The 54,980-nt window shown below is 71.4% G+C and carries 54 protein-coding genes, 11 tRNA genes and 2 pseudogenes (1 of these 67 cut by a window edge); 33 read left to right on the top strand and 34 right to left on the bottom strand.

Going from position 1 to position 54,980, the window contains the following annotated elements; genetic code table 11:
• Positions 1–526: 526 nt before the first annotated feature.
• The 7 genes from GA0070624_RS13050 (at position 527) to GA0070624_RS13020 (ending at position 6,844) form a co-directional block, all read left to right on the top strand.
• Positions 527–805 carry a hypothetical protein gene (locus tag GA0070624_RS13050; RefSeq protein WP_245718761.1) on the top strand — a complete coding sequence of 93 codons (279 nt, stop codon included), beginning with the start codon at positions 527–529 and terminating at the stop codon, positions 803–805.
• Between the two features lie 324 nt (positions 806–1,129).
• On the top strand, positions 1,130–1,771 hold the full coding sequence (locus GA0070624_RS13045; RefSeq protein ID WP_141714993.1) for a hypothetical protein: 642 nt from the start codon (positions 1,130–1,132) through the stop codon (positions 1,769–1,771).
• 589 nt (positions 1,772–2,360) lie between these two features.
• A complete protein-coding gene (locus GA0070624_RS13040) occupies positions 2,361–2,906 on the top strand; it encodes an HAD domain-containing protein (protein WP_091348746.1) in 546 nt (181 codons plus the stop codon).
• Between the two features lie 97 nt (positions 2,907–3,003).
• On the top strand, positions 3,004–3,381 hold the full coding sequence (locus tag GA0070624_RS13035) for a hypothetical protein (protein WP_245718760.1): 378 nt from the start codon (positions 3,004–3,006) through the stop codon (positions 3,379–3,381).
• A gap of 480 nt (positions 3,382–3,861) precedes the next feature.
• Positions 3,862–5,430, top strand: coding sequence for a replication initiator (locus GA0070624_RS13030; protein WP_091348743.1), 1,569 nt, complete (start codon positions 3,862–3,864; stop codon positions 5,428–5,430).
• A complete protein-coding gene (locus tag GA0070624_RS13025; protein WP_091340828.1) occupies positions 5,427–5,624 on the top strand; it encodes an excisionase family DNA-binding protein in 198 nt (65 codons plus the stop codon). Before GA0070624_RS13030 ends, GA0070624_RS13025 begins: the two co-directional genes overlap by 4 nt.
• Positions 5,624–6,844: a tyrosine-type recombinase/integrase gene (locus GA0070624_RS13020; protein WP_091340826.1), complete on the top strand. Its 1,221-nt coding sequence runs from the start codon at positions 5,624–5,626 to the stop codon at positions 6,842–6,844. The genes GA0070624_RS13025 and GA0070624_RS13020 overlap by 1 nt, the downstream gene beginning before the upstream one ends.
• 75 nt (positions 6,845–6,919) lie before the next feature.
• On the opposite strand, the gene GA0070624_RS13015 is transcribed toward GA0070624_RS13020, so the two are convergent.
• Positions 6,920–6,991, bottom strand: a tRNA-Val gene (locus GA0070624_RS13015).
• 52 nt (positions 6,992–7,043) lie between these two features.
• Positions 7,044–7,589, bottom strand: coding sequence for a TIGR02611 family protein (locus tag GA0070624_RS13010; RefSeq protein ID WP_091340823.1), 546 nt, complete (start codon positions 7,587–7,589; stop codon positions 7,044–7,046).
• Positions 7,590–7,892: 303 nt separating this feature from the next.
• Here GA0070624_RS13010 and GA0070624_RS13005 point away from each other — a divergent pair, with 303 nt between their 5' ends.
• Positions 7,893–8,324, top strand: a complete 432-nt coding sequence (locus tag GA0070624_RS13005) for an SsgA family sporulation/cell division regulator (protein WP_007457244.1) — start codon at positions 7,893–7,895, stop codon at positions 8,322–8,324.
• 96 nt (positions 8,325–8,420) lie between these two features.
• Here the strand turns inward: GA0070624_RS13005 and GA0070624_RS13000 are convergent, their stop codons facing one another.
• Entirely contained in the window at positions 8,421–9,197 is a 777-nt protein-coding gene (locus GA0070624_RS13000; protein WP_091348740.1) for a glucose 1-dehydrogenase, read from the bottom strand.
• A 160-nt stretch (positions 9,198–9,357) separates the two neighbouring features.
• Here GA0070624_RS13000 and GA0070624_RS12995 point away from each other — a divergent pair, with 160 nt between their 5' ends.
• On the top strand, positions 9,358–10,269 hold the full coding sequence (locus GA0070624_RS12995) for a helix-turn-helix transcriptional regulator (RefSeq protein ID WP_091340821.1): 912 nt from the start codon (positions 9,358–9,360) through the stop codon (positions 10,267–10,269).
• Between the two features lie 7 nt (positions 10,270–10,276).
• Positions 10,277–10,732, top strand: coding sequence for an RrF2 family transcriptional regulator (locus GA0070624_RS12990; protein ID WP_091340818.1), 456 nt, complete (start codon positions 10,277–10,279; stop codon positions 10,730–10,732).
• 34 nt (positions 10,733–10,766) lie between these two features.
• On the opposite strand, the gene GA0070624_RS12985 is transcribed toward GA0070624_RS12990, so the two are convergent.
• Both GA0070624_RS12985 and GA0070624_RS36815 read right to left on the bottom strand, forming a co-directional pair.
• Complete coding sequence (locus GA0070624_RS12985; protein ID WP_091340816.1) at positions 10,767–11,333, bottom strand: flavin reductase family protein; 567 nt, start codon at positions 11,331–11,333, stop codon at positions 10,767–10,769.
• A 202-nt stretch (positions 11,334–11,535) separates the two neighbouring features.
• Positions 11,536–11,613 carry a putative leader peptide gene (locus tag GA0070624_RS36815; protein ID WP_349881247.1) on the bottom strand — a complete coding sequence of 26 codons (78 nt, stop codon included), beginning with the start codon at positions 11,611–11,613 and terminating at the stop codon, positions 11,536–11,538.
• Between the two features lie 245 nt (positions 11,614–11,858).
• Between GA0070624_RS36815 and GA0070624_RS12980 the strand changes: the two genes are divergently transcribed.
• Both GA0070624_RS12980 and GA0070624_RS12975 read left to right on the top strand, forming a co-directional pair.
• A complete protein-coding gene (locus GA0070624_RS12980; protein WP_091340814.1) occupies positions 11,859–12,038 on the top strand; it encodes a DUF4236 domain-containing protein in 180 nt (59 codons plus the stop codon).
• Positions 12,039–12,148: 110 nt separating this feature from the next.
• Positions 12,149–12,661, top strand: a complete 513-nt coding sequence (locus tag GA0070624_RS12975; protein WP_091340811.1) for a potassium channel family protein — start codon at positions 12,149–12,151, stop codon at positions 12,659–12,661.
• Here the strand turns inward: GA0070624_RS12975 and GA0070624_RS12970 are convergent.
• Positions 12,633–13,529 carry a hypothetical protein gene (locus GA0070624_RS12970; protein ID WP_091340809.1) on the bottom strand — a complete coding sequence of 299 codons (897 nt, stop codon included), beginning with the start codon at positions 13,527–13,529 and terminating at the stop codon, positions 12,633–12,635. The genes GA0070624_RS12975 and GA0070624_RS12970 overlap by 29 nt on opposite strands.
• Positions 13,530–13,553: 24 nt before the next feature.
• Positions 13,554–14,075: a VOC family protein gene (locus GA0070624_RS12965; protein WP_091340807.1), complete on the bottom strand. Its 522-nt coding sequence runs from the start codon at positions 14,073–14,075 to the stop codon at positions 13,554–13,556.
• Between the two features lie 50 nt (positions 14,076–14,125).
• Here GA0070624_RS12965 and GA0070624_RS12960 point away from each other — a divergent pair, with 50 nt between their 5' ends.
• Entirely contained in the window at positions 14,126–14,587 is a 462-nt protein-coding gene (locus tag GA0070624_RS12960; RefSeq protein WP_091348737.1) for a MarR family winged helix-turn-helix transcriptional regulator, read from the top strand.
• 57 nt (positions 14,588–14,644) lie between these two features.
• The gene (locus tag GA0070624_RS12955; protein WP_091340805.1) at positions 14,645–16,168 is read left to right on the top strand and encodes a tetratricopeptide repeat protein; all 1,524 of its coding nucleotides are present in this window, start codon (positions 14,645–14,647) and stop codon (positions 16,166–16,168) included.
• A gap of 11 nt (positions 16,169–16,179) precedes the next feature.
• On the opposite strand, the gene GA0070624_RS12950 is transcribed toward GA0070624_RS12955, so the two are convergent.
• A complete protein-coding gene (locus GA0070624_RS12950) occupies positions 16,180–17,694 on the bottom strand; it encodes an ATP-binding protein (protein ID WP_091340803.1) in 1,515 nt (504 codons plus the stop codon).
• A gap of 224 nt (positions 17,695–17,918) precedes the next feature.
• Between GA0070624_RS12950 and GA0070624_RS12945 the strand changes: the two genes are divergently transcribed.
• Complete coding sequence (locus GA0070624_RS12945; protein ID WP_091336056.1) at positions 17,919–19,142, top strand: IS110 family RNA-guided transposase; 1,224 nt, start codon at positions 17,919–17,921, stop codon at positions 19,140–19,142.
• A gap of 29 nt (positions 19,143–19,171) precedes the next feature.
• Here the strand turns inward: GA0070624_RS12945 and GA0070624_RS12940 are convergent, their stop codons facing one another.
• Complete coding sequence (locus tag GA0070624_RS12940) at positions 19,172–19,828, bottom strand: response regulator transcription factor (protein ID WP_091340801.1); 657 nt, start codon at positions 19,826–19,828, stop codon at positions 19,172–19,174.
• A gap of 95 nt (positions 19,829–19,923) precedes the next feature.
• Between GA0070624_RS12940 and GA0070624_RS12935 the strand changes: the two genes are divergently transcribed.
• Entirely contained in the window at positions 19,924–21,072 is a 1,149-nt protein-coding gene (locus tag GA0070624_RS12935) for a LolA family protein (RefSeq protein ID WP_091340799.1), read from the top strand.
• A 291-nt stretch (positions 21,073–21,363) separates the two neighbouring features.
• Complete coding sequence (locus GA0070624_RS12930) at positions 21,364–23,586, top strand: HelD family protein (RefSeq protein ID WP_176732014.1); 2,223 nt, start codon at positions 21,364–21,366, stop codon at positions 23,584–23,586.
• Between the two features lie 265 nt (positions 23,587–23,851).
• Here the strand turns inward: GA0070624_RS12930 and GA0070624_RS12925 are convergent, their stop codons facing one another.
• Positions 23,852–24,283, bottom strand: coding sequence for a hypothetical protein (locus GA0070624_RS12925; RefSeq protein ID WP_091340794.1), 432 nt, complete (start codon positions 24,281–24,283; stop codon positions 23,852–23,854).
• A gap of 399 nt (positions 24,284–24,682) precedes the next feature.
• Between GA0070624_RS12925 and GA0070624_RS12920 the strand changes: the two genes are divergently transcribed.
• Positions 24,683–25,060, top strand: a complete 378-nt coding sequence (locus tag GA0070624_RS12920; RefSeq protein WP_091340792.1) for a hypothetical protein — start codon at positions 24,683–24,685, stop codon at positions 25,058–25,060.
• Between the two features lie 64 nt (positions 25,061–25,124).
• On the opposite strand, the gene GA0070624_RS12915 is transcribed toward GA0070624_RS12920, so the two are convergent.
• From GA0070624_RS12915 to GA0070624_RS12905, 4 genes are all read right to left on the bottom strand, one after another.
• The gene (locus tag GA0070624_RS12915) at positions 25,125–26,084 is read right to left on the bottom strand and encodes a sporulation protein (protein WP_091340791.1); all 960 of its coding nucleotides are present in this window, start codon (positions 26,082–26,084) and stop codon (positions 25,125–25,127) included.
• 95 nt (positions 26,085–26,179) lie between these two features.
• Positions 26,180–26,956: a DeoR/GlpR family DNA-binding transcription regulator gene (locus GA0070624_RS12910; RefSeq protein WP_091340789.1), complete on the bottom strand. Its 777-nt coding sequence runs from the start codon at positions 26,954–26,956 to the stop codon at positions 26,180–26,182.
• 15 nt (positions 26,957–26,971) lie between these two features.
• Positions 26,972–27,223: a hypothetical protein gene (locus GA0070624_RS35250; RefSeq protein ID WP_218105146.1), complete on the bottom strand. Its 252-nt coding sequence runs from the start codon at positions 27,221–27,223 to the stop codon at positions 26,972–26,974.
• Positions 27,220–29,256 (bottom strand): beta-galactosidase, encoded by a 2,037-nt coding sequence (locus GA0070624_RS12905; protein WP_091340787.1) that lies wholly within the window; start codon positions 29,254–29,256, stop codon positions 27,220–27,222. The genes GA0070624_RS35250 and GA0070624_RS12905 overlap by 4 nt, the downstream gene beginning before the upstream one ends.
• A 278-nt stretch (positions 29,257–29,534) precedes the next feature.
• Here GA0070624_RS12905 and GA0070624_RS12900 point away from each other — a divergent pair, with 278 nt between their 5' ends.
• The 4 genes from GA0070624_RS12900 (at position 29,535) to GA0070624_RS12885 (ending at position 35,164) form a co-directional block, all read left to right on the top strand.
• Positions 29,535–30,866, top strand: a complete 1,332-nt coding sequence (locus GA0070624_RS12900; RefSeq protein WP_091340784.1) for an ABC transporter substrate-binding protein — start codon at positions 29,535–29,537, stop codon at positions 30,864–30,866.
• A gap of 21 nt (positions 30,867–30,887) precedes the next feature.
• Positions 30,888–31,844, top strand: a complete 957-nt coding sequence (locus GA0070624_RS12895) for a carbohydrate ABC transporter permease (RefSeq protein WP_091340782.1) — start codon at positions 30,888–30,890, stop codon at positions 31,842–31,844.
• On the top strand, positions 31,841–32,752 hold the full coding sequence (locus GA0070624_RS12890) for a carbohydrate ABC transporter permease (RefSeq protein ID WP_091340780.1): 912 nt from the start codon (positions 31,841–31,843) through the stop codon (positions 32,750–32,752). The genes GA0070624_RS12895 and GA0070624_RS12890 overlap by 4 nt, the downstream gene beginning before the upstream one ends.
• A 171-nt stretch (positions 32,753–32,923) precedes the next feature.
• Entirely contained in the window at positions 32,924–35,164 is a 2,241-nt protein-coding gene (locus GA0070624_RS12885; RefSeq protein WP_091348733.1) for an alpha-galactosidase, read from the top strand.
• Between the two features lie 33 nt (positions 35,165–35,197).
• Here GA0070624_RS12885 and GA0070624_RS12880 read toward each other — a convergent pair whose 3' ends face one another.
• The 13 genes from GA0070624_RS12880 to GA0070624_RS12830 form a co-directional block, all read right to left on the bottom strand.
• Entirely contained in the window at positions 35,198–35,638 is a 441-nt protein-coding gene (locus tag GA0070624_RS12880) for an SRPBCC family protein (protein ID WP_091340778.1), read from the bottom strand.
• A 125-nt stretch (positions 35,639–35,763) separates the two neighbouring features.
• A complete protein-coding gene (locus tag GA0070624_RS12875) occupies positions 35,764–36,363 on the bottom strand; it encodes a nucleotidyltransferase family protein (protein ID WP_091340775.1) in 600 nt (199 codons plus the stop codon).
• 94 nt (positions 36,364–36,457) lie between these two features.
• A complete protein-coding gene (locus GA0070624_RS12870) occupies positions 36,458–37,813 on the bottom strand; it encodes a vanadium-dependent haloperoxidase (protein ID WP_245718759.1) in 1,356 nt (451 codons plus the stop codon).
• A 546-nt stretch (positions 37,814–38,359) separates the two neighbouring features.
• Positions 38,360–38,430 (bottom strand) — tRNA-Cys (locus GA0070624_RS12865).
• A gap of 75 nt (positions 38,431–38,505) precedes the next feature.
• A tRNA-Tyr gene (locus GA0070624_RS12860) sits at positions 38,506–38,591 on the bottom strand.
• 55 nt (positions 38,592–38,646) lie between these two features.
• Positions 38,647–38,732: transfer RNA gene (locus GA0070624_RS34695), tRNA-OTHER, on the bottom strand.
• A gap of 87 nt (positions 38,733–38,819) precedes the next feature.
• Positions 38,820–38,909 (bottom strand) — tRNA-Ser (locus tag GA0070624_RS34690).
• A gap of 1 nt (position 38,910) precedes the next feature.
• Positions 38,911–38,987: transfer RNA gene (locus GA0070624_RS12855), tRNA-Pro, on the bottom strand.
• Position 38,988: 1 nt separating this feature from the next.
• Positions 38,989–39,065, bottom strand: a tRNA-Pro gene (locus tag GA0070624_RS12850).
• A 5-nt stretch (positions 39,066–39,070) separates the two neighbouring features.
• A tRNA-Arg gene (locus GA0070624_RS12845) sits at positions 39,071–39,143 on the bottom strand.
• Between the two features lie 27 nt (positions 39,144–39,170).
• Positions 39,171–39,258, bottom strand: a tRNA-Ser gene (locus GA0070624_RS12840).
• A gap of 1 nt (position 39,259) precedes the next feature.
• Positions 39,260–39,337, bottom strand: a tRNA-Asp gene (locus GA0070624_RS12835).
• Between the two features lie 26 nt (positions 39,338–39,363).
• A tRNA-Gly gene (locus GA0070624_RS12830) sits at positions 39,364–39,436 on the bottom strand.
• A 190-nt stretch (positions 39,437–39,626) separates the two neighbouring features.
• Between GA0070624_RS12830 and GA0070624_RS12825 the strand changes: the two genes are divergently transcribed.
• On the top strand, positions 39,627–40,112 hold the full coding sequence (locus tag GA0070624_RS12825) for a DUF2795 domain-containing protein (protein WP_176731675.1): 486 nt from the start codon (positions 39,627–39,629) through the stop codon (positions 40,110–40,112).
• Here the strand turns inward: GA0070624_RS12825 and GA0070624_RS35690 are convergent.
• A pseudogene (locus GA0070624_RS35690) lies at positions 40,054–40,329 on the bottom strand (hypothetical protein). The gene GA0070624_RS12825 and the pseudogene GA0070624_RS35690 sit on opposite strands and share 59 nt — an antisense overlap.
• Between GA0070624_RS35690 and GA0070624_RS36600 the strand changes: the two are divergent.
• The 5 genes and pseudogenes from GA0070624_RS36600 to GA0070624_RS36375 form a co-directional block, all read left to right on the top strand.
• Positions 40,298–40,438, top strand: a pseudogene (locus tag GA0070624_RS36600) (GntR family transcriptional regulator); the annotation flags it as partial. The pseudogenes GA0070624_RS35690 and GA0070624_RS36600 overlap by 32 nt on opposite strands.
• Positions 40,439–40,556: 118 nt before the next feature.
• Complete coding sequence (locus tag GA0070624_RS33895; RefSeq protein WP_141714992.1) at positions 40,557–41,168, top strand: hypothetical protein; 612 nt, start codon at positions 40,557–40,559, stop codon at positions 41,166–41,168.
• Positions 41,169–41,375: 207 nt separating this feature from the next.
• Entirely contained in the window at positions 41,376–42,338 is a 963-nt protein-coding gene (locus GA0070624_RS12810) for a TIGR03557 family F420-dependent LLM class oxidoreductase (protein ID WP_091340769.1), read from the top strand.
• Complete coding sequence (locus GA0070624_RS12805) at positions 42,335–43,165, top strand: alpha/beta fold hydrolase (protein ID WP_091340767.1); 831 nt, start codon at positions 42,335–42,337, stop codon at positions 43,163–43,165. Before GA0070624_RS12810 ends, GA0070624_RS12805 begins: the two co-directional genes overlap by 4 nt.
• 5 nt (positions 43,166–43,170) lie before the next feature.
• The gene (locus GA0070624_RS36375) at positions 43,171–43,293 is read left to right on the top strand and encodes a hypothetical protein (protein WP_281180966.1); all 123 of its coding nucleotides are present in this window, start codon (positions 43,171–43,173) and stop codon (positions 43,291–43,293) included.
• A 128-nt stretch (positions 43,294–43,421) separates the two neighbouring features.
• Here the strand turns inward: GA0070624_RS36375 and GA0070624_RS12800 are convergent, their stop codons facing one another.
• From GA0070624_RS12800 to GA0070624_RS12775, 6 genes are all read right to left on the bottom strand, one after another.
• On the bottom strand, positions 43,422–44,231 hold the full coding sequence (locus GA0070624_RS12800) for an endonuclease/exonuclease/phosphatase family protein (protein WP_091340766.1): 810 nt from the start codon (positions 44,229–44,231) through the stop codon (positions 43,422–43,424).
• A 9-nt stretch (positions 44,232–44,240) separates the two neighbouring features.
• Positions 44,241–45,731, bottom strand: coding sequence for a phosphatase PAP2 family protein (locus GA0070624_RS12795; RefSeq protein ID WP_091340764.1), 1,491 nt, complete (start codon positions 45,729–45,731; stop codon positions 44,241–44,243).
• Positions 45,732–45,801: 70 nt separating this feature from the next.
• On the bottom strand, positions 45,802–46,803 hold the full coding sequence (locus GA0070624_RS12790) for a YihY/virulence factor BrkB family protein (RefSeq protein ID WP_091340761.1): 1,002 nt from the start codon (positions 46,801–46,803) through the stop codon (positions 45,802–45,804).
• Complete coding sequence (locus GA0070624_RS12785) at positions 46,796–47,797, bottom strand: diacylglycerol/lipid kinase family protein (protein WP_091340759.1); 1,002 nt, start codon at positions 47,795–47,797, stop codon at positions 46,796–46,798. Before GA0070624_RS12785 ends, GA0070624_RS12790 begins: the two co-directional genes overlap by 8 nt.
• A 114-nt stretch (positions 47,798–47,911) precedes the next feature.
• Positions 47,912–48,490, bottom strand: coding sequence for a Clp protease N-terminal domain-containing protein (locus GA0070624_RS12780; RefSeq protein WP_091340756.1), 579 nt, complete (start codon positions 48,488–48,490; stop codon positions 47,912–47,914).
• Positions 48,490–48,726 (bottom strand): HTH domain-containing protein, encoded by a 237-nt coding sequence (locus GA0070624_RS12775; protein ID WP_089010418.1) that lies wholly within the window; start codon positions 48,724–48,726, stop codon positions 48,490–48,492. The genes GA0070624_RS12780 and GA0070624_RS12775 overlap by 1 nt, the downstream gene beginning before the upstream one ends.
• Before the next feature lie 82 nt (positions 48,727–48,808).
• Between GA0070624_RS12775 and GA0070624_RS12770 the strand changes: the two genes are divergently transcribed.
• The 5 genes from GA0070624_RS12770 to GA0070624_RS12750 form a co-directional block, all read left to right on the top strand.
• Positions 48,809–49,597, top strand: coding sequence for a PP2C family protein-serine/threonine phosphatase (locus GA0070624_RS12770; RefSeq protein ID WP_091340753.1), 789 nt, complete (start codon positions 48,809–48,811; stop codon positions 49,595–49,597).
• Between the two features lie 100 nt (positions 49,598–49,697).
• Positions 49,698–50,528 (top strand): universal stress protein, encoded by an 831-nt coding sequence (locus GA0070624_RS12765; RefSeq protein ID WP_091340750.1) that lies wholly within the window; start codon positions 49,698–49,700, stop codon positions 50,526–50,528.
• A 121-nt stretch (positions 50,529–50,649) separates the two neighbouring features.
• The gene (locus GA0070624_RS12760) at positions 50,650–53,052 is read left to right on the top strand and encodes a phosphoketolase family protein (protein ID WP_091340747.1); all 2,403 of its coding nucleotides are present in this window, start codon (positions 50,650–50,652) and stop codon (positions 53,050–53,052) included.
• 20 nt (positions 53,053–53,072) lie between these two features.
• Positions 53,073–53,939, top strand: coding sequence for a universal stress protein (locus GA0070624_RS12755; RefSeq protein ID WP_091348729.1), 867 nt, complete (start codon positions 53,073–53,075; stop codon positions 53,937–53,939).
• Between the two features lie 37 nt (positions 53,940–53,976).
• Positions 53,977–54,980, top strand: partial view of an Acg family FMN-binding oxidoreductase gene (locus GA0070624_RS12750; RefSeq protein ID WP_091340745.1) — the 5' portion only. The gene runs 7 nt beyond the window's last position; 1,004 of the gene's 1,011 nt are visible here — the first part of the coding sequence; its start codon is at positions 53,977–53,979; its stop codon lies off the right edge, out of view.

The following is a 54,980-nucleotide window of genomic DNA, read 5'->3' as shown; positions in this document are numbered from 1 at the left end:
TCGGGTGAGCCCACCATGGCGGCGAGCAGGGCTGGTCAAGGCCCTTTCACGCTGCCAGCGGGTGACCGACACGCCCGCGACCATCTTGTGTCGTAGATCACAACCTTCTCCCCTCACCGACTACTTGTGATGAGTTATCCACAGGTCCTGTTTGGGCCTCGTCCACACAAGGCGGTCGAACACCTGTACAACAAATTCCCTGGTGGGAGACAGGATCGCATACGCTCCGTCACCGCCACGCTGAGTTATCCACCGGTCTACACACAGGACCCTCCACAAGATGGAGGGGGCGAGTCTCGCCCGCACGGCAACATCTAGGGAATCGGATGCTTGAGATAGGACTACCCAGCGTGCACACTGCTGGAAGCACGACAACCCGGCAAGGTGCCGGGTCGGGCACCTAACCGGGTCGACGTTCTACTTGGCCGTAGGCGGGCGACGATATCACTGTGCTGTATCCCGCGCGAGCGGGTCGGGACGGTGATTTCTTCCGGGGGTACCCCGTGCGGAACCCGAGAGGAACAACATGGCGAACAAGGCCATGCGGCCGGCGAGCCCGGCCAAGCCCATGCGGCCGGCCACTCCGGCGAAGCCGGTCATCCGGCCGGTCTCCAAGCCGGCGGTCCGGCCGACCGGTAAGCCCGTGATCGTCAACCCTGGGACGCCCGCCCCGAAGAGCGGTCAGTACAAGCCCACGAAGGGCGGCCCGGAGGTGACGGTCCCCAAGGGCCACCGGATCCCTCCGACCCCTAACGGCGGGCCGTCCAAGTTGGTCGACCCGACCAAGAACAAGTCCGGCAAGTAGCCCTGGCCCGGCTTCGGCCGGTCCTGGCTCTGGCTCTGGCTCAAGAAGGCCCGCCCAGCTCCCTGGGCGGGCCTTCCCCGTGCGATGAAACGACCTGCCACAGGCACCCCGAAGCTGGGGCACCAGTTCACCAACTACAGGTAAGCCTCGGTCGTACTTGCCGGCCAAAGGTTTGCTCACGCCTTGTGACCTGGGCGGAGATCGTCGCCACTGGTCGTCGTTCGTCGCTAATGTCTGACGGCCGACGGCCTGGCTGGTGGATCAGCGTTGGGGTCCGCGCGAAGGCCCACCGACTATGGCTGCCGAGAACTACAGTGCTGTCTCGTGAAGGCTTTCGAGATCACCGCCACTCTCCTCGCGGCGCTTGCATGGCCGATAGTCGTTCTTGTTGTGGTCTTCGTCTTTCGAGAGCCCATCCGGAAGCTGACCGCGCAGGGTCCAGGACGACGCCCGTTGAAGCGAGCGAAAGTCGGCCCAGTTGAGATGGAGTGGGACTCTCTGGATGAGGCGCGCACCGAGGTCGCGGCGAGCCAGAGCGCTGAACTCGACAAGCCGAAGATTGATCGGGGGTTCGATGACTTGCTGCCCCTCACTGAGTCGCACCCGACAGCAGCCGTGATGTTGGCGGCGCAGCGGGTGGAAGCGGCGCTTGCCAAGGCGCTGAAGGCCAACGACATCGCCCCACTCCGGTTCGCCTTCGTCGACATGATTCGAGCTGCCGGAAGACACGGACTGATCGACAACCCGACGGAGAGGGTGCTCCACAACCTGCGCGTTCTCCGTAACGAGGTGGCTCACTCACACGAGGCCGAGCTTGCAGGCGTAACCCCGGCGCGGGCAACCGACTACGTCGCTACAGCGGCTTCGATGGTCGACGTGCTCACTTCACTCGCAGTCCGTCCGACCCTCCCTTTCCCCCGTCAAGACGCAGTTGACACCGAAAAGGGCGCTGACAGCACCAACTAAGGGGCGACCGACGGGGGCCGCGACGAGGCCGGGGTGGGGATGCGGCGCGTGTGACACTGGGCAGGCCCCTGGCCTGCCGGCAACGCCGGCCCGAGGGGTCGCAGAGGCTCCGGGGTCAAGGGCGGCCCGCAGGGCCGTCGCGAAGCGACGCGAAGCGCCCTTGACCTTGGAGGGGCGGCCCCGCACACTCCGCGCCGCATCCCCACCACGGCCGGCGGTGACTCGCCCTACGGCGCGGCGGTGTGACGGCCGCCGCGCCCCGGCCGGCTGCCGGCCCACCACACCACCGGTCAACGGCCTGTCGTTCTGCGGCGGCCCTCCGGGCTTCCCCGCTCTCCGCGCCAGCCGCCGGGCGTCCAGCGTGACGGCCGCAGAGCGACAGCGGCAGCGGCCGGCGCGCGCCCAGGCGGCGGCGCGTGCGGCCCGTTGCGGGCCGCCTTGATCGATGTAAAGAAAGTTCTCCCACTCGACCGGCAGCTGGCATGACCGGCAGCTGGCAGCCGACTGGCCGAAGTCCGGTTGATCCGTGACACCGTGCGCCCTCACTTCATGGGTGACGCTCCGCGGCCGGGATCGCTATCGTGCGACGGTGACCGCTGGCGCCAACCGTCCGTTGGTCTTCCTCGACGTGGATGGACCACTCATCCCGATCGGTGGGGGGACGCCGAAGGACCCCGAAGGGCGGCCAGCCCCGGCCGATGCCATCGATGCATGGGACGGAACATCCAACCCACTCTTGTCCAGGCTCAATCCGATACATGGTGAGCGGCTCAGCGCGCTCTGCTGCGAGCTGGTCTGGGCCAGCACATGGATGGCCGATGCGAACGAGGAAGTGGCGCCGCGAATCGGCCTGCCAGAACTGCCAGTCGTCGACTGGCCGGAGGGCTACGAGGAGCAACCGACCCGCCGGCTGCACTGGAAGACCAAGGCACTGGTCGCCTGGGCCGCCGGACGACCCTTCGTGTGGGTCGATGACGAGATCAGCGATGCCGACCGGGCCTGGGTAGCTGCCAACCACCCTGGACATGCACTCCTCCACCGCGTCGACCCACGCGTAGGACTGTCCGACCCAGATTTTGCCGCCATCGAGCGGTGGCTTGCCAGGTACGCCTTGCCCAGCCAAGAGATCGGTTAGCTGGACGTGTTACCCAACACCTAACATCAATCCGTCAGGCATCAAGCGGAGCCGAGGCAGACAGCCGACCGTGCTTCCGGCCTGGAAAGATGACGGCATGGACCGCTTCGAGGGCCGCTGCTGGCTGGACTGGTGGGCGAACTCCTCCACCCTGCTCGGCAGTGTCGAGGTGGCCGTCGTGATTACCGCCGCCGACGCCGGCTGGGAGGCCCGCGGTCGCCTGGTCAGCGACAGCGACGAGGACCAAGAGGCTTTTGCATTCCTGTGCGACCTCGATCCTGTCTTCATGCTGCGCTTCGAAGACGAGAGCACGGTCGCGGTCACCCGTGCACCCCAGCGACGGACATCGCCGCTTCAGCCTCACCGAGTACACCGGTCCGGTTCAGCGATCGGTCGAGAATCGCATCGCCCTGTAGGCAGCATCGGACCAAGCCTGCGACCGGACTGGCTCGACAGCAGGTTCAGGGCGGGTTGACGTGTCGGCACCCGGTGCTACTCTGGCGCTCGTCGAGCACGCCAGCGCGGCCTTCCTGCCGGATTGCTGGACTCGACTTCCGAGATGCCGAGCGACCTTCCTGCCGCTGATGCGGGCCACGTTCCGCCGGCTCTCGATCGCACCGGCCGCAGCGCCGGTCCCCTGAATCCCCTGCACGGCCCAGCACGGCCTGACCTGCCGTCCACGATGGCCCGGATTCGCACCTCAACCGGTGGGGCAGCCTGCGGCACCCGGATGCCGATATCCCAGGCTCCCCACCCATTCCGGTCACAGCACCGAGTCCACGAGCGCGAAAGGCCATGACCCATCGGCGGAGAGTGGCACCACCACGAATCCGCCCTCCGGCGGCAGCCGCCCTTTCGGCGGTGCCAGGAGACACTACGAACACCACCAGCGGACAGAGGTCCACTGCTGGTGGTGCTTCGTCTCCCGTCCCTGCCATCCCGTAAGGAGAGAGTCCTGTCCATCGCCCTCGACCTGTCCCGGCCTGGCCTCGCCGCCGGCCGTAATGCCCACGTTCTCCATCGCGCCGCCGCGCCGGAGTTCTCCGGCTGGCTGGAGCACACCCGCCCCGCCGGCGGCTGCGCCCGCCCGATCCGCCTCACCGGCACCCTCGCCGCCGTCGACCCCGGCACTGGCCGGATCGTGAGCGAGCAGCACACCGACGAGCTGCCCGATCGGACGCTCTACAAGGCGTGCGGCAACCGCCGCGAGTCGCATTGCCCGGACTGCGCCTGGGTCTACGCCGGTGACGCCTACCAGGTCGTGCATTGCGGCCTGACCGGCGGCAAGGGAGTACCCGCCTCGGTCGGCCGGCACCCGGTCGTCTTCGCCACCTTCACCGCACCGTCCTTCGGCGCGGTCCACCACCGGAACGTCCGCCGCCACACGTGCTCGAGCCGACAGCGCTGCGACTGTCGCCCGGACCCCTGCCACGGCCGCCGCATCGCCGGCACTTGCCAGCATGGGGAGCCCGCGGTGTGCTTCGCCCGCCACGACGCCGACGACCCGCAGCTCGGCCAGCCGCTGTGCCTGGGCTGCTACGACCACGGCCACCAGGTCGTGTGGAACTACCTCTCCGGCGAGCTGTGGCGGCGCACCAAGCAGGCCATCGAACGTCACCTCGCCGCCCTCTGCCGCCGACGCGGCATCCCCTTCGTCCGGCTGGTCACTGCTACCGGCAAGATCCGCTGGGTGCCGCCCGTGCGGGTGTCACACGGCAAGGTCGCCGAGATGCAGCGCCGGGCAGCAGTGCACTTCCACGTCCTGCTGCGCCTGGACGGTGTCGACCCCGACGACCCGGACGCGATCGTGCCGCCGCCGGCCGGCATCACCATCGACGACCTGGAGCCAGCCGTCCACACAGCCGCCCGCCAGATCACCGTCACCACGCCCAGGCACCCCGACCGACTCGAAGGCTGGGTGATCGCCTGGGGCGAGCAGGTCGACGTCCGACGCATCAACACCGCCGATGGCGAGCTGACCGACGACAGGGTGGCCGCCTACCTGGCCAAGTACGCCACCAAGTCGACTGAAGTCACCGGCCACTGCTCCACCCGGCTCACCGCCGCCACGATCGGCGACTACGCCGACCCGGAAGGCGACCACCTCGCCCGCCTCATCGATGCCTGCTGGCGACTCGGCCGCCCCACCCACAACGCCACGGCCTCGGGCGCCGCAACGACCGGAGGCCGTCAAGGCCACCTTGACGCCGAACCGAACCCCTACGCAGGACTGCGTCGCTGGGCACACATGCTCGGCTTCGGCGGCCACTTCCTCACCAAGGCCCGCCGCTACTCCGTCACCTTCGGCCTGCTTCGCGACACCCGCGCCACCTACCGCCGCACCGAAGACGACGACACCACCGACACGGTCACCGTCGCGATCCTCACCTACATCGGGGCCGGCTGGCTCAACGATGGTGACGCTCTCCTCGCCAACACCGCCGCCCGACAGCGGCGGGAGAGCAGACGCATCGGCCGGGAGGAACTCGCCCACGAAGCCTGGCTCATCGGGGCGGCTGCATGAGCAGAGATCTCACCCCGCGCTGGTACTCCCCCGCCGAGGTCGCCGTCCTGCTCGGCTTCGGCATCTCCAAGGTCAAGATGAAGATTGCCACCGGCGAGCTGCGCTCCATCAAGGACGGCAAGTACCGCCGCATCCTCCCCGAGTGGGTCGACGACTACATCCGCCAGCAGGTCGAACGCCAGGAGGCCGCCTGATGCCCGCCCGCGCCCGCGCCAACGGCGAAGGCTCCATCTTCCAATACCGCAACGGCTTCGCCGCTTACGTCTGGGTCACCAGGCCCGACGGCAAGCGCACCCGCAAGTACGTCTACGGCAAGACACGGGAGGCCGTCCACGACAAGTGGATCAAGCTGCACCAGCAGGCGAAGCAGGGGCCCGTGGCGACCAGCGTCCCGACGGTCGGCGCCTTCCTGACGCGGTGGCTGTCGGAGATCATCGAGCCGAACCGGGCGCCGTTGACCTTCGCCACCTACGAGACGATCGTCCGCCGCTACATCGCTCCCGGCCTCGGGGCCAAGCGGCTCGACCGGCTGCAGTCGCGGGACGTGCAGACCTGGATCAACCAGGTGGCTCGGACCTGCCAGTGCTGCGCGCAGGGTAAGGACGCGGCCCGGCCGAAGGACAAGCGCCGATGCTGCGCCGTCGGCCGGTGCTGCCAGGCCGTCCCGTCGACGCGGACCGTCAGCGACATCCGGGCCGCACTGCGGGCGGCCCTCAGCCACGCCCAGACCGAGGATCTCATCGCCAAGAACCCGGCCGTGGCGGTCACCCTGGCCACCGTCCGCCGCCGTCGCGGCAAGTCGTGGTCGAGCGACGAGGCCCGCAAGTTCCTCGAATCAGCCCGCCACGACGAGGACCCGCTCTACGCCGCCTACGCCCTGGTCCTCGTCAGCGGACTACGCAAGGGCGAGGCCCTGGGACTGACCTGGGAGGACGTCGACCTCGACGCCGGCGAGCTGACCATCGGCCGCCAACTGCAACGGGTCCGCGGCCAACTCCTGCACCGCGACACCAAGACCCAGGCATCCGACGCCACCCTTCCCCTGCCCGACATCTGCGCCACGGCACTAGGAATCAGGAAGGCACAACGGGACGAGGCACGAGCAGCCGCCGGCAACGCCTGGCACGAAACCAACCTCGTATTCACCACCCGCTATGGCACGCCGATCGAGCCGCGTAACTTCCAGCGCTCCTGGCAGACCCGCTGCGAGAGGGCAAAAGTCAAGCCGATCACCGTCCACGACGCGCGACGCACCTGCGCCACGTTGCTCGCCGACCTCGACGTCCATCCGAGAGTCGTCATGCAGATCCTCCGGCACGCCCGCTTCTCGATAACGATGGAGATCTACACCCAGGTCTCGTCCAAGGCGACGCTGGAAGCCCTCAAGCGCCTCGGCGAATCGCTCGGGAGATGACCGTTGCTGTACTTCGCTGCTGTACGGGCAGCAAAAAGGCCACCCCCGAAGCCGGGAAGTGGCCTTTGACCTGCGTGGGCGATACTGGGATCGAACCAGTGACCTCTTCGGTGTGAACGAAGCGCTCTCCCGCTGAGCTAATCGCCCTCAGCGCGGAGATGACTGTACCTGATCGAGCCACCCATCGGCGAATCCGGGGTCAGTGCGTCGCGAGGTAGTGCAGCACCCGGGCCACCAGATCGATGCCGAGGCTGTACTTGAGCGACAGCCAGACCACCACGGCGACGAAGACCAGCCCCACCGCGCCGAGCCCGAACCGCACCGGCAGTGATCGACTGGTCACCCAGCGCGTCCAGGCCTGTACGTGTCGGCGGGTGAAGCCGAGCAGCCGGCGGGCCCAGTGGTACTCCACCGCCCAGATCCCCAGCCCGGCGATCACCAGCAGCCAGCCCGGCCCGGGCAGCGGGATCAGCGCGATGCCGACGGTCACCACGATGGCGCCGGCGATGGCGATGAAGATCTTGAGGGTGACCCGGCCGGTCGGGTTCGAGCGGATCAGGTCGAGGGTGGTGTGCACCCGCCCCCGCCACCCGGTTCGCCGCCGTGGGGGGACGGCGGTGCCGGCCCGCGGACCGGTGCCACCCCAGGCACCGCGCGAACCCCGCGAACCCCGCTCCGTCGACACCTCGTACCCCCGACTTTCGGCTGCTCGGACCGCTCCTTTCGGCGGGCCGGCGGTGGTCATCGGATGCGCTGCGGAACGCCTCGTGACCATTTCCACTCCCAGTGTCGCCCGGCCCCGTCACCCCTGCGGACGACTGGACGTTACCGGAGTAAGTCGACGACTGAACCACCCAATGCCGGGCGGCACCACGGTCTGGGCGGAACCGGAGATCCTACAAGAATTTTCACATTCTGGCGGGCTCTCCGACCCCCTTCCCACCACTGGGTGAAGTCGGCGTATGGCGGAGCGTAGCCAGGAGTAGCACCTGAGTATGGGAAAAGCGGGACACGCGCGTTCCGCAGCGGTGCCGGGGGGAGAACGTCCATGAGTGTCATCCGACCGACGACCGTAGAGGTCGAGACGTCGCTAAGGCTCGTCGCGCCTGACGCCACCGCCTTGCCGGTGCGTGCCAGTCTGCGTTACGACCCTGCTGACCCGTATGCGGTCCATGTCCTGTTCCACGCCGAATCTGCCGGCGGCGAGGCGGTGAGCTGGTCGTTCGCCCGCGAGCTGCTGGTCACCGGGCTCGACGAGCCGGCCGGCATCGGCGACGTCCGGGTCTGGCCGTGGGCAACCCCGCGCGGCGACTTCGTCGCGCTGGCGCTGTCGTCGCCGGACGGCAACGCCCTCTTCGAGGTCCCGCGCAGCGTCCTCGTGCGCTTCCTGCGCCGGACCTACGTCGTCGTCCCGCGCGGCCGCGAGGCCGAGCACCTGGACGTCGACACGGCGGTGAATCGGCTGCTCGCCGGCCGCTGAGACGGCACACCCGGGGCCGCGCGGATCTGCCGAGTCCGCGCGGCTCCGGCTCACCCACCTTCTGGTACGCCGGCAGCCACCGCTGCCGGCGTCCGCTCAGCCGTGGGTGGTGATGCCGCCGTCGACCGGGATCACCGCGCCGGTCAGGTACGCGCCGGCCCGGGACGACAGGTAGATCGCAGTGCCGGCCATGTCCTCGGGGCGCCCGATCCGGCCCAGCGGCACCTGCTGCTCGATCGCCGCCCGGGATGTCGGGTCGTCCAGCGCGAAGGCCATCATCTTGCTCTCGAACGGCCCGGGCGCGATCGCGTTCACCGTGATCTGCTCGCCGGCGAGTTGGTGGGCGAGGCTGCGGGTGAGCATGTGCACGGCCGCCTTGGTGGCCGAGTAGGCGTACACCTCCAGCCACGGCACCCGGATGCCGTCGATGGAGCCGATGTTGATCACCCGGGCCGGGTCCTCGGCGCTGGCTGCCGCGCGCAGCGCCGGCAGCAGCGCGGTGGTGAGCCGGAAGACGGCCTTGACGTTGACCGCCCAGAGCTTGTCGAACGCGCTCTCCGGGTACGACTCCAGCGGCGCACCCCAGGTCGCGCCGGCATTGTTGACCAGCACGTCGAGCCGGTCGGTGCGCTCCCGGACCGCGGCGGCGAGCCCCTCGGCTCCGGCGTCCCGGCTCAGGTCGGCGGGGATCGCCTCGCACCGCCCTTCCGCGGAGAGTTCCTTGGCCACCGTCTCGCAGACGTCGGCCTTCCGGGACGAGATGATGACCTTCGCGCCGGCCTGCACGAAGCCTCGGGCGATCATCAGCCCGATCCCCCGCGATCCGCCGGTGACCAGAACGGTCTTGCCTTCGACCGAGAACAGATCCGACATGCCCATCCCATCGCGACTCGGCGGGGGTCGCGGGGAGGTCCGCCGACCCAAGCGCTACCGCCCGGTAACCTAGCCCGCCCGCGACCGTGGGGACAAGCCCCGCCGTTTCCGCCCTCGCTTCGGGATGCGCGCAGGTGGGAGGACCGTTAACGTCGGGACGATGGTCACTACCGGTCAGCTCTCCCCGGCAACCAGCACCGACCTGTCCCCCGCTGCGTTCGACGCCGACGACATCACCACCGGCGCGCTCGGTGACCTGGCGCCCGAGGCCGGGTGGCATCGCCCGGTGCTGCTCGACGCGGACCTGCTGATCCTGGTCACCGGCGGACACGGCAGCGCCGAGCTGGACTTCCGGCCGCTGCCCTGCCGACCGGGCACCCTGCTGCGGGCCCGCCCCGGCCAGGCGATGCGCTGCCTCGGCGCGCACCTCGACGCCTGCGTTGTGCGCTGGGGCGCCGGGACGCTGCGCGGGCTGGACGTCGACCCGGACGGTGTGCCCGCCTACCAGCAGCTGGCCGGCGAGGACGAGGACGCGGTGATCAGCGAGGTGACCCAACTGGCGGTGGACGCGGACCGGCATCGGGGGGTGCCCGCCGCCCGGGCCCTGCTCCGCCACCAGCTCGCTGTGCTGCTGCTGCGGTTGACCCTGCTCGCCGCCGAGGAGCGGCCGGCGCCGCGCGCCGAGCGGGCCACCTTCCACCGGCTCTGCCACGAGGTCGAGCGCGGCTTCCGACACACCCGCCGGGTCGAGGACTACGCCGCGCAGCTCGGCTACTCGGTGCGGACGCTCACCCGCGCCTGCCTGGCGGTCACCGGTCGCAGCGCCAAGCAGGTGATCGACGAGCGGGTCGCGCTCCAGGCCCGTCGGCTGCTCGCCGCCACCGACGAGCCGATCGCCCGGATCGGTCACCGGCTCGGTTTCCCCGAGCCGACCAACTTCGGCCGGTTCTTCACCCGCGAGGTCGGGGTCAGCCCCGGCGCCTTCCGGGCCGCCCGGGAGCAGCCGCTGCCGGTCCGGATGGTGCGCCCCCGCCCGCCCGCGGACGCACCGGTGCCCAACGGCCGGGCATGATGACAGGGTGCAGATCTCCGCGCGCGGCGACTACGCGGTCCGGGCGGCCCTGAGCCTGGCCACCGCGTACCCCGCCCTGCTGTCGACCCAGGCCATCGCCGCCGAGCAGGACATGCCCCGCAAGTTCCTCGAGGCCGTCCTGGCCGACCTGCGCCGGGCCGGGATCGTCCGGGCGCAGCGCGGCGCCGAGGGCGGCTACACCCTGGCCCGCCCGCCCCGGGAGATCACCATCGGCGCGATCCTGCGCGCGGTGGACGGCCCGCTCGCCGGGGTGCGCGGGTTGCGCCCCGAGGAGACGCGGTACGAGGGAGCGGCGGAGAACCTCCCCCGGCTCTGGGTCGCCGTTCGCGCCGCCGTCCGGCAGGTGGTCGACGAGGTGAGCCTCGCCGAGATGGCCAGCGGCAAGCTCCCCAGCCACGTTCGCAAGCTGATCGCCCGCCCCGACGCCTGGGAGCCGCGCTGACAGCACTACCGTTGCCGCCGGTCCGGCGGCGCGGTCACCAGGGGGACGGCCACGGGCCGAAGGTGGTGGTGGTGTAGTCGCCGCGGTGGCGAGCGACCGCGTCGTCGTCCTTCCCCGCGCCGAGCGCGAGCGGCTCGCCGAGCACGATGGTGTGGGCGCCGGCTTCGATCCGGCGGACCACCCGGCAGAGCAGCACGGCCAGCGCCCCGTCGATCAGCGGCACCCCGAACGGCCCGTCGGTCCAGCCCCGGTGGGTGGCGAACCGGTCGATGCCGCTGGTGTCGAAGGTCCGCGTCACCTCCCGCCGGCCGGGGGCGAGCAGGTGCACCGCCAGGTGCTCGGTCCGTTGAACGGTCGGCCAGCCTGACGACTCCCGGTCGAGGCGGAGCGACACCAGCGGCGGGTCCAGCGCCACCGAGGTGAACGAGGTGGCGGTGAAGGCGGCCGGGGGCAACGACGGCAGGTGCCGGCCGCCGGCCAGGCCGGGCGTGGTGACCACGGTGACCGTGGACGCCTGCCGGCGCAGCAGGGCGCGGAACAGGTCCCGGTCGACCGGGCGCAGTTCGACGGCGCCGGCCCCGGGTCGGTCCACGGTGGTCACGCTGTCACCAGCTCACGGAGGCCGTACGGGCTGGCCGGCGGATGACCGGATGAGGCCATGGAGGGGTCTCCTGATCTGTCCACGATGCGGTGGAGGCACGAGTGGCGCGATGGCACGCCGCGCCTGAGCACGGTGCGCCGGCGACGGGGCGGACGGGCAGCGGAGGTGCGACGGCGGGGAGCCGAGCCGGAGGACCGTCAGCTCAACAGAGCGCGCTCGCGTGCCGGACCAGGTCGACGTGCACGCGAGCGGTGAGGAGAAGCTCGTCCCGCTGCGACATGACCTCATGCTGCCGACCGTCTCCGGGCCGGGTCAATGATCTTCCGCATGGTGGGATGCGGGTCGCCTGCCCTGCTACAGGCCATCTTTACCAGCACATACAAGCCCTCAACGCCGATCCGTTGAGTAGAGATTCAGGCGGGCGCGTGGCGGCATCGTCCAGTGCGGATCCGGCCGGGTTTCGCGAAACGCCGTTTCGGGCATTCGATGCCGCAGAGGCAGGGACGACGACGAGAGGAGCCCACGATGGGCCTGCAGTTCCGCAAGCGTAAGAAGTTCGGGCCGCTGATCCTGCACTTCACCGAGAACGGCTTCTCCTCCTGGAGCATCAAGATCGGCCGGTGGTCCTGGAACTCCCGTGCCCGCGCGCACCGGGTGGACCTGCCGGGGCCGCTCTCCTGGAAGCAGGACAAGTCCCGGGCGTGACGTCCCGAGGTCGAGCGGGGTGCCGGTGCTTTCACCGGCACCCCGCTCGGCGTCGGGGCCGCTTCGCCGTTCCGCCCGAGGCGGACTCCCGGACGGCGGAGAATCGCGGCATGGCGGACGGGTCCTTGCGGCAGGAGCAGCGACGGACGCTGGTGGCATGCGGGCTGCTCGTGCTGGTGTACTTCGTCGTGCCGGTGAAGCCTGACCCGAACGCCGCCCGGCTGACGCTCCGGATCGCCGCCACCGTCGCCATGGTGCTCGTCGTCGCCTGGCTGGTCACCGGCCAGGTACGCCGACAGCTCGCCGCGCCCGTGCCGCCCGGCGCGGCGGACGTGCGCTCGCTGTTCCGCCTGGCGGTAGCCCTGGTCGCCGGACTCCTGGCGTTCGCCCTCGCCGACTACATCATCGCCGCTGCGCTGCCCGGGCAGTTCCAGGGTCTCGACACCCGGGTGGACGCCCTCTACTTTGCGCTCACCACGCTCACCACCATCGGCTACGGCGATGTGCACGCCCAGGGGCAGTTCGCGCGGGTGGTGGTCTGCGTGCAGATGGCCTTCAGCATCGGGGTGATCGCCACCGGAGCGTCCATCCTGGTCAAGCAGTTGACGTCGGGGCGGCGCTGATCACCACGTCCCCGCTGAGCCGGCCGTGCGCCGGATCGCGCCGCACCGCGCCGGAGCCGAGCAGCGAGGTCAGCGCCCGGTTGGCGTCCGCGGCCCGGTAGACCGTCGAGGTCACCGTCCAGCGGCGCAGCTCGGTCACCGTACGCGGACCGGAGCGGGCCAGCTCGGCCAGCAGTTCGCGGCGGAGCGGGCCGGGGTCCGGGTGCAGCGTGATGTTCAGCAGCCGCCGGGCGGGGTCGGCCGGATCGCGGTAGCGCACGCCGGCGTACTCGTCGAGCGCCCAGAGCGCGTCCTTGACCGCCTCCAGGCTCCGGTCCGAGCCGGTGCCGAACGCGACCAGCCGGGCCGGCGAGCCGGCGGCGGGCACCAGCTCGACCTCGGTGACCAGCGGGAAACCGGCCGCCGTCAGCGCCGGTCGCAGCGACCGGCCGGCGTCCGTGACGAGCAGCAGCTCGGCGGGGCGGCCGGCGGCGGCGGCGGCGAGCACCGCCGGCGCCGGTTCGCCTCCGTCGACAAAGGTCAACAGCGGTGCCCCCGCCGCGCCGGCCGCCTTGAGCGCCACCGGCAGCCGGTCCGGGTGGCCTGGCACCACGTGCACGGCCACCTCCGCCGGCAGCGCCGACTCCACCGGGCCGAGCCGGCCCGGCAGGTCCTCGGTGCCGTCGGCGAGCACCAGCACGGTCAGCCGCCGGCCGCGCAGCCGGTCGGCGAACTCGGCCACCACCGCCAGCGCGTCGTCCGCGCCGGCGGCGTCGCTCCCGGCGTACGCGAGGGCGAGGGTGGCCCGCCGGGAGCGGTGCAGCGCTCCCGGCAGCCAGTGGTCGAGCTGCCGGACGAGCAGCTCGCGCAGGATCGCGTCGGTCGACATCCTGCCGTTCTACCGCACCGGCGGTCAGGCCGGAATGGAGATCCCCACGCCGCCGCGGGTCTGGCCGCCGTAGCGCTTGCGCTCCCGGTCGAGGTCGAGCCGGCCGATCCGCTTGCGGGCGGCCAGCGCCTCCTCGTCGAGCAGGTCGGCCGGGACGATCCAGACGATCTCGAACTCCAGCCCGTCCGGGTCCTGTCCGTAGAGGCTCTTGGTGGTGCCGTGGTCGGAGCTGCCGACCAGGGCGCCGGCGGCGGCCAGCCGCTCGGCGGTGGCGGCCAGCTCGTCGAGGGTGTCGAGCTCCCAGGCCAGGTGGTAGAGGCCGACGGTGGCCCGGCCGGCCTGCGAGCGGCCGGCCGCCGCGCCGATCTCGAAGAGGCCGAGGTCGTGGTCGTTGGTGGAGTCGGGCGCCTGGAGGAAGGCCGCGCCCCGGAAGCCGTCCGGGGTCATCGCCACCGGACGGAAGCCCAGCACGTCGCGGTAGAAGGCGACGCTGCGGTCGAGGTTGCTCACGTAGAGGACGGCGTGGTTGAGCCGGTGGATTCCCATGGCCACCACGCTAGCGCGGCTTAGTTGAGCGCTCAACCAAAGCGGCTATGATGGTCGTCATGACCCGGTGGCTGGACCCCGACGAGCAGCGGACCTGGCGGGCGTACCTGACCGCCTCCCGGGCGCTGATGGAGACCCTCGACCGCGAGCTGCAACGCGACGCGGGGATGCCGCACGCGTACTACGAGATCCTGGTCCGGCTCTCCGAGGCCCCGGACCGGCGGCTGCGGATGAGCGAGCTCGCCGAGGCGACCGGCTCCTCCCGCAGCCGGCTCTCCCACGCCGCCACCCGGCTGGAGGCGTCCGGTTGGATCCGCCGGGAGGAGTGCCCGACCGACCGGCGGGGGCAGCTCGCCGTCCTCACCGACGCCGGCTTCGCCGCCCTGGCCGCCGCCGCGCCGGGCCACGTCGAGGGGGTACGCCGGCACCTGTTCGACGCGCTGAGCCCCGCCCAGATCGACCAGCTCCGGCGGATCAGCGAGACCCTGGTCGACCATCTGACCGGTACCTGACCGATCCGATCACCGGCGGGACTTGTACATTCCGTCGCCGGACGAGCACGATGAGGCGTGTCCTCCGGCCTCGGTGAACTGACTGTCCAGGCGAACCATCTGGTGTCCGCGGGTGACCTCGCCGGTGCCCAGCAGTTGCTCGCCGAGGCACTGACCGACGTCGACCCCCGACCGGCGAACGCCTCCCCCGAGCTGGCCGAGGCCGCCGGCCTCCAGGCGCGCGTGCTGGTCGCCCTCGGCGAGCCGCACTCCGCCCGCGGCTGGGCCGCCTTCGCGTACGCGGCGGCGACCCGGCTGTACGGCCGCTCCGACCAGCGGACCGTCGGCGCGGCCGCCACCCTGGCCGCGGTGCTGCACCGGGTCGGCAGCGACGCCCGCGCCGCGCGGCTCTACTCCGACGTCATCATCGAGCTGACCGCCCGCGAGGGCCCGGAGTCCCAGCGGGTGCTGTCCGCCCACGCCGATCTCGCCACCGTGGAGTACGCCCGCGGCCAGTGCGCGATCGCCCGGGACCGCCTGCAGGACGCCTGGGACCTGCATCGCGAGGTGTACGGCGACGGGCACCCGAGCGGAATCAAGATGCTGGCCAAGCTCGGCGCGATGGAACGCGACTGCGGCCGGTTCACCGCCGCGCGGGAGCACCTGGCGTTCGCCGAGGAGCTCTGCCGGCAGCACCTGCCCGCCGACGACCCGCTCTGCCAGCAGGTAGCCTCCCTGGCCCGGGCGGCGGCCGACCCCGGCCACCTCTGCGCCGATCCCGAGCCGCCCGCCCCGGAGAAGCCGGTCGTGCCGGCCGCCCGGGTCCCACCGGCCGCCGAGGGTCCGCCCGGGCAACCGCTCTACATTCCGCCTGACCGGGCGGCGGCCCCTCCCCCGATCGTGCCCACCCCCCGGCTCCCGCCCGAGGGCGACAACCCGTACCGCGAGCCGGCAGACGACGACTGGTGGCCGCCGGAGGAGGACCTCGACGACCGGGAGAGCCGCCTGCCTCCACCGGCCGTCGCCGAGGGCGAGGCCGCGGGCGTACGCCGGGTCAGGATGTCACCCGAGCCGCCGTCCCCGCTGGTGCCGGTGCACCGGCCGTCCGAGCCCGCACCCGACGGCGGACGGTGGCTGCCGCTGGTCGTGGCCGGCGCGGCCGTGGTGCTGCTCGTCACCGCGGCGGTGATCGCGGGAGTGTCCCGGATGGACCGACCGCGGACCACCTCGGCGCCCGCCACCACCGGCGCCCCGGCGTCTCCGCCCGCCGCCAGGGGCGCCACGGGCGCGCCGAGCGGCGCCACGGCGACGGCGGTGCCGGCCGCCTCTCCCGGCACCCCGCCGGGCGCGGTCCGGCTGACCGACCGTCGGGACAACATCGCCCTGAGCTGGACCTATCCCCCCGGCGCGGAAGGCCCGGTGGTCATCGCCGGAGGCCGCGCCGGCCAGGGACAGCACACCTTCGAGCAACTGCCGGCCGGCACGGACAGCTGGATCATCTACGGTCTCAACCGCACCACCGACTACTGCTTCACCGTCGCGGTGGTCTGGTCGACCGACACCGTGGCCCGGGCCGAGCAGGTCTGCACCCGCCGCGGCTGAGGCCGGCCCGATCAGCCGGCGTCCGGTTCGACGAGCGCCGGCAACCACACGCTCACCCGGAGCCCCGGCCCGCCGCCCACCGGTGGATCGGCCTCGGCCAGCTCGACCGAGCCCCCGGCCCGGCGGACCAGCTCGCGGACGATGGCCAGGCCCAGGCCGGCGCCGCCGGCGTCCCGGGCCCGGGCGTCGTCCAGCCGGGTGAACCGGTCGAATACCCGTTCCCGATCAGCCGCCGGAATCCCCGGCCCGTCGTCGGTCACGGTCACCAGGTGGTACGCCGGCCCGCTTCCAGCCGCTGCGTCGGACGGCGGCACACCCGGCGCCCGGTCCGGATGGGGGCCGGTGAGGGCGAGCACGACCCGGCCGCGGGCATGCCGGAGGCCGTTCTCCACCAGGTTGATGAGTACCCGACGCAGCTCGTCCGGGTCACCCTCCGTCCACAGTGGTACGCCGGGTAGCGCCAGCCGCACCGGTGGGGACGGGTAGCGGCCGGCGACCTCGCGCAGCAACTCCCCCAGCTCCACCGGCCCGACGGCCCGCGACGGCGGCCCGGCCCGCTCCGCGGGTTCCTCGTCCAGCCGGGCCAGCAGCAGCAGGTCGTCGACGAGTCGGCCCAGTCGTTCGGTGTCGGCGAGCAGATCCTCCGCCACCGCGGGCCAGTCAGTCCGCTCCCCCAGCCGCCGGGCCACCTCCAGTTCGGTACGCATGTTGGTCAGCGGGCTGCGCAGCTCGTGCGCGGCGTCGGCGACGAAGGCCCGTTGCCGGTCCCGGGCCGACTCCAGCCGGGCCAGCATGTCGTTGAGGGTGACCGCCAGCCGGTGGATCTCGTCCCGCGCCGCCGGTACGGGCAGCCGCCCCGATCCGGCCCGCCCGGTGATCTCGGCCGCGCCGCTGCGCAACGCCTCCACCGGGCGCAGCGTCGCGCCGACCACCCGCCAGGCGACCACGGCCAGGCCGGCGACCAACAGCGGGAACCCGACCAGCAGCAGGGTCCGGACGACGTGCAGGCTGTGCCGCACATCCGCCATCGACTTGCCGACCAGCACGGTGCGCGGTTCCGCCGGGCTGCCGGCCGGCACGGTCACCACCCGGACCGGCCCGGCGAGGCCGAGGCGCTGCCCGGAGACCACCAGCCGCTGCGGTCGACCCGGTTCGAGCTGGTCGGGGCGGAGCATCGGGACCAGCCGATCCGCGTCGATCGAGGCGGCGCGTACCCGGCCCTGGGCGTCGACCACCTGGACCCGGAGCTGGCCGCCGGCCACCGGCAGCGGGTCGGGCAGGGCGTCCTCGCCGGCGAGCAGCGCGACCGCGTCCGCCGTCCGGAGCGCCTCGGCGTCGGCCGCGCGCTGCAGGGTGTAGCCGAGGGCGCCGAGCAGGATCGCCCCGCCCAGCGCCAGCCCGACGGTCAGCCCGAGCACCCCGATCGCGGTCAGCCGGGCCCGGAGGCCGAGCGTCAACAGGGGACCCTTCCCATATCGGAGGCGATAGGAAGGGGCCCCTCCTAATGAGTTCTGGGAGTGAGCCATCCGGCAAACTCCTGGTGGGTAGGTAGCCGCCGGCGGGTGAGCACTTGCTGTTCCTGGACGTCGAGTCCTGATGAAAGATCGTGCCCCTGCCGGTCGGTGAGGAGAGTTGATCGCTGATGGGATGTCGTGCCCGCCCGGTTGTGGCGTGAGCACTGCTTCATTAGGTCGCTGATGGTTCTCCTGCCGGCTACTGACCGTGTTTGCGATCGGAGGCGGGAGACGCGGTGCTGTTCGTGGGAGATGACTGGGCCGAAGACCATCACGACGTTGAGTTGATGGATGCGGCTGGGCGCACCCTGGCCAGGGCCAGGTTGCCCGAGGGCGTCGCAGGGATCACGCGACTGCACGCGATGATCGGCGCGCAGCTCGGCGAGGACGCCGACGGCGCCGGGCAGGTCACGATTGGGATCGAGACCGACCGAGGGCCGTGGGTGCAGGCGTTGATCGCGGCGGGGTACACCGTGTTGGCGGTCAATCCGTTGCAGGCGGCCCGTTACCGTGACCGTCTCGGGGTGTCCGGTGCCAAGAGCGACGCCGCCGACGCGCACATGCTGGCCGACATGGTCCGTACCGACGGCCACCAACTGCGCCGGGTCGCCGGTGACAGTGCCGGATCCGAGGCGGTCAAGGTGGTCGCCCGGATGCACAAGACACTGATCTGGGAACGCACCCGCGCCAGCCAGCGGTTGCGGCACGCGTTGCGGGAGTACTTCCCTGCCGCGTTGGCCGCGTTTGACGATCTCGACGCCGCCGACACCCTTGAGTTGCTGGCCAGGGCCCCGGACCCGGCCAGCGCCGCGAGGCTGAGCATCAGCCAGATCAGCGCGGCCCTCAAACGGGCCCGCCGCCGCGACATCCCGGCCAAGGCCGCAGCGATTCAGGCCGTCCTGCGCGCCGAGCACCTCAGCCAGCCCGCCGTGGTCACCGCCGCCTACGCCGCCTCGGTCCGGGCGCTGATCGCGGTCCTGGGCACGCTCAACGAGCAGGTCAAGGCCCTGCAAGGGCAGGTCGAGGCCTATTTTGGCCAGCACCCGGACGCTGAGATCATCCTGTCCCAACCGGGACTGGGCACGATCCTCGGCGCCCGGGTGCTCGCCGAGTTCGGCGACGCGGCCGACCGCTACACCTCGGCCAAGGCCCGCAAGAACTACGCCGGCACCAGCCCGATCACCCGCGCCTCGGGTAAGAAACGCACCGTCGCTGCCCGGTTCGTGCACAACGACCGGCTCATCGACGCGCTGATGACCCAAGCGTTCGCGTCGCTGAACACCTCGCCCGGCGCCCGCGCCTACTACGACCGGCAACGCGCCCGCGGCGCCAGCTACAACGCCGCGCTGCGGCAACTCGCCAACCGGCTCGTCGGCATCCTGCACGGATGCCTCAAAACCGGCGCGCTCTACGACGAGGCGACCGCCTGGTCGCATCACCTCAACGAGGCCGCTGCTTGACATTCAAGCTCCTGGGATGTCTTTCATGCTCATATGGCGAGCCGGTAGCCGGCGCCGCGGACCGTCTCCAGGCGCTCGCGGCCGATCTTGCGGCGCAGGTAGCCCACGTAGACCTCGACGGCGTTCGGCGCGGTCTCCAGGCTGGCGTCCCAGACGTGGTCCAGCAACTCGGTCTTGGAGACCACCTGGCCGGGGCGGCGCATCAGGTAGTCGAGCAGGGCGTACTCGCGGGTGGTGAGGGCGACCTCGGCGTCGGCCCGGGTCACCCGCCGCCGGGCCGGATCCAGTCGCAGGTCGCCCACGGCGAGCACGGTGGGCCGCTCGGACGCGCCCCGGCGCAACAGCGCGCGCAGCCGGGCCAGCAGCACCACGTACGAGAAGGGCTTGGTGAGGTAGTCGTCGGCGCCGCAGTCCAGCCCGTCGGCCTGGTCGTACTCGCCGTCCTTCGCCGACAGCATCAGCACCGGCAGCCAGTGCTCCTCCGCCCGGAGCCGGCGCACCACCTCGTACCCGGAGAGGCCGGGCAGCATCACGTCGAGGATCATCGCGTCGTACCCGCCGTGCCGGGCGGCGTCCAGCCCGGAGCGGCCGGTGGACTCGACGTCCACCGCGAACCCCTCCGCCTGCAACCCCCGCTGCAACGCGGCCGCCAGCCGCGACTCGTCCTCCACCACCAGCAACCGCACGGGTCAAGCGTGCCACCCGGGCGACACCCCGCGCTTCGTCGTCTCAGCCCCCTCACAGCCACCAGCAGGCACCATGGCGGTCAGGAGGTGTCCACATGTCCGTACTCAAGAACCGTGCCGTGCTGCGCTGGCTGGTCCCGGTGACCGCGGGGGTCGCCGTGCTCGGCGGCGGCGCCGCCGTCGGCACTTTCGCCGCCGACGCCGAACCGGCCCTGCCGCCCCGCAGCGCCGCGCAGCTCCTGGTCGACCTGCAGACGTCCCGCCTCGACGGGCTCTCCGGCACCGTGGTGCAGCGCGCCGACCTGGGCCTGCCGCCACTCGCCGGGCTGCTCGGCGGGGACGAGCTGACCACCATGCTGACCGGCACCCACACCCTGCGGGTCTGGTACTCCGGGCCGGACCGCCAGCGGCTCGCCCTGCTCGACACCCTCGGTGAGCGGGACGTGCTCCGCAACGGCCGCGACCTGTGGGTGTGGAACAGCCGCACCAACACGGCGACGCACCGGACGCTGCCGGAGACCGGGACGGCGACCACTGACCCGTCGCTGCCGGCCACTCCGGCCGAGGCCGCCGACCGGGCGCTCGCCGCGATCGACCCGAGCACCGCGGTCACCGTCGGCCGCTCCGCCCGGGTCGCCGGACGGGAAGCGTACGAGCTGGTGCTCACCCCGCGCGACGCCGACTCCCTGGTGCACCAGGTGCGGATCGCCCTCGACGCGAGGGAGCACGTGCCGCTGCGGTTCGAGGTGCTCGCCGACGGCGCCGACCGGCCGGCCTTCGAGCTGGCCTTCACCCAGGTCGACTTCCGGCGGCCGGACGCGGACCAGTTCCGGTTCAACCCGCCGCCGGGGGTGACCGTCACCGAGGAGTCGGGTGGAAGCCACGTTCCGGGCGGGCCGGCCGGCAAGCTCCGGCCGGGCCGTCCCGGCGGCGAGCGACCGGACGGCCCGGATGTGCGTACGGTCGGAACCGGCTGGACCACGGTGGTGGTGGCGCGGGTGGACGCTACCGGCCGTGCCGCCGATTCGGCCCTGGGCGCGAAGGGTGGCGACGCGGCGGGCCGGGTGCCCGGCGGCGCGGACCAGGCGGCCGGGCTGCTGGCGGGGCTGCCGAAGGTGAGCGGCGACTGGGGCAGCGGCCGGCTGCTGACCGGGAAGCTGTTCAGCGTGCTGCTCACCGACGACGGCCGGCTGCTGGCCGGGCTGGTCACGCCGGAGCGGCTCTACCAGGTCGCGAGGGGCTGACCCGGGGGCGGTCGGAGTCGGGGGGTCCGGACGGCGCGAGCCGACCGGGCCCCCCGACGCATGTCCGGCGCCGGGTGGGTGTGACGTCGTCGCGGGCGGGCGGCTCCACCTGGTCCGGCGGCTCGCCGCAGGGTATCTTTCTCAGTTCAAACGCAAAAAGGAACGGCCGAATAAAGCCATTCCTGCAGCAATTTTAAGCGATGAGGAGACGGCTTGTCAACGCACTCCGCCGATTCGGGTGAGCTGCTGCACCAGGACGACGAGATCGGTCGCGAGCAGGAGTACGTCTCGATGCTCTACGACCGGCTGGACGGTATGCGGGAGCAGGCCGCCCGGCGGCTCACCGAGGAACTGCGCACCACCGGCGGCACCTTGCAGGCGCGCTCCCAGCGCGATTCCGCCGTCGGGATGTACGCCGACCAGGTCGAGCAGTTCTCCGCAGTGGAGAACGGCCTCTGCTTCGGCCGCCTGGATGGCGATGACGGCTCCCGCCGCTACATCGGCCGGATCGGCATCTTCGACGCCAGCGGCGACTACGACCCGCTGCTGATGGACTGGCGGGCGCCGGCCGCCCGGGCGTTCTACCTCGCCACCGCGGCCAACCCGCAGGGCGTACGCCGGCGGCGGCACGTGCGGACCCGGGAACGGAAGGTGACCGGGCTCAACGACGAGGTGCTCGACCTCAACACCGCCTCCCCCACCGCGCACGAGGAGCTGACCGGCGAGGCGTCGCTGCTCGCCGCGCTCAACGCCGGCCGGACCGGCCGGATGCGCGACATCGTGGAGACCATCCAGGCCGAGCAGGACCGGATCATCCGCGCCGACCTGCCCGGGGTGCTGGTGGTGCAGGGCGGCCCGGGCACCGGCAAGACCGCGGTCGCGCTGCACCGGGCGGCGTACCTGCTCTACACCCACCGGCGGGAGCTCTCCAGCCGCGGTGTGCTGCTGGTCGGCCCGAACGCGACGTTCCTGCGCTACATCTCCCAGGTGCTGCCGGCGCTTGCCGAGACGGGCGTGCTGCTGCGTACCCAGGCCGACCTCTTCCCCGGGGTGAGCGCCCGACGCACCGAGCCCGCGGAAACGGCGGCGCTCAAGGGCCGGGCGGTGATGACCGAGGTGCTCGCCGCGGCGGTGCGGGACCGGCAGTGGGTGCCGGACGAGCCACTGGAGATCGAACTTCCGCAGCGGGAGATCCTCCGGCTGGACCCGGACGTGGTCCGGGAGGCCCGGGAGCGGGCCCGCCGCTCCGGCCGGGCGCACAACCTGGCCCGGGCGCTCTTCGACATCGAGATCATCCACGCGCTCGCCGCCCAGATCGCCGAGCGGATCGGCGCCGACCCGCTCGGCGGGGAGAACCTGCTCTCCGAGGCGGACCGCGCCGAGATCCGCCGCGAGCTGCGCGAGGATCCACAGGTACGCGCCGCGCTGGACGAGCTCTGGCCGGTGCTCACCCCGCAGCGGCTGCTCGCCGACCTGTTCGCCTCGCCCGAGCGGATCGCCACCGCCGCGCCGATGCTGACCGACGCGGAGCGCGCCGCGCTGCACCGGGAGCCGGGCGGCTGGACGCCGGCCGACGTGCCGCTGCTGGACGAAGCGGCCGAGCTGCTGGGCGAGGACGAGCGCGCCGCCGTGGCCCGGCGGGAGCGGATCCGGGCCCTGGAGCGCGAGTACGCCGAGGGCGTGCTCGAGATCTGGCGCGGTTCCCGCTCCATCGACGTCGAGGACGAGGCGGACGGCGGCGAGATCCTCGGCGTCGCCGACCTGCTCGACGCCGACCGGCTGTCGGAGCGGCAGGAGGAGTCGGAGCGGCTCACCACCGCCCAGCGGGCCGCCGCCGACCGGAGCTGGGCCTTCGGGCACGTCATCGTCGACGAGGCGCAGGAGCTGTCGCCGATGGGCTGGCGGCTGCTGATGCGGCGCTGCCCGAGCCGGTCGATGACCATCGTGGGGGACGTCGCGCAGACCGGCGCGCTGGCCGGCACGCCCTCCTGGGCCGAGGCGCTCGAGCCGTACGTGGCGCAGCGGTGGCGACTGGAGCAGCTCACCGTCAGCTACCGCACCCCGGCCGAGATCATGGCGGTCGCGGCCCACGTGCTCGCCGAGATCGACCCCGACCTCCGCCCACCCCGCTCGGTACGCTCCAGCGGCGTACCGCCGTGGGACCGCACGGTCGACGCGGAGCGGCTCGCCGCCGAACTGGTGGTCGCGACCACGCGGGAGGCGGCCTCGCTCGACGACGGCCGGCTCGGCGTCATCGTGCCCGCCGGCCGGGTGGACGAGCTGGGTGCCGCCGTCACCGCCGCGCTTCCCGAGGCCGCGGTCGGCGAGCAGCCGGAGCTGGAGAACCGGGTGGTGGTGCTCACCGTCGGGCAGGCCAAGGGGCTGGAGTTCGACTCGGTGCTGGTGGTCGACCCGGACCGGATCGTCGCCGAGTCCCCGCGCGGCCACAGTGACCTCTACGTCGCCCTCACCCGCGCCACCCAGCGCCTCGGCATCCTCCGACGCACCCCCTGACCGGATCTGTTACCTCGACCGGGGGCCGCGGACGGCCAGCTCCTCGGCCTGTCGATCCCGAGCGTCCGGCGCGGCTTTCCCGCCGCCCGGGCGAGCCGCGCTGCGGGACGTATGTCTGAGAAGGGATATGCCTCTCCGTCATAAATATGACGGAGAGGCATACCAGCCGCTGGCCTGTTCGCCCCCGGGCCCTACGGCGTCTGTGCCGTGCTCGGCGACAGGGCCCGGGCTACCGCGCGTCTCCGACCTGCCGCCAGCCTCATGATCAACGCGCTGGGCGGGGTCGCCCGTTGGTGAAGTTGCCTACCTGGCTGCCCGAACTCGACTTGTCGCTGGTGGAGCCGCCGGCCGGGGTGCTCAGGCCGCCGGTGGTGGCGTCGCCGGTGGTGGTCGGGGCCACCTTGCCCTTGGTCCGGTGGCGCTCCGGCTGCCGGGCCACCCAGCCGCTGCTGGCCGGGCCGGCGGTGCCGCCGGTCGTGGTGACCGCACCCTGGCCGCGGGTGGGGCCGCCGTCGCGCAGCACGTTCGGGTCGACCGGGACGTGCGCCGGGTCGTCGGGATCCTCGTCCTGGATGACCCGCAGCACATCGGTCTGCGGCACGGTGACCTCGTCGAGCGCGCCCTCGCCATACACGCCGCCGGCGACCCGCTTCTCGGCACTTCGGGCGGCGTCCTGCCGCATGTCGTCCTCACGCACGTCAACCACCTCGCAGACGTCTCGGAACTTTCTGCGTGCCCGTGGACCGGCCGGCCAAACCCGCGGCGCGGGGTCGGCGGACTGGTACCTGCGGCAGAACCCGGCGCACTTTCACGGACCGGACGTCCGTAGCCTTCAGGGTCGGTACGGGCTGTCATCGGCGTGGACGGGATCATCACCGACGACCCGGACCTGCTGGTCTCCGTCGCCATCCGTAACGCCCTGCGCTGAGCCGACCCGGCCCGGGGAGGCGGCATCCGCTTACAGATGGGTGTTACCTCGCCGGAGCCTCGGGTAGACGCACGGTGCCCCCGCCATGAAGGCGAACCGTGCCGTGGCCGGAAAGCGGTAGCGGGGCGAGGGAGTGCAGGAAAGGACTCATCGCATCCAGGAGGAAAGATGAGCACGCAGGCTGCATCCACCAGGCCGATGAATCGGCCGGCGCCGGAGGCGCCCGGCCAGGCGGCGGTGCAGGAAGCACCGACCCGTCAGATGCCGATGATGATGGACGGGCAGCGGATTCCGATGCAGGCGCCCGGAACGGAGACCAAGCCGTCGTTGCGGACCACCGAGTTCTGGGTCTACATCGCGGCCGTAGTCGCCGTACTGGTCGCTTCGCAGGTGGCCGGCAAGAACTCGGCCGGGGTGGACATCTTCCGCGCCAACCAGGCCTGGTTCTTCATCACGCTGCTGACCCTCGGTTACCTGGGTAGCCGCGGTCTGGCCAAGGCCGGTAGTGGCTGGCGCAGCGCGGAGGAGCGCAAGGCTCGGCACTGAGTGAGCGACACCTCAGAGCGACGGTGGCCTCGGGAGTCTTCCCGAGGCCACCGTCGTGTGTCCGCTACTCGAAGTCGCCGCCGAAATCGCCGAAGTCGCCTTCGAAGGCGTCCTCGATCAACTCACCGGCGACGAGGCCTCCGGCGGCGCCGAGCGCCGCGCCCGCCACCAGGCCGCCCATGCCGTGGCCCCGACCGTGGCCGTGCCCGTATCCGTGGGGGGCGCCGAAGCCCTGGGCGCGCAGGCTGCCGTAGCGGGAGGTGGTCTCGCGCAGCCACCCGTCGACCACCTGGACCCAGTCGGCCCGGTCGGCGTCCGCGTGGGAGACGGTGTACCGGCCGAAGACGTCGTGCCCGGCGCTGAGGAAGCCGCCGCGCTTGTCGCACTCCAGGATCACGTCGACGCCCCGCTGGCTGGTCACGAAGGTCAGCTCGACCTCGGTGATCGTCTGGGCGTACTGCGGCGCGGCGAAGAACTCGATCTCCTGGTAGAAGGGCAGCGTCTGCTGCACACCGCGGATGTGGCCGCGCTCCAGGTCGGCGTGCTTGAAGCGGAACCCGAGCGCCTGGAAGGCGTCCAGGATCCGCTCGTGGATCGGCAGCGGGTGCACCGCCACGTGGTCCAGGTCGCTCTTGTCCACCGCCCGGGCCACCGCAAGCTCGGTACGCAGCCCCATCGTCATGCCGTGCAGGCGCTGGCCGTAGACGTCGGTGACCGGCGTCTCCCACGGCACCGGCAGCTGGAACGGGATGGCGAGCTGCTGCTTCGGGGCCAGCTCCAGCGGGCCGCTCACCGCCATCCGGTGGAACTCCATGATGCCGGCGTACTCGGAGTCGCCGCCCTCGATCTCGACCCGGGTGACCAGGCCGACGGTGATCTGCTCGATGCTGGCCGGCGCGTCCCCGCCGAGCAGGTGGACCTGCCCGTCGAGAGCCAGGCCGGGCCGGGTGTTCGGGTTCGCCAGGACGGTGTCGACGCTGGGCCCACCCACGCCCAACGCGCTCAGCATCTTCTTGAAGACCATCGCTCACTCCCGCCGGACGGCGCTCCACCGTGGAGCGTCGGACGCATGCTCTCGGCAGCCTAACCCGGCCTGCTGTGAGGTGGCTGTGAGCGCGGTCAGTCGGCGTCGACCACGACCAGCTCGCCGACCTGCTCGCCGATCTGGCGGCGCCCCTCCGGCGGCAGCTTCCCGTCGGTGATCAGCACGTCCGCGTCCTCCAGCGGCGCGATGGTGGCGATCCCGATGGTCTCCCACTTGGTGTGGTCGGCGAGCACCACCAGCCGGCGGGCGGCGCCGATCAGCCGCCGGTTGACCGCCGCCTCGAGCAGGTTGGGGGTGGTGAACCCGGTGCGCGGGCTCATCCCGTGCACGCCGAGGAAGAGCAGGTCGACGTTGAGGGCGCCGATCGCCGCCTCGGCCACCGGCCCGGTCAACGCGTCCGAGGGCGTACGGATGCCGCCGGTCAGCACCACGGTCTGGTCCGCGCGCGGGGTCTGGTAGAGCGCGTCGGCGACCGGGATCGAGTTGGTCACCACGGTCAGGCCGCGGACGTCGGCCAACCGGGCGGCCAGCGCGGCGGTGGTGGTGCCCGCGGAGAGCGCGATCGCCATGCCCGGCTCGACCAGGGTGGCCGCCCGTTCGGCGATGGCCCGCTTCTCGGCCTGCTGGCGGATCGACTTCGCCGCGAACCCGGGCTCCTCGGCGGACCCCGGCCCGGCCAGCGTCGCCCCGCCGTGGACCTTGTCGACCAGCCCCCGCTCGGCGAGTACCTCCAGGTCCCGCCGGATCGTCATGTCCGACACGCCGAAGCGGCTCACCAGTTGGCTGACCCGGACGCCGCCGCGCTGGCGGATCAGATCCAGGATGGCGCTCTGCCGTTGCTGGGCGAGCATCGAACCTGCTTCCTACTAGTTGCTCATCGCTGAACGGTTTGGATAATTCGCTCTCCGCTCGGTGGTGGCCGGGCTGGAGTCCTGGACCGGCAGTCTGGTCCGGTGGCGATCGGTCCTGTCCTGCAGGATCTGCTTCACCGTGGCAATCGACCCGTAACGCTGCCACACCTCACTGCGAACCCGACCCAGCCGGCGGGCCTGCTCGAGCAAAGCCGCGTACTTACCCGGATTCAGGCGGGTCGAGTAAGCGATCCGGGTGACCTTCACCGGTCGGCCTCCGCCCCGCTCGGCAGTGGCTGGTCTGCGGCGCGGCCGGCCTCCTCGCGGACCACCGCCACCTCACCGGCCGGCACCACCAGCTCGCCGGCGCACCGGGCGCCGGCCAGCAGCTCCGTGCCCGTGACGGCGAGCCGGGCGTCATCGTCGGTGTGGTTGATGACGAAGAGCCAGCTCCGCTCGGCGTCGCGGCGCCGGACCACCTCGACCCCGCTCGGGGCGGCGACCGGCGGGCGGGCGCCGGACTCGGCGAGCAGCCGGGCGACGAGGCGGTCGGTGGCCGCGTCGTCGAGCCGGGTGCCGACATACCAGGCGGCGCCGGCGCCGGCGGCGTGCCGGGTCAGCGCGGCCACTCCCGGCAACGGCCCATCGGCGTACGACGCGAGGACCTCCGCCCCGGCCGGGTGCAGCCACTCGGTCCACACGTCGGCGGTGGAGCCGTCGTCGAGGCGGACCCGCTCCCCGGCGCGGAGCGGGAAGAACTCCTCGGTGCGAATGCCGAGCAGTTCCCGGAACGCGCCGGGGTAGCCGCCGAGGCGGATGTGGTCGTGCTCGTCGACGATGCCGCTGAAGTACGTCACCAGGGCGGTGCCGCCCGCCTCCACGTACGCCCGCAGGGCCTCGGCGTCGGCGTCCCGGGCCAGGTAGAGGGTTGGCACCAGGACCAGCTTGTAGCCGGAGAGGTCGGCCGACGGGTGCACCACGTCGGCGGTGACCCCGGCCCGCCAGAGCGCGCCGTGCAGGGCGGAGAGCCGGTCGACGTAGGTGACGTCGACGCTGGGGTGCGAGTCCAGCTCGGCGGACCACCACGCCTCGTAGTCGAAGAGGATCGCCACCTCGGCGTCGACCCGGCTGCCGCGTACCTCGGCCAGGGCCTTCAGGTCGGCGCCGAGCCGGCAGACCTCGCGGTACACCTTGGTCTCCGGGCCGGCGTGCGGGACCAGCGCGGAGTGGAACTTCTCCGCGCCGGCGCGGGAGGCCCGCCACTGGAAGAAGAGCACCCCGTCGGCGCCGCGCGCCACGTGCGCGAGGCTGTTGCGGCGCAGCTGGCCGGGGGTCTTGGCGACGTTGCGCGGCTGCCAGTTGACCGCGCTGGTGGAGTGCTCCATCAGCAGCCACGGGTCGCCGCCGGCGACGCCGCGGGTGTGGTCGGCGGCGAGCGCCAGGTTGACCTGCGGCTGTGGGTCGGCGGCGATCAGGTAGTGGTCGTTGGCGACCAGGTCCACGTCGGACGCCCAGGAGTGGTAGTCGAGGTACTTGACGCCGGTGCCGATCATGAAGTTCGTGGTGACCGGCTGCCGGACCAGCCGCTTGAGCACCTCCCGCTCGGCCCGCAGCTGGGCCCGCTGCTCGTCCGAGGAGAAGCGCAGGAAGTCGAGCTGCTGGGTGGGGTTGGCGAAGGTCGGTGCGGCGCGCGGCGGGTTGATCTCGGCCCAGTCGTGATAGCGCTGGCTCCAGAAGGCGGTGCCCCAGGCGTCGTTGAGCGTGTCCAGGTCGCCGTAGCGCTCGCGCAGCCAGCGGCGGAACGCCTCGGCGCTGACGTCGCAGTAGCAATGCACGTTGTGGCAGCCCAGCTCGTTGGAGACGTGCCACATCACCACGGCCGGGTGCTCGGCGTACCGGCCGGCGACGGCCTCGACCAGGGCGAGCGAGCGCTCCCGGAAGATCGGCGAGCTGGGGCAGTACGCCTGCCGGCCGCCCGGCCAGAGGATCGTGCCGTCGGCACGGCGGGGCAGCGTCTCCGGGTGGGCGCGGGCCAGCCACGGCGGCGGGCTGGCGGTGGCGGTGGCGAGGTCGACGCGTACGCCGCCGTCGTGCAGGAGGTCGAGGGCCCGGTCGAGCCAGCCGAACTCGTACCGGCCGGGGGTGGGCTCCAGGAGGGCCCAGGAGAAGATGCCGACGGAGACCAGGTTGACCCCGGCCCGGCGCATCAGCGCGACGTCCTCGGCCCAGGTCGACTCGGGCCACTGCTCCGGGTTGTAGTCCGCGCCGTACCAGATGCCCTCGCCCTGCCACCTCCACATGAGAGCAGAGGGTGCACCTCGATGCGACTCAAGTCAACACTTTCCAACATCGACAAAGATTCTAACGTTTACCTTGTCTCAGCCTTGTCACGACTGAGTTATCGAAGCGCGCCAACCCCCTTGACAGGGGCGCACGGAGGGGTAGCTTGACGTGCCAACCGGCTGTTTGTGTTCGGACATGTCGAATCACGGTGGGTCTTTCCCGGCCCACGCAACACCGATCCCCGCCACCAGTCACGGCCCTTGGGCGCAGCGCACCTCTTCGAGCAGGAGGCACAATGTCCCGTCCCCGATCGCAAGCCGAGTACCTCGCCCGACTCGTACCCCCGTCCGTCGCCGGCCTGAACCGCCGCTCGCTGCTGGCCGGCGCGGCCGGCGCTGGCGCGCTGCTCGGCACGGGACTGCTCGCCGGCTGCGGCGGCTCCGACTCCGACTCCGGCGCGGGCTCGAAGACGGTCTCGCTCGGCTCGAACGCTTCGGACCCGACGCCGAAGGACGTCCTCGCCAAGGTGGCGGCCGGCTTCCAGAGCTCGTCCGGGGTCCAGGTCGCGATCAACACGGTCGACCACAACACGTTCCAGGAAAACATCAACAACTACCTGCAGGGCAAGCCGGACGACGTGTTCACCTGGTTCGCCGGCTACCGGATGCGGTTCTTCGCCGCCCGGGGCCTGGCCGGCGACGTCAGCGACGTCTGGACCAAGCTCTCCGGCTTCTCGGACGCGTTCAAGAAGGCCTCGACCGGGGACGACGGGAAGCAGTACTTCGTGCCGGCGTCGTACTACCCGTGGGCGGTCTTCTACCGTAAGTCGGTCTGGCAGCAGCACGGCTACCAGGAGCCGAAGACGCTCGACGACTTCAACGCGCTCGGCGCGCAGATGAAGAAGGACGGCCTGAACCCGATCGCCTTCGCCGACAAGGACGGCTGGCCGGCGATGGGCACCTTCGACATCCTGAACCTGCGGATCAACGGCTACCAGTTCCACGTCGACCTGATGGCCGGCAAGGAGGCGTGGACCTCCGACAAGGTGAAGAAGGTCTTCGACACCTGGGCCGGACTGCTGCCGCTGCATCAGCCGGACGCCCTGGGCCGGACCTGGCAGGAGGCCGCCCAGTCGCTGCAGCAGAAGAAGAGCGGCATGTACCTGCTCGGCCTCTTCGTCGCTCAGCAGTTCAACGACAACGAGCAGGATGACATCGACTTCTTCACCTTCCCGGAGATCGACTCGACCATCGGGGCCAAGGCCCTGGACGCGCCGATCGACGGCTACATGATGGCCCGCAAGCCGAAGTCCGAGGCGAACGCCAAGAAGCTGCTGGAGTACATCGGCGGCGTCGACGCCGCGAACATCATCTTGAAGAACGACCCGGGCACCCTGGTGGCCAACACCGGCGCGGACACCAGCGGCTACACCGCGCTGAAGAAGAAGGCCGCCGAGCTGGTCGGCTCGGCCACCGAGATCGCCCAGTTCCTCGACCGGGACACCCGGCCGGACTTCGCCTCGACCGTGATGATCCCGGCGTTGCAGCAGTTCATCAAGAACCCGAAGGACATCGGCGGCCTGCTGACCAGCATCGAGAACCAGAAGAAGTCGATCTTCACCAGCTGACGGCGAGAGGGGGAGGACATCGTGTCCGACCTGCCCCTGATCCAAGCGGATCGCGCCGTGCCGCCGCCGGCCGCGACCACCACCACGCGTGGTCGCGGCCGCCGGCTACGGCTCCTGTCCCGCACCGACCGCGTGGTGATCACGCTGATGGTGGTCGTGCCGCTGCTGCTGGTCGTCGGACTGGTCTGGCTCCCGGCCCTGGCCACCGTCGCGCTGTCGGGCACCAACTGGGACGGCATCGGCCCGTTCGCCGAGATCGACTGGGTCGGCCTGAAGAACTACGACGACGTGGTGAACATCTACCCGCCGTTCGTGCCGGCGATCCAGAACAACCTGCTCTGGCTGGCCGCGCTCTTCGTGGTGGCCACCCCGTTCGGGATCTTCCTTGCCGTACTGCTGGACAAGGAACTGCGCGGCAGCCGCTTCTACCAGACGGCGCTCTACCTGCCGGTGGTGCTCTCGCTGGCGCTGATCGGCTTCGTCTGGCAGCTCATCTACAGCCGCGACCAGGGCCTGCTCAACGCGCTGCTCGGCGGCGACACCGACTGGTACGGCGACCCGAACGTCAACATCTGGGCGGTGCTGTTCGCCGCCGGCTGGCGGCACGTCGGCTACATCATGCTGCTGTACCTGGCCGGCCTGAAGGGCGTCGACCCGACGCTGCGCGAGGCCGCCGCGGTGGACGGCTCCTCGGAGGTCAGCACCTTCTTCCGCGTCGTCTTCCCGGTGATGCGACCGATCAACATCATCGTGCTGGTGGTGACGGTGATCGAGTCGCTGCGTGCGTTCGACCTGGTCTGGGTGATCAACAAGGGGCGCAACGGCCTGGAACTGATCTCCGCGCTGGTCACCGCGAACGTGGTGGGCGAGGCCAGCCGGATCGGCTTCGGCTCCGCCCTGGCGACCATCATGCTGGTCGTCTCCCTGGTCTTCATCACCCTCTATCTGGCCACCGTGATGCGGGAGGACCGGCGATGAGCACCGCGACCCTCACCCGTCCACCGGCGACCGCCGCCCCGGCACCGCGCCGCCGGCCGCTTCGGCCGGCAAGGGTGGTCCTGCACGTCTTCCTCAGCGCCGTCGCGGTCGGTTGGCTCTTCCCGATCCTGTGGGCGGTGGTCACGTCGTTCCGGTCGTACGAGTACACCGCCACCAACGGCTACGTCTCGCTCGGTGGCTGGACCGTCGACAACTACGTCACCGCCTGGCGCACCGCGGAGTTCGGCAAGCACTTCCTCAACTCGGTCTACATCACCGTGCCCGCCGTGCTGCTGACCCTCTTCCTCGCCTCCTGCGTGGCGTTCGTGATCGCCCGGTTCAGCTGGAAGTTCAACCTCGTCCTGCTCGGGCTCTTCACTGCCGCGAACCTGCTGCCGCAGCAGGCCCTGCTGATCCCGCTGTTCCGGATGTTCACCGAGATCCCGCTGCCGGCGTGGATGAGCGACTCCGAGTTGCTCTACGACAGCTACTGGGGGCTGATCCTGGTCAACGTCGCCTTCCAGTGCGGCTTCTGCGTCTTCGTGCTGTCCAACTACATGAAGGCGCTGCCGCACGAGCTGTACGAGGCGGCGATGGTCGACGGGGCGAGCGTCTGGCGGCAGTACTGGCAGGTGACCATGCCGCTGTGCCGGCCGGCCCTGGCCGCGCTGGCCACCCTCGAGGTGACCTGGATCTACAACGAGTTCTTCTGGGCGACGGTCCTGATGCGTACCGGCGACAAGTTCCCGGTGACCAGCTCGCTGAACAACCTGCGCGGCGAGTTCTTCACCGACAACAACCTGGTCTCGGCCGGCTCGGTGCTGGTCGCGATCCCGACCCTGGTGATCTTCTTCCTGCTGCAGAAGCAGTTCGTCCGGGGCCTGACGCTGGGAGCCTCGAAGGGCTGACATCGCCCGTGCTGCTTCTGGCTCCCGGGCACCCACTGATGTCCGAAGGAGCGATATGACTGTCAGGCATAAATATGACTGACAGTCATATCGCTCATCGTGGTTTGGCCGCCGGGTCGCGTCACCGAGTGTGACGAACGCCGACGGACCCGCACGGAGAGATGAATGGCCATGACGATTCCGACCATCGTCCACCTGCGCCGGGCGCGGACCAGCCTGGTGCTCGACGCGCGCGGCCCCGGCCTGCCCCGGGTCGTGCACTGGGGCGCCGACCTCGGCCCGCTCGACGCCGCGGACCTGACCGACCTGGTCGACGCGACCATCCCGCCGGTGATGCCGAGCAGCTTCGACGCGCCGACCGTGCTGTCGCTGCTGCCCGAGCCGAGCGCCGGCTGGAGCGGGCGGCCCGGCCTCGCCGGGCACCGGGACGGGCGGGACTGGTCGACGGCCTTCCGCCTCCACGCCCTCGACGTGTCCGACGGCGGCGAGACCGCCACGGCGGCCGGCAGCCCGGACCCGAGTCGCGTGGCGGCGGGCGGTGACGCGGTGGGCGTACCCGAAGAAGACGGTGAGCACGGCGGGCCCGGCGCGGCGCGGGTGACCGTGCAGGCCTCGGACCCGGGTGCGGAGCTGTCGCTGACGGTCGAGATCGAGCTGGACCCGACCGGGTTGCTGCTGCTGCGGCACCGGCTGCGCAACGACGGCGCCGGGGCGTACGAGCTGCGAGAGCTGGCCCCGGTGCTGCCGGTGCCGGCGGTCGCCACCGAGCTGCTCGATTTGACCGGGCGCTGGTGCCGGGAACGCGCGCCGCAGCGGCACCCGTGGCCGATGGGCACCTGGGTGCGGGAGGGCCGACACGGGCGGACCGGGCACGACGCGACGCTGCTGCTGGTCGCGGGGACGGCCGGCTTCGGCTTCGGCCACGGCGAGGTGTGGGCGGTGCACACGGCGTGGAGTGGCGACCACGTGACCTTCGCCGAGCGCCGGCCCACGGGTGAGTCCACGTTGGGCGGTGCTGAGCTGCTCACCCCCGGGGAGATCGTGCTGGCCGCCGGCGAGGAGTACGTCACTCCCCTGCTGTACGCGGTCTGGTCCGACGCCGGGCTGGACGGGCTCAGCGACGTGCTGCACACCCACCTGCGGGCCCGGCCGCAGCACCCGCGCCCACCCCGGCCGGTCACGCTCAACGTCTGGGAGGCCGTCTACTTCGACCACGAGCTGCCCCGGCTCTCCGCGCTCGCCGACCGGGCCGCGGAGGTCGGGGTCGAGCGGTTCGTGCTCGACGACGGCTGGTTCCGGGGGCGCCGGCACGACCGGGCCGGGCTCGGCGACTGGTGGGTCGACGACGACGTCTGGCCGGACGGGCTGCAACCGCTGATCGACCGCGTGTGCGGCCTCGGGATGCAGTTCGGGCTCTGGGTCGAGCCGGAGATGGTCAACCCGGACTCCGACCTGTTCCGCGCCCACCCGGACTGGGTGCTGTCCGTGCCCGGGCGGCTGCCGCCCGAGTGGCGGCACCAGCAGGTGCTCGACCTCGCCCACCCGGACGCGTACGAGCACCTGCTGTCCCGGCTGGACGCGGTGCTCACCGAGCACCAGGGCATCGCGTACCTGAAGTGGGACCACAACCGGGACCTCACCGAGGCCGGCCACCAGGGCCGGCCGGGGGTCCACGCGCAGACCGTGGCGGTCTACCGGCTGCTGGACGAGCTGCGCCGCCGGCACCCGGAGGTGGAGATCGAGAGCTGCTCGTCCGGCGGCGCCCGGGTGGACCTGGAGATCCTGCGCCGGACCGACCGGGTCTGGGCCAGCGACTGCAACGACGCCCTGGAACGGCTGGCCATCCAGCGCTGGACCGGGCTGCTGCTCCCGCCCGAGCTGGTCGGCAGCCACATCGGACCGGAACGCTCGCACACCACGCACCGGGTGCACGACCTGGGCTTCCGGGCCGCCACCGCGCTCTTCGGCCACCACGGCATCGAGTGGGACATCGGCGCGATCACCGCGGCGGAGCGCGCCGAGCTCGCGGCTTGGGTCGCGCTGCACAAGCGGCTCCGCCCGCTGCTGCACTCCGGGCGGGCGGTCCGGGTCGACCATCCGGACCCGGCCGTCTGGGCGCACGGCGTGGTCGCCGGTGACGGCTCCCAGGCGGTGTACGCGGTCGCGCGGCTGGCCACCTCGGTGGCGCAGGTGCCGGGCACGGTCCGGCTGCCCGGCCTGGACCGGCAGCGGCGGTACGCGGTGCGACTGGCGGCGGGCGTGCCGGGGCCGGCGGTGCTGCAGCTCAGCGAGCCGGGGTGGCTGCCGAAGGGGGTCACGCTCAGCGGCGCGGTGCTGGGGACGGTGGGGCTGCAGATGCCGGCCCTGCATCCCGAGCAGACCCTGCTGCTGGAGGTCACCGCGGTCGACTGACGTCGCGCAGCGTTCGCCCGATCGGCGGCGCGGCTAGGAGGCTCCTCGCTCAAGCCGCTCTTTCAGGTTCTGGTAGCTCACGGGCGCCACCTTCGCAGCCATCCGGCGGACCATCGGCACGAGCGGCATGCCGATGCCGCGGCCTTCAAAATCGAGCGCGAACGTCACCCGCGACCGGGCGCCGTCGTCGAGAGGTTCGACGGTAACCGTCGCGTTGGGCCTGACCGGTCCATCGATTCCGTGCGCGGCCCAGCTCCTGGGGGGATTGTTCTCCGTAACCTCCTGCGTCATGGTCCGTTCCGTACCACCGATCCGGCGAGTTGTCGTGAACCTTGAGCCCACGCCGGGCGGACCACCTGCCTCGACGCGCACGACGTCGTCCTGCCATTCGGCGAACCGCGAGGGGTCGGTGACATACGCGAACACCTCGTCCGGCGGCCGAGCGATCTCGATGTTGGACACGACTGCTGCCATAGCTCCTCCTCAGCGGTAACGATGGAGGGATGTCGGTGCTCATCGCCATTACACACCGCGCGGGGCAGGATGTGACGGATGGAGTAGCGCGAATTGCCGACGCAACCGGCCCGATTGTCGTATGGCTACGGCGGGATGATCTTCACCTGCGGCCATCGACGGCTCGGCTCGTGGCGAGCCAGGCGGGCTCGTGACAGCTCTACGGTGACCCTTCCTGGGTTGCGCCGCCATACGCCATCGAGCAGGTCGTCCAGCCCGAACGGGGCGCAGACGTGCAGTGTCTCGGCAGGGTCGAGACGTACCGCCACGCACGTAGCGGTTTCGGGCCAGGTGGCGACGGCGTCGGCTATGGAGCGCAGCGCATCGACTGGTCCAGTACCAAACACGTTTTCGTACCAGGTGTGCACGGCAGCTTGGTTGGTCGCCTCCCACGGGACCGCCGGTTCGCGGCGTCGTAGCAGCTCGGTCGCGGCAACGTCATTGCTGTGGGTGAGATCGTTCGGGTCGAAGAATGCAACGTCCACGTCCCGAACGTCCTGCGGGTCGAAGCCGCCCCCGTATCGCTGTCCCCAGACGAGATCTCGAAGGACTCCCGCCCCTACCCATGCGTCCGGAAGACCACCCGCCCGCACGGCAGCCAGGACGTTGAGAAACCACGAACACGAAGCGATCAGCTCCGCCAGCTCGGCGGTCTGTGGGCCGCCTGGCTCAGTCTTCCGGATCATCGCCTCGCCCCCGGCCGTGGTGGTCGCTTGCGGAGGGCCCGGCCCGCGTGCCGGATCGACGCTCGGGCCAGGCTCTCACGTCATGCCCGGCGCGTCAGCGCCGCGGACGGAAGTAGTTACTGATCATGTACGCGGTGACCTGCGCTCCGATCTTCGCGCCCTCGACGTCAGCCGTGCGGGTGTGGATGCCGCCCCAGATGCGGGCCTCGATGACCTCGGCGATGGCCTGCGAGAAGCTGCCGAAGTACCGAGTGGTACCCGAGGCTTCGCTGTATGCGCTGAACGGAATGTCGTCCCGGCCGAAGAAGTGCCTCAGCGCCAACATGCTCGCCCCGGTGAAGCACGTGTGCCCGGACGTGAAGTCAGGGTGCGGCGGCGTGACGAGTAGCGGCATCCAGTTGGGATCGGCCTCGGTGGCCGGGTTGCTGTCGGTGTCGGCCAGCTGGATCGCGGTGACCGGCCGCCAGAACATCCAGGCGCCCTTTTCGTTGTAACAGGCGGTCGTGGCGTCGGCCTCGGCGAGGTCGACCATCGCGAACATCCGCGCCGTCTGCAGCGTGTTCAGCCGCTGCGTCGTGGCGAGCTGGCGCTTGATCTCCCATTCGCCCAGGTGCCGGTCGTGCCACCAGATCGCGGCCTGGGTCTGGTCGACCGTCCGGATGGTGCTGTTGACCGCGCCGATCGCCTTGACCTCGTTGAAGTCGCGGGCATACTGGTCGCTGGTGAGCGCCGGCGGGCCGGACGAGCGGAACATCGACGCGCTGGGAATGAGGAACGGCTTGAGCTCCGCCACCCATGCCCCGTCGTTGGCGTTGGTCGGCGGGGTGGGCCGCCACTGGCCGGGCTCGGTGCCGACCGGCCAGGCCGGATTGCCGAACGCCCCGTCGTTCTGCCGCGCGCTGATCATCGCGGCCGCAGTCTGGCTGCCCACTGAGATCCCGCGCCGCTTCGCGCCGCTGTTGGGGATGGTGGCCAGCCACTCGTCGTACTGCGTCCGCAGCCGCGCCTGCTGGGCCGGGAACAAGGAGTTGAGCACCTGGAAGGCCGCGGTCCCGAGCGCCGCGTTCACCGACTCTCGACCGTTGGCGGCCGGTGCGATCAGGTACGGCTGGTACGGCCGTCCGGCGATGGCGTTGACCGCGTCGTAAATGGCCCCGTGCACCATCGCGAAGCTGCGCGCCTGGACCTGCGGCTGTTGGCCCGCCACATCCCAGATCGCGGATTGCGCGTTACGGTCCCAGATGATGACGGCATTGGCGGAAGTGTCCGTGTCGGCTGCGTATGCGGAAGGGGCAACGAACGCGACCGGCGAGCCGGCGGCGAGGATACCGGCGACGACCGCGCACACGACTTTTCGGCGCGTGCGAACCTGACGTGTCATGACTGCCCCCTGTCGCTGGCAATCCGGCCAGCTGAATGCCCATTGACGTGAGTTACTGCCAGCAGGCAAGCTACCGTGCCGTCCGCAGGCACCATAATGGCCAAAAGGGTGAAGAAATTTTTAGTCTCGCAGCTGTCCCGGACGTGGCCGACTTCCGCGCCAACTCCTAGCTTCGACTCGCCGACGCCCTGACGTCGCGCCTTCTGCCAGTACGTCGGCCGGTAGCCTCGCCGATCGCGCACGGTTCAGTCGGCGTCGACGAGCGGCCGCGCCGCGCGCGCCGCCGCCCGGTTCCGCGCCGGGAGCCAGTTCGCGCCAACGATCAGCGTCCGGGCCTGGGTCGGGGTGAACAATAGGTCCGCTCGCCCCCCGCACTTCCCGTCGGACTCCCCCGCGGCGGCCCGGCACCGTTGCGGGACGTGATGATGACGAACTGCCGGCCGCCGACCAGGTCCGACAACTCCTGCCTCCACCGGTAGCTGTCCTCGGTGGTCTGCCGGTTCGACACGTTCACCGCGAAACCCTCTGCGAAGGTGATGCCGGAGGCGAGCAAGGCTCGACGCTGGCGGCAACCCGATTCGACGAAAGCCCCGCGGCTGGACGGGATGGTGTTCGAGGCCGTAGTCCGATTCGAACGGACGTACTCCGCTTTGCAGGCGGATCCCTGGCCACTCGGGCATACGACCAAGCCTTGCTGACTACCCCCGGCTGGGATGGAACCAGCGGCCTCGACGCTCGGAACGCGCTGAGCTACGAGGGCATGGTGCGGGCGGAGGGATTCGAACCCCCTCAGCGCACAGCAACCGGGTTACAGCCGGCCCCGACTCTCCAACTTCGGCGCGCCCGCGTGCTGGCCGGAACTCCGGCCTTCGCCCGTGTGCCCAGCCTGCGCCCCACGGGCATGGCGGAGAGGGTGGGATTCGAACCCACGAGGGGGCGGACCCCTGCGCCGCTTCCAACGGCGCTTCCGTAGCCAGCCGGCCTCTCCGTGGCTTCGGCACCTGGACTCGAACCAGGACGGGCGGCTCAACAGCCGCTGGGCTCCCAATCACCCAATGCCGAACGGTCGTGCTCTTGGCGGAGACGGGGCGAGTCGAACGCCCACGGGGTGTTACCCCCCAACGATTTTCGAGACCGCGGCCGGCGCCGATCGGCTGGCGTCTCCATGGTCGGGCTGGCCGGATTTGAACCGACGACCTCCTCGTCCCGAACGAGGCGCGCTACCAAGCTGCGCCACAACCCGCTGGTCGGGATGGCCGGATTTGAACCGACGGCCCCTTGACCCCCAGTCAAGTGCGCTACCAAGCTGCGCCACATCCCGATGAGCACCCCTGGAAGGACTCGAACCTCCGACACTCGGATCCGTAATCCGATGCTCTATCCGCTGAGCTACAGGGGCATGCCGACATGCGCCCTTTGGCGCACGTGGCGGAAGAGGCAGGATTCGAACCTGCGACGGGTCAGCCCGCTCCTCCTTAGCAGGGAGGTGCCTTAGACCGCTCGGCCACCCTTCCGTGGCGCCCCGTACCGGACTTGAACCGGCGACCTCTGCCGTGACAGGGCAGCGCTCTCACCGTGCTGAGCTAACGGAGCACATCCCACAGGAATTCCATTGCGAGAGCGGCTACCGGGGCTCGAACCCGGGACCTCCACCTTGGGAAGGTGGCGCTCTACCAACTGAGCTACAACCGCATGGAAAGCTCGAGTCTCCGAAGCCTCCGGGGTGAACAACAGATAAATGGTCGCTGTAATTCCGCACCGGCTGACGAAAATAACCGGACATTCGTCGCAGACTCGCCAGGTCTGGGCCGGCTCCTTTGATCGCTGCTCGTGGCGTCACGTGGCCCATTACGGGTATCGCGATGGCGAGGAGGAGGACGCGATGGCAAAGCAGCGAGTGTATGACCACTCGGACCTCAAGGAACTCATGGACAACACCGGCGGCTGGGCCCGCAACTGGGACGAGGTGCTCAGATACCTGCGGGGTCCGGCTGTGCGTGACGCCGACTTCTCCAAGAAGGAGGTGCCTGTCCTCATCGAGGACGTCGAGCGGCTGAGGGACCAGAACGTCCCGTTCGACTGGGACTATCGAAAGGCGTGGCACGCGATCACCGGCGAGAAGACAGACCATCTTCCGCCACCAGAAGGCATCGTGGAGCCGCCGACCAACCCCATCGAACTGGAGGACCGTTACCTGAAAGGGCTGACCTTTCCCGCCGACAAGAACGCCGTGCTCGACAGGGCCCACAAGAACAAGGCCCCGGATCGAGTTGTCCAAGTGCTGGAGCGCTTGAAGAAGAAGAAGAATTTCAAGGACATGCCCGACCTGATCGAGTCGGTGGGCGACCTGACCTGGGACCACGATTGACGGAGGCGGCCGGACCATCTGACAACCGCACCCACCCGAGGAAGCGCCGGTGTAGCTGCCCGGCCGGCACCCAGGTCAGGTCCTGCGAGGCGCGCACCAGTTGCGCACCCATCTAAAGGGCAAGGGACACCGGAGCGCCGTCGAACTCCGCACGTAGCTCCCGCCGCCGAGTCGGGCACGGCCAAGGCGCGTCGCACCCGCCACGGCGGGAACTCATCGAGCACTACGGGGTCACCGAGCCGGTGAGCGACCGCGCCATGCAGGTGCTGCGGATCAAGGGGATGACCGAGACACTGCCCGGCGTAGGCGTGTTCGTCGCGGAGTAGCACCCGGGTCGGTCGGCCTTGTCCGCCCGCGTGCTCCCACGCCTGGCGCCTGCCCTGCGCTCTTGATCTGGAAATGTACGTTCGGCTTTGACCGACCGCTCGCCTTGTCCGGTCCACCATGACCACCGAGGCGCGTCAGTTCGAACCGAGCGGAAGGCGCAGCGTCCGAGCGTGGAAGGAAGATCAATTGCAGACATGGGCAACCGTCATCGCATCTGTAGCTGCCGTGGCTTCCGTGGCCGTTGCAGTTCTTGCACTACGCTTCGCCCGACAGAGCGGGGACGCTGCGCAGCGAAGTGCCGAATTGGCTGCGAGGGCCTACCGCAGTTCTTCCCTCCTTCCACTCTTCCAAGGGTTCGACACCGCTAGCCAAGCAGCGCTTAGTTATCCGGATCTTCTGTACGATGTCCACGGCCTTGATAGGTCTTATCCGCCTGATGAGGCACGTCGCATTGCCTATCTCAGCCTCCTCCTCGACGGCTTTCAGCACTACTACGGGGAACTATACGACGGCAACTTCGACAAGATGGCCGACGACATGATTCAGAGGTCGACGTTCCTTAACCAGATCTTGTCGGTACCGGAGAACGCCAGCCGATGGACGGCAGTAAAGAAGCTTTATTACGGCGACTTCGATCGCAGCTTCATTGGAGCTATAGACCGAATGCTAAAGCATGAACAGAGCCGGAGGCGGGAGGCTTCAAAAGAAGATTACGCCAACCGCTGCTAAGCGCTGCCGCCGAATTGGGCCAGCTCGCCGGCTCCCAGGCATTTGCCATGGCTGAACGCGGAGATACCCAGCGCAACCACTGCACTGGCGCGGGCATCGTCTGCCATCCAACGCGCAGGCAAACGGCTGCTGCGAAGCGGACACCAGGGTTGGCCACCGCCCGGCGGGGTATCCGGTGACGATCCCGCCTGGGGAAGGAGAGTCACCATGGTCAGCGTCGGCTACACCCTGATGAGCGAGCAGGCCGGCCCGAAGCAACTCGTCGATCACGCCATGCGGGCGGAGGCGGCCGGCTTCGACCTTTTGGTGATATCCGACCACTTCTACCCCTGGCTGGACTCACAGGGCCACGCCCCGTACGCCTGGTCCGTGCTCGGCGCGGTCGCCCACGCGACCATGCGGACCGAGCTGATGTCCTTCGTGACCTGCCCGATCCGCCGCTACCACCCGGCCGTGGTGGCCCAGAAGGCCAGCACCGTCGGGGTGCTCTCGGACGGCCGCTTCACCCTCGGGCTCGGCGCCGGGGAGAACCTCAACGAGCACGTGGTGGGCGGCTGGCCGCACGTGGAGCAGCGGCACGAGATGTTCGCCGAGGCACTGCAGATCATCCGGCCGCTGCTCAACGGCGAGACGTTGACCTTCTCCGGCAACCATTTCGACGTCCCCGACGCGTACGTCTGGGACCGGCCGGACCGCCCGGTGCCGATCGCCATCGCCGCCTCCGGCCCGCAGTCGGCCAGCCTCGCCGCCGAGTACGGCCACGGCCTGGTCGCCACCGAGCCCGACCCGCACCTCATCCAGATGTACGACGACGCCGGCGGCGCGGGCCGGCCCCGCTACGGCCAGCTGGCGATCTGCTACGGCCCGGACGAGGCCGAGTGCCGCAAGATCGTGCACGACCAGTTCCGCTGGTTCGGCCTGGGCTGGAAGGTCAACGCGGACCTGCCCGGGCCAGAGTCGTTCGCCTCCGCCACCCAGTTCGTCCGCGAGGAGGACGTCGCCGCTGGCATCTCCTGCGGCCCCGACGTCGACAAGCACGTCCAGGCGTTCAAGAAGTTCGTCGACGCCGGCTTCACCCACGTGGCGCTTGTGCAGGTGGGCGCGGAGAGCCAGCCGATGTTCCTGGACTGGGCGCAGGAGCAGCTGCTGCCCCGGCTGCGCGAGCTGTGAGACCCTCGCCGCCGGGGCGGTTCCGGGCGGCCGAGCTGCGCCTCGCCCTGGCGGCGCCCCGGCCCGCCGCCGGCCTGACCAGCGAGTGGCGGCTCGTCGAGGGGCTGCGGACGCACACCCGGCGGTCGGTCGACCCCGGCACTGGGACGCCGCCGGTGGTGCTGGTGCACGGCCTCGCCGTCTCGCACCGCTATCTCACCCCGCTCGCGCTGGCGCTGTCGGCAACCCATCCGGTGTACGTCCCGGACCTGCCCGGCTTCGGGCTGACCGAGCGCCCGTCCACCGCGTACGACGTGTTCCGGCACGCCGCGCACCTGGCGGCCTGGCTCTCCGCGTACCGGCTGTCGCCGGCCTGCGTCTTCGGGCATTCGTTCGGCGCGGAGGTGGCCGCCGCGCTCGCCGCCTGCCGTCCCGACCTCGTCCGCGCCCTGGTGCTGGCCGGCCCGACCAGCGACCCGGCCGCGCGGTCCCGGCGGCGCCAGTTCGGCCGGTTCCTGGTGGACACGGTGCGGGAGGCCAAGCTGCAGGCGCCGATCCTGCTCCGCGACGTGTGGGACGCCCGCCCGTGGCGGGTCTTCGCGATGCTGACCGACTCGGTGGGCAACGAGATCGAGGCGGACCTGGTCCGGATCACGGTCCCCACGCTGGTGACCGCCGGCGCCCGGGACCCGATCGTGCCGCCGTCCTGGCGGGAGCAGGTCGCCCGGCTGGTCCCCGACGCCCGCGTGGTCACCGTGCCGGGCGCCGCCCACAACGTCGCCACCACCGCCCCGGCACAGGTCGCCGACGCGATCCGGTCCCTGCTCACCCCCGCCCTGAGAAGGTAGAGGCCATGCGCATCGGCAACACGGAGATCCGCCCGCTCGGCGGCGGCCTCGGCTGCCTGCTGATGATCCTCTTCTCGATCATCGCCTCGATCACCCTCACCGTCCTCCTCAACCTCGCCCTCCGCTAACCCACCCCACCCCCGCCAAAACTCGCGCGATCTTGCACTTTGGGTTGTCCCTTTGTCCGAAAAGTGCCCCTTCGTCGGCACCACAACTGCAAGATCGCGGGTTTGGTGGGGCGCGGCAACCGGCGCGGTCAGGCGGGGGTGAGGTCGAGGTTGGCGAGGAGCGGGTAGTGGTCGGAGGCGTGGTCGGCTTCGCCGCCGCGGATCACGCGGACCTCGCGGGTGAGCGCGGCGAGCTGGATGGTGCCGAGCAGGTAGTCCAGGCGCATGCCGGTGAACTCGGCACCGCCGTAGCGGGTGGGCACGCTGTATCCCTCCTGCTCGGGGGCGTCGGCGGCGCGGGCCGCGTACAGGTCGACCAGGCCGACCTCGAGCAGCCGGGACACCGCGCGGGTGTCGACGGTACGGCCGTCGCGGCGCAGGTGCCGGCGCCGGTAGAACTCCGGGAGGCGGGCCAGCCGCTCGGCGTGGTCGACGGTCGGATCCAGCGTGTTGAGGTCACCGGCGAGCAGCGCGAGCTCGCCACCGTGCCGCCGGACGGCGGCCGCCAGCCAGTCCGCCTCGGTACGCCGGCGACCACCGGAGTACGGGTTGAGGTGCGTACTGAACACGGTCAGCGGACCCGCCTGCGTGGCCACCGCCACGCGCGCGGCGCCGTGGTGGAACGGCCGGCGTACCCGGCCGGTCGCCAGCATCCGCAGCGGCGGGCGGACCAGCACCGCGACCGGTTGCCCGAACCCGGACCGGGCCAGGTGGGGGACCATCCCGACCCGGCCCGCGAGGTCGCTGAGCAGCCCGCCCCGGTCGAAGCCGCGCAGCTCCTGCAGGGCCAGCACGTCCGGCCGCTGCGCGGTGATGACCGCGACCACCCGGTCCAGCCGATCGGGCCCGTTGGTGTCCCGGCCACCGGTCCTGATGTTCCAGCTCATCACCCGCAGCATCGGCGCCGGTCAGTCCGCCCGGTCGGCCTTGGCCAGCTCGTCGTCCAGCTCGTGGACCTGCTCCGACTCGATGGCCGGCTGATTGCCCTCGTGCACGTCGGCGTTCGGACGGACGATCCAGTAGAGCAGCCCCATCCAGAGCGCGCTGAGCAGGATCGCGCCCATGAAGTCGGTCGGGTGGTGCATGCCCCGGTACATCCGGGAGACGGCCACCCCGACCGGCATGATCACCGCCATCGCCACGAAGAGCCAGCGCCACCAGCGGTCGGTGCGGGCGAGCACGATGATCGCGATCGCGGTCCAGAGGCAGATGGTCGCGGCGATGTGCCCGGAGGGGAACGACGAGGTGGGCAGGTGCCCATCCAGGTTGTCCACCTTGGGACGGGGACGGTCGACGGCCCCGGAGGAGGCGAGGAAGAGGGTCAGCTCGCCGAACATCGCCAGCGCCACGAAGAGCACCGGCCGCCAGCGCTTCCAGATCGCCAGCACCAGCGGGCAGAAGACCAGCGAGATCGCCAGGATCGCGTGCGTGTCGCCGAACTTGCTCCACCACCAGCTCAGGTCGTTCAGCGTGTCGGTGTGCCGCGCGGCGAACCATCGCGGCACCTCGGTGTCGAGGGTGTCCAGGAAGGTGCCCTTGGCGTGATAGCTGACGACCAGGCCGAAGGCGTAGAGCGCGCCGAAGACCAGCACCCAGCCGACCAGCAGCTCGGCGACCGCCGAGCGCGGGTGCTCCAGCACGTGCTCCTCGGCCGGGGCGGGGGCGATCTCCTCGCCCGCCTCCGGCTCCAGGCCCTCGGTCAGCGGCGGCACCGGGCGGCCGCGCTCGCGCCGCCAGAGCCGGAAGGCGTACGCGCTGACGCCGAGCCACGCGGCGCCGAGCAGCCAGCCGCCGATCACGTCGGAGACGAAGTGCACGCCCAACGCGATCCGGGTCAGCCCGATCAGCGCCACCAGCAGGGCGACGATCGCGATGGCCGGCTTGCGCCACCGGGGCGACATGGCCGGCAGGAAGACCAGCAGCAGCGCCCCGTACGCGACGAACGAGCCGAGCGCGTGCCCGCTGGGGAAGCTGTTGCCGGGGGCGTGGGTGATCGGCACGTCGACCACCGGGCGGAGCCGGCCGACCAACGCCTTGAGCGACGGGTCGAGGATCAGCCCGCCGACCCCGGTGATGATCAGGTAGACCGCCAGCCTGGCCTGGCGACGGATCAGCAGGCCGACCACCGCGATGGTGACCAGCCAGATCAGCACCGGCCGGCCGCCCAGGTCGGTGACCGCCTGGATCACGGTGACCAGCGGGTGGTGGGGTGCCACGAGCCGGTTGACCCACTCCGCCACCTCGCGGTCGGCGTGGTACAGCGGGCCCCAGTGGAACCGCACGAGCATGAGCAGCAGGCCGAACCCGACGCCGGCCCCGGCGACGACCAGCAGGCCCGCGAGGCTCCGTTCGGCGAAATGGCCGACCGGCCGTCGCGCCGTCTCCTTGACCGCGGTCACCCCGCACCTCCCTTGCCTTCTGGCGAGGCGCAGTACCCGATCGGCGTCCCCCGTACACCGGGCCGCGGGGTCAGAGCGCGGTCATCTCGCCGGTGTCGAGGGCCTCTTCGCGCTCGGCCTCCGGCTCCCAGAGGTCCGGCTGCGCGGGCTCCTCCACGCCGATCCGCATCGCCTCGAGCTGGGCGGCGAAGGCCAGCCCGCCGAAGAGCGCGATGCCGGTGAGGTTGGCCCAGATCATCAGCGCCATCATCGCGGTCAGCGGGCCGTAGGTCTGCCCGAAGTCGCCGCTGAACCTGACGTACCCGGCGAGCAGCAGGCTGGTCAGCCACCAGAGCACGGTGGCGATGGCGGCTCCGAAGAAGAGCCAGGACAGGCCGGGCTGGCGGCGGCGGGGCGCGTGCCGGAACAGCACGGCCACGGCGAGCACGGTCAGGCCGAGGCTCAGCGGCCAGCGGACCACGTTCCAGGCCGCGTTTGCGAAGCCGCCCCACTCGTAGTGCCGCTGCACGGAGTGACCCATCGCGCCCCCGCCGACCAGGATCAGGAAGCCGATCAGCGCGGGGACGCCGGCGGTCACCGCGAGGATCGCCGCGCGGACGTACTTGGCCACGGCCGGGCGGTCCCGCTCGACGCCGTAGATCCGGTTGGCGCCCCGCTCGATCTGGGCCATGGTCATGGTCAGCGCGACCAGGCCGGTCAGCAGACCGAGGGTCAGTGCCAGCTCACCGGCGCGTTCGATGCGCTTCGCGTCGCCGAGCAACTCCTGCACCACGGACTCGCTCTGGCCGGGGGTGAGCGCGAGCACGGTGTCGGCGACCACCCGGCCGCCCTCCGTGACGCCGAGGTCGGAGATCAGACCGGTGAGCGCGATCAGGAACGGCACCACGGCCAGGCAGAGCTGCAGCGCGAGGGCCCGCGCGTGGCTGAACCCGTCGCCGTAGCGGAACCGGATGAAGGCGTCCCGCAACAGGCACCACCCACCCTCGCGGCGCAGGGTGTGCCAGGCGTCGTCGGCGGACAGCTCCTCCTCCGCCATCAGCCGGGTCTCCGGCACCAGCTTGGTGCTACTCACGGTTGGCCTCCTCGACCAGCCGCTCGCCCCGCTCGGCCGCCGAGTCGACGTCCACGGAGAGGTCGGGGTGGCGTGCGGGCCGCGGTACGCAGAGCCAGAGCGACTCCGGCCTGATCTCGGCCTTGAGCGCGCGGCCCGGCTCGATCACGTCGCCGTCGAGCTCCCGGGGCTGGGTCCGGTTGCTGACGATCTCGACCTTCCGGCCCCGGAAGACCTCCATCCGGGGCACGCTGCCGCGCCGGCGGAGCAGTGCCCAGCCCATCGCCAGCCAGTGCACCAACGTCCGCGGGGTGAGCACCGCGACGTCGAGCCAGCCGTCGTCCGGCTCGGCGTCGGTCAGCAGCGGTAGGCCGCCCTGCAGGCGGCCGACGTTGGCGATCAGGACCGAGCGCGCCCGGCGGCGCACCGGCGGCTGGCCGTCGATCCGGATGGAGACCCGCATCGGCCGGTCCCGCAGGTGCTTGACCGCCCCCACGATGTACGCGGGCCAGCCGATCCGCGCCTTCGTGGTCTCGGAGGTCGAGTGCAGCATCTGGGCGTCGAAGCCCATCCCGGCCATCACGGTGAAGTACCGGTCCTCGACCGCGCCCACGTCGAGCAGGCGGCGCCCCCGTTCGATGGCGACCTCCAGCCCGGCGCCGAGGTCGTTGGAGAGGCCCAGGTTGGCGGCGAGCAGGTTGCCGGTGCCCTGGGGCAGCACGGCGAGCGCCACGCCGGTGCCGACCAGCCCGCTGACGCAGGACATGACCGTCCCGTCGCCGCCGCAGGCGAAGACGACGTCGACGCCGGCCTTCACCGCCTCCTCGGTCTGCCGCCGCCCGGTTTCCTCGACCGTGGTCTCGAACCACATCGGCTCCGGCCAGCCGGCGGCCGTCAGGGCCCCGTCGACCGTACGGCGCAGCTCATCCAGATCGGCCACCTTCACCGGGTTGACCACCACGGCGGAACGCAGCCCGCCGTCGCCCGCCGCCGGCGTGCGCTCTCCGCTGTCCACGGCGTCAGTGTGCAGCAACTCGGCGCGGCCAGCGACTCGACCGACCGTGATGAGGCGCGCAGCCGCGGAAGGTTTCAAAATCGGTCAGCGCGGGGACCCGGGCCCTCGTCCGGCTCAGGCCGCCGTCCGCAGCGCGGTCTCCACCCGCCGCCGCAGGTCGTCCAGGCCGACGCCCGCCTCGGTCAAAACGAGCGCGCCCAGCCCGTGACCCTCGCGGAGCAGGCCGAGCAGGATGTGCTCGGTGCCGATGTGGTGGTGGCGCAGCCGGATCGCCTCCCGCAGGGACAGCTCCAGCACCTTCTTGGCGCGCGGCGAGAACCGTCCGTCGTCGTACCGTCGGCGACGCCAGCGGCGGCGCGGCGCCGGCGCCGCCTCGCGCAGCGCGTCCGGGCCGAACGACTCCTCGATCCGGGCGACGATCGCCGCCAGGTCGATGCCGATCTCCCGCAGCGCCGCCGCGTCCGCGGCGCCGAGGCCGGCGCCGCCGTCGGCGGTGTGCCGGGCGATCCGGGCGCGCAGGTCGTCGGCGTTCGCGCCGGCCTCCGCCAGCACCCGGGTCGCGAGCGCGTCGCCGTCGGCCAGCACGGCGAGCAGCAGGTGCTCGGTGCCGACCGGCCGCTGCCCCTCGGCCCTGGCCTCCTCGACCGCGCGGCGGACGACCGTGCGGGCGCGGTCGGTGAACCGTTCGAACATCATGCCTCCCAACTGCCCCGGACCGCCGGTCGCCCGGCGTGCTTCTTGTGGACCGCCTGCCGGCTGACCTCGAGCGCGTCGGCGATCTCCTGCCAGGACCAGCCCTGTCGACGGGCGTTGTCCACCTGGACCACCTCCAGCCGTTCGAGGAGCCGGCGCAGGGCGAGCACCGCCCGCAGCCCGACCTTGGGGTCGGTGCTGCCGGCTGCCGCCGCGAGTTCCGTCGCCTGACTCATGCTGTCAATGTAGGTTGACAACGGTTGGCGTGTCAACCCTGGTTGACACGGAAGTTGACCCGGTCGGTGTTAACGTCTGCCGATGCGTCGCCGTCCGTCCCCCGAACCGCCCGCCGTGGCGGCCGCGCGGCACCGCGCCGGGCCGGTCGAGTGGGAGATCGCCGGCGGCAGCGTGATCGGCGACCGCTACCCGGCCAACTTCGACGTGCTGCACGTCGACCCCGCGCTGCCGTTCGCAGCGGTCGCCGACGGCATGGGCGCCGGCGAGGGCAGCCGGATGGCCGGAGCCACGGCGATGGGCACGATGGTCCAGCAGGTCGGCGCCGCGTGGCCGGCCGTCGGTCCGCGGCAGCTCCGCGCCGCGGTCCGCGCGGCCCAGACGCGGGTACGCGCCGCCGGCGCCCGGCTGGCCGAGCTGACCGGCTGCACGCTGACCGCACTGCTGGCGGAGCCCGACGGGGAGCAGGCCTGGATCGTCCAGCTCGGCGACTCGCGGGCCTACCGACTGCGGGACGGACTGCTGGAGCTGCTCACGGTCGACCACACGATGGCCTGGCTCGGTGTGGTCAACGGCTGGTACCCGGCCCACTCCCCCGAGGCCGCCCGCGCCCGCTACCGCCTCACCCGCTTCGTCGGGCACCCCGACGAGCCGGAGGCGGACCTGATCGCGGTCACGCCACGCCCCGGCGACGTACACCTGCTCTGCACCGACGGCATCGCCGACCAGGTCGGCTACGACCGGCTGCGGGCGACGCTGGCCGGGCGCGCTCCCACCGAAGCCGTCGAATCCCTGCTGGCCGACTCCCTCGCCGCCGGGGGCCGGGACAACGCCACGGCAGTCGTGGTCCGCGTCCACCCCGCATCGCCCTGACGCACCGGCACCCCATTCCGCTGACCCGATCCGCCCACCTGCCGGCGTCGCCGCGACTACCGTGAGTGAGGGACAGCGTGGTCGCGGGAGGTGAGGCGGGATGGCCGAAACCACCCACGGGGCGGTGGTCGTCGGTGTGGGGTCGTCGGAGGAGGACCTCCAGGTCGTCCGGACTGCCGCCGCCGAGGCCGCGGCCCACGACCGTCCGCTGCACCTGCTGCACGCGTTCAACTGGGCCGCGGCGGTGGGGGCCCCGTCGGTGGTGGAGCCGCGTACCGACGCCGAGCACCTGCTGGAGCGGGCCGGACAGGCCGCCAGCGAGGTGGAGCCGGCGGTCCAGGTCAGCTGCGAGATCGTCGAGGGCTCCCCGGTCGAGGCTCTGGTCCGCAGCTCGGAGTCGGCGTTCATGGTGGCCGTCGGTGACGGCGGGATGGCCGACTGCCCCGAATGCGTACCGGCCGACGCGCCGGCCGTGCGGCTGGCCGCCCGGGCCGGCTGCCCGGTGCTGGTCGGCCGCGCCGGGCCACCACCGCAGGGCCCGGTGCTGGTCGGCGTGAACGGCTCGGAGAGCTCCCGCACCGCGCTGGGCTTCGCCTTCGAGTGCGCCGACCGTCGGTCCGCCCCGTTGCTCGCGGTACGGGTCATCGAGCCGGGCCAGCCGGACGAGGGCGACGACGCGCTCGCCAAGGCGGTGACCCGGTACGGCGAGCGGCACCCCTCGGTGGCGGCGGAGTGCCACACCATCCGCGGTGACCCCGGCACCGTCCTGGTGGAACAGTCCCGGTTAGCCCAGGTCGCGCTGGTCGGCGCCCGCGGCGAGGAACCCTGGCGGGGGATGCTCGGCGCGGTCAGCCAGACCCTGCTCTACCACTCGCCGGCCCCGGTCGTCGTCGTCCGTGGACTCGCCGAGGCCGCCCCGGACGGGGCATGACGTCCGCACATGCCGGGACCATCGGCCCTGACCCACTCCCCCTCGCGGCGGCGAAGCTGGAGCCGGACGGATTCCGACTTCGGGGTGCAGAAGTCCCTGACCCGCGAGAGGCTATTGCAGCATGGACACCGCTCTCGACCGGCAGAGCCCACTGACCGAAGACGAGCTGCGCAAGGTTGACGCGTACTGGCGGGCGGCGAACTACCTGACCGTCGGGCAGATCTACCTGCTCGACAACCCGCTGCTGCGCGAGCCGTTGAAGCCCGAGCACGTCAAGCCCCGGCTGCTCGGCCACTGGGGCACCGGCCCCGGCCTCAACCTGATCTATGCGCACCTCAACCGGATCATCGTCGACCGGGACCTCAGCGTCATCTACATCACCGGTCCGGGGCACGGCGGGCCGGCCGTGGTGGCGAACACCTGGCTGGAGGGGACGTACAGCGAGCTCTACCACTCGGTGAGCCGGGACGAGGCGGGGATGGCGCGGCTGTTCCGCCAATTCTCCTTCCCCGGCGGTATCCCCAGCCACGTGGCATCGGAGGTGCCGGGTTCGATCCACGAGGGCGGCGAGCTGGGGTACGCGCTGATGCACGCCTACGGCGCCGCGTTCGACAACCCTGACCTGCTGGTCGCCTGCGTGATCGGCGACGGCGAGGCGGAGACCGGCCCGCTGGCCGGGAGTTGGCTGTCCAACGTCTTCCTCAACCCGGCCCGGGACGGCGCGGTCCTGCCCATCCTGCACCTCAACGGATACAAGATCGCCAGCCCGACGGTGCTGGAACGGATCCCCGAAGACGACCTGCTCGGCCTGATGCGCGGCTACGGCTACCAGCCGCACGTCGTCTCCGGCGACGACCCGACCCGGGTGCACCAGAGCCTCGCCGCCACCCTCGATCAGGCGGTCGACGAGATCACCGAGATCCAGCGCCGGGCCCGCTCCGGCGGCGACAGTCGGCGCCCCCGCTGGCCGATGATCATCCTCCGTACGCCGAAGGGCTGGACCGGCCCGCGGGAGGTCCACGGCAAGCGGGTCGAGGGGACCTACCGCTCCCACCAGGTGCCCATCGACGGGGTGCGCAAGGACCCGGAGGCCCTGGCCGAGCTGGAGCGCTGGCTGCGCAGCTACCGGCCGGAGGAGCTCTTCGACGCCACCGGCGCCCCGGTCGCCGAACTGGCCTCGCTGCCCCCGAAGGGGGACCGGCGGATGAGCGCCAACCCGGTCACCAACGGCGGCCTGGTGCTGCGCGACCTGAACCTGCCGGACTTCCGCCCCTACGCGGTCGACGTCAAGCAGCCGGGCGAGCCCGTGGTCGGCTCCACCGGCGTGCTCGGCAAGTGGGTCCGCGACGTGATCACCGCCAACCCGCAGAACTTCCGCCTGTTCGGCCCCGACGAGATCGCCTCCAACCGGCTGAGCGCCGCCTTCGAGGTCACCGACCGGGCGTTCGTCGCCAACACGGTCCCCGGCGACGACCACCTCTCCCCCGACGGCCGGGTGATGGAGGTGCTCTCCGAGCACCTCTGCCAGGGCTGGCTGGAGGGCTACCTGCTCACCGGCCGGCACGGCATCTTCACCAGTTACGAGGCGTTCATCCACATCGTCGACTCGATGGTCAACCAGCACGCCAAGTGGCTGAAGGTGACCCGCGGCATCCAGTGGCGGCAGCCGCTGGCCTCGCTGAACTACCTGCTCTCCAGCCACGTGTGGCGACAGGACCACAACGGCTTCTCGCACCAGGACCCGGGCTTCATCGACCACGTGGTCAACAAGAAGGCCGAGGTGGTCCGGGTCTACCTGCCGCCGGACGCCAACACCCTGCTCTCCACAATGGACCACTGCCTGCGCAGCCGGCACTACATCAACGTGGTGGTGGCCGGCAAGCAGCCGGCGCCGAACTGGCTGACCATGGACGAGGCCATCCAGCACGCCCGGCGCGGACTGGGCATCTGGGACTGGGCCAGCACCGACCAGGGCGCCGAGCCGGACGTGGTGCTCGCCTGCGCCGGCGACGTGCCGACGCTGGAGACGCTCGCCGCGGCCGACATGCTCCGCCAGCACCTGCCCCAGCTGAAGGTGCGGGTGGTCAACGTGGTCGACCTGATGCGGCTCCAGCCGCCCTCGGAGCACCCGCACGGCCTGCCGGACTTCGAGTTCGACACGATCTTCACCCGGGACAGGCCGATCATCTTCGCCTACCACGGCTACCCGTGGCTGATCCACCGGCTCACCTACCGGCGCACCAACCACGACAACCTGCACGTCCGGGGCTACAAGGAGGAGGGCACCACCACCACGCCGTTCGACATGGTGATGCTCAACGACCTGGACCGCTTCCACCTGGTCCTCGACGTCATCGACCGGGTGCCCGGGCTCGCCTCGCGCGCCGCTCACCTGCGACAGGAGATGGTCGACGCCCGGCAGGCCGCCCGCGACTACACCCGCGAGTACGGCGAGGACGACCCCCGGGTGGCCGAGTGGCGCCGGATCCGCGAGACCGAGCCGGGCCTCCGGAGCGGGCAGTGAACGCGGACGTCGCGGGCGCGATGAGCGGCGACGAGATCCTGGTCGGTTACGACGGCTCCGCCGACGCGAAGGTCGCGCTCGACTGGGCGCTGGACGAGGCGGGCCGCTCGGGCCGGCCGGTCCGCCTGGCGTACGTCTTCGAGTGGGTGACCGTGGCCGGCTGGCTCGGTCCCGGGGTGGCGCCCGGCATGTGGCCGGACGAGAGTGCCCGCCGGCAGGTCGAGGACCTGGTCCGCAGGGCGGCGGCGGAGGCCGCCGCCGAGCGGCCGGGGCTCACCGTGCAGGGCGAGGTCTTCGACGGCCCGCCCGCCCTGGTGCTGCAGGAACGCTCGGCCGAGGCCGCTCTGCTGGCGCTCGGCAGCCGGGGGCACGGCGGGTTCGCCGGTCTGCTGGCCGGCTCCACCGTGGTGGCGGTGACCGCCCACGCGCACTGCCCGGTGGTGGTGGTCCGCGAGGGACAGGTGGCCACCTCGGGCCCGGTGGTCGTCGGCGTGGACGGCTCGGACACCTCCCTGCTGGCCCTCGGCTTCGCGGTCGAACGGGCCGCGCAGCGGGACGTACCGCTGCGGGTGATGCGCATCTGGGAGCCGCCCGGCGAGCGGTTCGTGCCGCCGGGCTTCGACCCGGAGAAGGCGACCGCCACCGCGCGGGCGGGGGTGGAGCAGGCGCTGAGCCAGTGGCGGAAGACCTTCCCGGACGTCGAGGTCGACGTCCGGGTGGCCCCCGGCAACCCGGCGGCGCTGCTGGTCGAGGCGAGCCGCGAGGCACAGCTCGAGGTGGTCGGCAGCCGCGGCCGGGGCGGGCTGCGCGGAATGCTGCTCGGCTCGGTCAGTCAGCAACTGGTTCACCACGCGCACTGCCCCGTCGCGGTGGTCCGCGAACGGTGAAAGATTCTCCGAACAGGGAAACGGAAAGGTCGTGACGATGAGCCACGAGACGCCGGGTACGGAGCGCCCGCTGACCACCTCGCTCGCGGAGGCCGCCGGGATGGCCCGTCACGCCCCCTCGGTGCACAACACGCAACCCTGGCGCTGGACGGTCCTCCCCGACGCGCTGGAGCTGCGGGTAATGCGGGAGCCCCGGCTCGCCGCCACCGACCCGGAGGGCCGGCTGGTCACGTTCAGCTGCGGCGCGGCGCTGCACCACGCCCGGCTGGCGCTGGCCGCCGAGGGCTGGACCGCGGTAGTGGAGCGGATGCCCGACCCGAACCGGCCGGATCTGCTGGCCCGGCTCAGCGGGTTCCAGCACACCGGGACGGATCCGGACGCGATGCACATGGTGCAGTGCATGCAGGTCCGGCACACCGACCGCCGGCCGGTCAGCGAGGAGCCGGTGCCGGCGGAGGCCCTGGACGAGATCGTCAAGGCGGCCACCCTCGAGGGCGTCGACATGCAGGTGCTCGACGAGGACCAGAAGATCGAGCTCGCGGCCGCGGCCCAGCATGCCGCCACGGTTGAGGAGCAGGATCCGCAGCTGCGCGAGGAGTTGGCGTACTGGACCAGCCGGGCCGGCACCGGCACGGGGCTGCCGCCCGAGGTGCTGCCCGAGCAGGCGCCGCGGACCAGCGTGCCGGCCCGCGACTTCGGCCGCCCCGGCACGCTGCCGGTCGGCCCGGGGCACGACCGGGCCGCGGTCTACGCGATCCTCTGGGGCGAAGAGGACGAACCGGACAACTGGCTGCGGGCCGGCGAGGCGCTCTCCGCGGCCTGGCTCACCGCCACCCGGCTCGGGGTGTCCATGGTCCCGCTCAGTGCCGTGGTGGAGGTGGAGGGCACCCGGGAGTCGCTGCGCGGGCTGCTGGCCGGGCTCGGTCACCCGTACATCGCGCTGCGGCTGGGGATCACGGACCCGGCGCACGCCGGGCCGCCGAGCACCCCGCGGCTCGCCACCGAGCAGGTGGTCGACATCTCCGCGATACGCGGCGAGCG

The organism is Micromonospora rhizosphaerae (genome assembly GCF_900091465.1).
GTDB classification, from domain to species: domain Bacteria; phylum Actinomycetota; class Actinomycetes; order Mycobacteriales; family Micromonosporaceae; genus Micromonospora; species Micromonospora rhizosphaerae.
The sequence above is the reverse complement of the archived record's forward strand: the minus strand, read 5'-3'. Positions and strand labels throughout refer to the sequence as shown.

What these genes read in the sequence shown, in the direction of transcription:
- GA0070624_RS12900 (WP_091340784.1), top strand. Translation starts at nt 29,535, where the DNA reads ATGTCCCGTCCCCGATCGCAAGCCGAGTACCTCGCCCGACTCGTACCC.
- GA0070624_RS12935 (WP_091340799.1), top strand. Translation starts at nt 19,924, where the DNA reads ATGTCCGTACTCAAGAACCGTGCCGTGCTGCGCTGGCTGGTCCCGGTG.
- GA0070624_RS12975 (WP_091340811.1), top strand. Translation starts at nt 12,149, where the DNA reads ATGGCGGACGGGTCCTTGCGGCAGGAGCAGCGACGGACGCTGGTGGCA.
- GA0070624_RS12970 (WP_091340809.1), bottom strand. Translation starts at nt 13,529, where the DNA reads ATGTCGACCGACGCGATCCTGCGCGAGCTGCTCGTCCGGCAGCTCGAC.
- GA0070624_RS13010 (WP_091340823.1), bottom strand. Translation starts at nt 7,589, where the DNA reads ATGACCACCGCCGGCCCGCCGAAAGGAGCGGTCCGAGCAGCCGAAAGT.
- GA0070624_RS12755 (WP_091348729.1), top strand. Translation starts at nt 53,073, where the DNA reads ATGAGCGGCGACGAGATCCTGGTCGGTTACGACGGCTCCGCCGACGCG.
- GA0070624_RS12775 (WP_089010418.1), bottom strand. Translation starts at nt 48,726, where the DNA reads ATGAGTCAGGCGACGGAACTCGCGGCGGCAGCCGGCAGCACCGACCCC.
- GA0070624_RS13005 (WP_007457244.1), top strand. Translation starts at nt 7,893, where the DNA reads ATGAGTGTCATCCGACCGACGACCGTAGAGGTCGAGACGTCGCTAAGG.
- GA0070624_RS12825 (WP_176731675.1), top strand. Translation starts at nt 39,627, where the DNA reads ATGGCAAAGCAGCGAGTGTATGACCACTCGGACCTCAAGGAACTCATG.
- GA0070624_RS33895 (WP_141714992.1), top strand. Translation starts at nt 40,557, where the DNA reads ATGACCACCGAGGCGCGTCAGTTCGAACCGAGCGGAAGGCGCAGCGTC.
- GA0070624_RS13025 (WP_091340828.1), top strand. Translation starts at nt 5,427, where the DNA reads ATGAGCAGAGATCTCACCCCGCGCTGGTACTCCCCCGCCGAGGTCGCC.
- GA0070624_RS12880 (WP_091340778.1), bottom strand. Translation starts at nt 35,638, where the DNA reads ATGGCAGCAGTCGTGTCCAACATCGAGATCGCTCGGCCGCCGGACGAG.
- GA0070624_RS12950 (WP_091340803.1), bottom strand. Translation starts at nt 17,694, where the DNA reads ATGGCTCACTCCCAGAACTCATTAGGAGGGGCCCCTTCCTATCGCCTC.
- GA0070624_RS12905 (WP_091340787.1), bottom strand. Translation starts at nt 29,256, where the DNA reads ATGTGGAGGTGGCAGGGCGAGGGCATCTGGTACGGCGCGGACTACAAC.
- GA0070624_RS12770 (WP_091340753.1), top strand. Translation starts at nt 48,809, where the DNA reads ATGCGTCGCCGTCCGTCCCCCGAACCGCCCGCCGTGGCGGCCGCGCGG.
- GA0070624_RS12910 (WP_091340789.1), bottom strand. Translation starts at nt 26,956, where the DNA reads ATGCTCGCCCAGCAACGGCAGAGCGCCATCCTGGATCTGATCCGCCAG.
- GA0070624_RS12890 (WP_091340780.1), top strand. Translation starts at nt 31,841, where the DNA reads ATGAGCACCGCGACCCTCACCCGTCCACCGGCGACCGCCGCCCCGGCA.
- GA0070624_RS12760 (WP_091340747.1), top strand. Translation starts at nt 50,650, where the DNA reads ATGGACACCGCTCTCGACCGGCAGAGCCCACTGACCGAAGACGAGCTG.
- GA0070624_RS12885 (WP_091348733.1), top strand. Translation starts at nt 32,924, where the DNA reads ATGACGATTCCGACCATCGTCCACCTGCGCCGGGCGCGGACCAGCCTG.
- GA0070624_RS13020 (WP_091340826.1), top strand. Translation starts at nt 5,624, where the DNA reads ATGCCCGCCCGCGCCCGCGCCAACGGCGAAGGCTCCATCTTCCAATAC.
- GA0070624_RS12960 (WP_091348737.1), top strand. Translation starts at nt 14,126, where the DNA reads ATGGTCGTCATGACCCGGTGGCTGGACCCCGACGAGCAGCGGACCTGG.
- GA0070624_RS13035 (WP_245718760.1), top strand. Translation starts at nt 3,004, where the DNA reads ATGGACCGCTTCGAGGGCCGCTGCTGGCTGGACTGGTGGGCGAACTCC.
- GA0070624_RS12810 (WP_091340769.1), top strand. Translation starts at nt 41,376, where the DNA reads ATGGTCAGCGTCGGCTACACCCTGATGAGCGAGCAGGCCGGCCCGAAG.
- GA0070624_RS12930 (WP_176732014.1), top strand. Translation starts at nt 21,364, where the DNA reads ATGCTCTACGACCGGCTGGACGGTATGCGGGAGCAGGCCGCCCGGCGG.
- GA0070624_RS12980 (WP_091340814.1), top strand. Translation starts at nt 11,859, where the DNA reads ATGGGCCTGCAGTTCCGCAAGCGTAAGAAGTTCGGGCCGCTGATCCTG.
- GA0070624_RS12800 (WP_091340766.1), bottom strand. Translation starts at nt 44,231, where the DNA reads ATGCTGCGGGTGATGAGCTGGAACATCAGGACCGGTGGCCGGGACACC.
- GA0070624_RS13050 (WP_245718761.1), top strand. Translation starts at nt 527, where the DNA reads ATGGCGAACAAGGCCATGCGGCCGGCGAGCCCGGCCAAGCCCATGCGG.
- GA0070624_RS12765 (WP_091340750.1), top strand. Translation starts at nt 49,698, where the DNA reads ATGGCCGAAACCACCCACGGGGCGGTGGTCGTCGGTGTGGGGTCGTCG.
- GA0070624_RS12915 (WP_091340791.1), bottom strand. Translation starts at nt 26,084, where the DNA reads ATGGTCTTCAAGAAGATGCTGAGCGCGTTGGGCGTGGGTGGGCCCAGC.
- GA0070624_RS36375 (WP_281180966.1), top strand. Translation starts at nt 43,171, where the DNA reads ATGCGCATCGGCAACACGGAGATCCGCCCGCTCGGCGGCGGCCTCGGC.
- GA0070624_RS36815 (WP_349881247.1), bottom strand. Translation starts at nt 11,613, where the DNA reads ATGTCGCAGCGGGACGAGCTTCTCCTCACCGCTCGCGTGCACGTCGAC.
- GA0070624_RS13000 (WP_091348740.1), bottom strand. Translation starts at nt 9,197, where the DNA reads ATGTCGGATCTGTTCTCGGTCGAAGGCAAGACCGTTCTGGTCACCGGC.
- GA0070624_RS12780 (WP_091340756.1), bottom strand. Translation starts at nt 48,490, where the DNA reads ATGTTCGAACGGTTCACCGACCGCGCCCGCACGGTCGTCCGCCGCGCG.
- GA0070624_RS12965 (WP_091340807.1), bottom strand. Translation starts at nt 14,075, where the DNA reads ATGGGAATCCACCGGCTCAACCACGCCGTCCTCTACGTGAGCAACCTC.
- GA0070624_RS12920 (WP_091340792.1), top strand. Translation starts at nt 24,683, where the DNA reads ATGAGCACGCAGGCTGCATCCACCAGGCCGATGAATCGGCCGGCGCCG.
- GA0070624_RS12875 (WP_091340775.1), bottom strand. Translation starts at nt 36,363, where the DNA reads ATGATCCGGAAGACTGAGCCAGGCGGCCCACAGACCGCCGAGCTGGCG.
- GA0070624_RS12995 (WP_091340821.1), top strand. Translation starts at nt 9,358, where the DNA reads ATGGTCACTACCGGTCAGCTCTCCCCGGCAACCAGCACCGACCTGTCC.